The sequence below is a fragment of the Actinosynnema sp. CS-041913 genome (assembly GCF_050942485.1).
Classification (GTDB): Bacteria; Actinomycetota; Actinomycetes; order Mycobacteriales; family Pseudonocardiaceae; genus Actinosynnema.
In genome coordinates, this window is the sequence record NZ_CP192037.1 from 3,834,816 (window position 1) to 3,890,277 (window position 55,462).

57 protein-coding genes and 1 riboswitch (2 of these 58 only partly in view) are annotated in these 55,462 nt (G+C 71.5%); of the genes, 34 read left to right on the plus strand and 23 right to left on the minus strand.

The features are described from left to right. The 3 genes in view from ACQPZF_RS18280 to ACQPZF_RS18290 are tightly spaced (at most 10 nt apart) and all read left to right on the plus strand, a layout consistent with a single transcriptional unit that may run on beyond the window. Window positions 1-118 carry the end of an ArsR/SmtB family transcription factor gene (locus ACQPZF_RS18280; protein ID WP_433273152.1) on the plus strand. It extends 440 nt beyond the left edge of the window, so the window shows 118 of its 558 coding nt (coding positions 441-558); the start codon falls outside the window, past its left edge; it ends in the stop codon at window positions 116-118. Next, the gene (locus ACQPZF_RS18285; RefSeq protein WP_433273154.1) at window positions 115-1,308 is read left to right on the plus strand and encodes an MFS transporter; all 1,194 of its coding nucleotides are present in this window, start codon (window positions 115-117) and stop codon (window positions 1,306-1,308) included. The genes ACQPZF_RS18280 and ACQPZF_RS18285 overlap by 4 nt, the downstream gene beginning before the upstream one ends. A 10-nt stretch (window positions 1,309-1,318) precedes the next feature. Beyond that, window positions 1,319-3,349 (plus strand): PIG-L family deacetylase, encoded by a 2,031-nt coding sequence (locus tag ACQPZF_RS18290; RefSeq protein WP_433273156.1) that lies wholly within the window; start codon window positions 1,319-1,321, stop codon window positions 3,347-3,349. Here ACQPZF_RS18290 and ACQPZF_RS18295 read toward each other — a convergent pair. Continuing rightward, window positions 3,346-4,467 carry an MFS transporter gene (locus ACQPZF_RS18295; protein ID WP_433273158.1) on the minus strand — a complete coding sequence of 374 codons (1,122 nt, stop codon included), beginning with the start codon at window positions 4,465-4,467 and terminating at the stop codon, window positions 3,346-3,348. The two genes, ACQPZF_RS18290 and ACQPZF_RS18295, sit on opposite strands and share 4 nt — an antisense overlap. 166 nt (window positions 4,468-4,633) lie before the next feature. Then, window positions 4,634-5,530, minus strand: coding sequence for a PAC2 family protein (locus tag ACQPZF_RS18300; RefSeq protein ID WP_433273160.1), 897 nt, complete (start codon window positions 5,528-5,530; stop codon window positions 4,634-4,636). Between the two features lie 50 nt (window positions 5,531-5,580). Between ACQPZF_RS18300 and metH the strand changes: the two genes are divergently transcribed. Together metH and ACQPZF_RS18310 are read left to right on the plus strand one after the other, a co-directional pair. Beyond that, complete coding sequence (gene metH / locus ACQPZF_RS18305; protein ID WP_433273162.1) at window positions 5,581-9,117, plus strand: methionine synthase; 3,537 nt, start codon at window positions 5,581-5,583, stop codon at window positions 9,115-9,117. A 296-nt stretch (window positions 9,118-9,413) separates the two neighbouring features. Then, a complete protein-coding gene (locus tag ACQPZF_RS18310) occupies window positions 9,414-10,052 on the plus strand; it encodes an HAD family hydrolase (protein WP_433274601.1) in 639 nt (212 codons plus the stop codon). 221 nt (window positions 10,053-10,273) lie between these two features. Here ACQPZF_RS18310 and ACQPZF_RS18315 read toward each other — a convergent pair whose 3' ends face one another. From ACQPZF_RS18315 to ACQPZF_RS18325, 3 genes are all read right to left on the minus strand, one after another. Continuing rightward, window positions 10,274-11,017, minus strand: coding sequence for a CbtA family protein (locus ACQPZF_RS18315; RefSeq protein ID WP_433273164.1), 744 nt, complete (start codon window positions 11,015-11,017; stop codon window positions 10,274-10,276). Between the two features lie 8 nt (window positions 11,018-11,025). After that, entirely contained in the window at window positions 11,026-11,211 is a 186-nt protein-coding gene (locus tag ACQPZF_RS18320; RefSeq protein ID WP_433273165.1) for a CbtB domain-containing protein, read from the minus strand. 31 nt (window positions 11,212-11,242) lie between these two features. Further along, window positions 11,243-11,418, minus strand: a riboswitch (cobalamin riboswitch). A 154-nt stretch (window positions 11,419-11,572) separates the two neighbouring features. Next, window positions 11,573-12,322: a (2Fe-2S)-binding protein gene (locus ACQPZF_RS18325; RefSeq protein ID WP_433273167.1), complete on the minus strand. Its 750-nt coding sequence runs from the start codon at window positions 12,320-12,322 to the stop codon at window positions 11,573-11,575. Between the two features lie 17 nt (window positions 12,323-12,339). On the opposite strand from ACQPZF_RS18325, the gene ACQPZF_RS18330 reads away from it, so the two are divergent. After that, window positions 12,340-13,029: a LysE family transporter gene (locus ACQPZF_RS18330; RefSeq protein ID WP_433273169.1), complete on the plus strand. Its 690-nt coding sequence runs from the start codon at window positions 12,340-12,342 to the stop codon at window positions 13,027-13,029. Here ACQPZF_RS18330 and ACQPZF_RS18335 read toward each other — a convergent pair. Further along, on the minus strand, window positions 13,017-14,258 hold the full coding sequence (locus ACQPZF_RS18335) for a GNAT family N-acetyltransferase (RefSeq protein ID WP_433273171.1): 1,242 nt from the start codon (window positions 14,256-14,258) through the stop codon (window positions 13,017-13,019). The two genes, ACQPZF_RS18330 and ACQPZF_RS18335, sit on opposite strands and share 13 nt — an antisense overlap. 111 nt (window positions 14,259-14,369) lie before the next feature. On the opposite strand from ACQPZF_RS18335, the gene ACQPZF_RS18340 reads away from it, so the two are divergent. After that, complete coding sequence (locus ACQPZF_RS18340; RefSeq protein WP_433273173.1) at window positions 14,370-14,807, plus strand: GNAT family N-acetyltransferase; 438 nt, start codon at window positions 14,370-14,372, stop codon at window positions 14,805-14,807. A 55-nt stretch (window positions 14,808-14,862) separates the two neighbouring features. On the opposite strand, the gene ACQPZF_RS18345 is transcribed toward ACQPZF_RS18340, so the two are convergent. After that, window positions 14,863-16,389, minus strand: a complete 1,527-nt coding sequence (locus tag ACQPZF_RS18345) for an FAD-dependent monooxygenase (RefSeq protein WP_433273175.1) — start codon at window positions 16,387-16,389, stop codon at window positions 14,863-14,865. Window positions 16,390-16,628: 239 nt separating this feature from the next. Further along, window positions 16,629-17,240, minus strand: coding sequence for a TetR/AcrR family transcriptional regulator (locus tag ACQPZF_RS18350; protein ID WP_433273177.1), 612 nt, complete (start codon window positions 17,238-17,240; stop codon window positions 16,629-16,631). 102 nt (window positions 17,241-17,342) lie between these two features. Between ACQPZF_RS18350 and ACQPZF_RS18355 the strand changes: the two genes are divergently transcribed. Together ACQPZF_RS18355 and ACQPZF_RS18360 are read left to right on the plus strand one after the other, a co-directional pair. Next, on the plus strand, window positions 17,343-17,606 hold the full coding sequence (locus tag ACQPZF_RS18355; RefSeq protein WP_041312859.1) for a phosphoribosyl-ATP diphosphatase: 264 nt from the start codon (window positions 17,343-17,345) through the stop codon (window positions 17,604-17,606). A gap of 3 nt (window positions 17,607-17,609) precedes the next feature. Then, a complete protein-coding gene (locus ACQPZF_RS18360) occupies window positions 17,610-18,527 on the plus strand; it encodes an AEC family transporter (RefSeq protein ID WP_433273180.1) in 918 nt (305 codons plus the stop codon). Here ACQPZF_RS18360 and ACQPZF_RS18365 read toward each other — a convergent pair. From ACQPZF_RS18365 to ACQPZF_RS18375, 3 genes are read right to left on the minus strand one after another with little or no spacing between them, the layout of a single operon-like run. Continuing rightward, on the minus strand, window positions 18,501-19,136 hold the full coding sequence (locus ACQPZF_RS18365) for a phosphoribosyltransferase (protein WP_433273182.1): 636 nt from the start codon (window positions 19,134-19,136) through the stop codon (window positions 18,501-18,503). The two genes, ACQPZF_RS18360 and ACQPZF_RS18365, sit on opposite strands and share 27 nt — an antisense overlap. Before the next feature lie 20 nt (window positions 19,137-19,156). Beyond that, entirely contained in the window at window positions 19,157-19,933 is a 777-nt protein-coding gene (locus tag ACQPZF_RS18370) for a thioesterase family protein (RefSeq protein ID WP_433274603.1), read from the minus strand. After that, window positions 19,930-20,799 (minus strand): RecB family exonuclease, encoded by an 870-nt coding sequence (locus tag ACQPZF_RS18375; RefSeq protein WP_433273184.1) that lies wholly within the window; start codon window positions 20,797-20,799, stop codon window positions 19,930-19,932. Before ACQPZF_RS18375 ends, ACQPZF_RS18370 begins: the two co-directional genes overlap by 4 nt. A gap of 284 nt (window positions 20,800-21,083) precedes the next feature. On the opposite strand from ACQPZF_RS18375, the gene ACQPZF_RS18380 reads away from it, so the two are divergent. Beyond that, on the plus strand, window positions 21,084-22,214 hold the full coding sequence (locus tag ACQPZF_RS18380; protein ID WP_433273186.1) for a site-2 protease family protein: 1,131 nt from the start codon (window positions 21,084-21,086) through the stop codon (window positions 22,212-22,214). Here ACQPZF_RS18380 and ACQPZF_RS18385 read toward each other — a convergent pair. Then, window positions 22,189-22,839, minus strand: a complete 651-nt coding sequence (locus ACQPZF_RS18385) for a response regulator (protein WP_433273188.1) — start codon at window positions 22,837-22,839, stop codon at window positions 22,189-22,191. The two genes, ACQPZF_RS18380 and ACQPZF_RS18385, sit on opposite strands and share 26 nt — an antisense overlap. Beyond that, complete coding sequence (locus ACQPZF_RS18390; RefSeq protein WP_433273190.1) at window positions 22,836-23,939, minus strand: sensor histidine kinase; 1,104 nt, start codon at window positions 23,937-23,939, stop codon at window positions 22,836-22,838. The genes ACQPZF_RS18385 and ACQPZF_RS18390 overlap by 4 nt, the downstream gene beginning before the upstream one ends. 109 nt (window positions 23,940-24,048) lie before the next feature. On the opposite strand from ACQPZF_RS18390, the gene ACQPZF_RS18395 reads away from it, so the two are divergent. The 3 genes from ACQPZF_RS18395 to ACQPZF_RS18405 all read left to right on the plus strand — a co-directional run bounded on the left by ACQPZF_RS18395 (window position 24,049) and on the right by ACQPZF_RS18405 (window position 25,712). Next, entirely contained in the window at window positions 24,049-24,621 is a 573-nt protein-coding gene (locus ACQPZF_RS18395; RefSeq protein WP_433273192.1) for a hypothetical protein, read from the plus strand. After that, window positions 24,614-24,814 carry a hypothetical protein gene (locus tag ACQPZF_RS18400; protein ID WP_433273194.1) on the plus strand — a complete coding sequence of 67 codons (201 nt, stop codon included), beginning with the start codon at window positions 24,614-24,616 and terminating at the stop codon, window positions 24,812-24,814. Before ACQPZF_RS18395 ends, ACQPZF_RS18400 begins: the two co-directional genes overlap by 8 nt. A gap of 70 nt (window positions 24,815-24,884) precedes the next feature. After that, complete coding sequence (locus ACQPZF_RS18405; RefSeq protein ID WP_433273195.1) at window positions 24,885-25,712, plus strand: tRNA (adenine-N1)-methyltransferase; 828 nt, start codon at window positions 24,885-24,887, stop codon at window positions 25,710-25,712. Window positions 25,713-25,779: 67 nt separating this feature from the next. On the opposite strand, the gene ACQPZF_RS18410 is transcribed toward ACQPZF_RS18405, so the two are convergent. Then, on the minus strand, window positions 25,780-26,598 hold the full coding sequence (locus ACQPZF_RS18410) for a hypothetical protein (RefSeq protein WP_433273197.1): 819 nt from the start codon (window positions 26,596-26,598) through the stop codon (window positions 25,780-25,782). 241 nt (window positions 26,599-26,839) lie between these two features. On the opposite strand from ACQPZF_RS18410, the gene arc reads away from it, so the two are divergent. Beyond that, a complete protein-coding gene (gene arc, locus ACQPZF_RS18415) occupies window positions 26,840-28,636 on the plus strand; it encodes a proteasome ATPase (RefSeq protein ID WP_433273199.1) in 1,797 nt (598 codons plus the stop codon). 79 nt (window positions 28,637-28,715) lie between these two features. On the opposite strand, the gene ACQPZF_RS18420 is transcribed toward arc, so the two are convergent. From ACQPZF_RS18420 to ACQPZF_RS18430, 3 genes are read right to left on the minus strand one after another with little or no spacing between them, the layout of a single operon-like run. Next, entirely contained in the window at window positions 28,716-30,245 is a 1,530-nt protein-coding gene (locus ACQPZF_RS18420; protein WP_433273200.1) for a DUF4419 domain-containing protein, read from the minus strand. Window positions 30,246-30,301: 56 nt separating this feature from the next. Next, on the minus strand, window positions 30,302-30,952 hold the full coding sequence (locus ACQPZF_RS18425) for a response regulator (protein ID WP_433273202.1): 651 nt from the start codon (window positions 30,950-30,952) through the stop codon (window positions 30,302-30,304). Then, window positions 30,949-32,067, minus strand: coding sequence for a sensor histidine kinase (locus ACQPZF_RS18430; protein ID WP_433273204.1), 1,119 nt, complete (start codon window positions 32,065-32,067; stop codon window positions 30,949-30,951). The genes ACQPZF_RS18425 and ACQPZF_RS18430 overlap by 4 nt, the downstream gene beginning before the upstream one ends. Window positions 32,068-32,176: 109 nt before the next feature. On the opposite strand from ACQPZF_RS18430, the gene ACQPZF_RS18435 reads away from it, so the two are divergent. From ACQPZF_RS18435 to ACQPZF_RS18450, 4 genes are all read left to right on the plus strand, one after another. Beyond that, on the plus strand, window positions 32,177-33,085 hold the full coding sequence (locus tag ACQPZF_RS18435; protein WP_433273206.1) for an ABC transporter ATP-binding protein: 909 nt from the start codon (window positions 32,177-32,179) through the stop codon (window positions 33,083-33,085). Continuing rightward, window positions 33,082-33,849, plus strand: a complete 768-nt coding sequence (locus ACQPZF_RS18440; RefSeq protein WP_433273208.1) for an ABC transporter permease — start codon at window positions 33,082-33,084, stop codon at window positions 33,847-33,849. The genes ACQPZF_RS18435 and ACQPZF_RS18440 overlap by 4 nt, the downstream gene beginning before the upstream one ends. Before the next feature lie 98 nt (window positions 33,850-33,947). Then, entirely contained in the window at window positions 33,948-34,994 is a 1,047-nt protein-coding gene (locus tag ACQPZF_RS18445) for a glycoside hydrolase family 5 protein (RefSeq protein WP_433273210.1), read from the plus strand. 54 nt (window positions 34,995-35,048) lie between these two features. Then, a complete protein-coding gene (locus tag ACQPZF_RS18450) occupies window positions 35,049-35,966 on the plus strand; it encodes an aldo/keto reductase (RefSeq protein WP_433273212.1) in 918 nt (305 codons plus the stop codon). Here the strand turns inward: ACQPZF_RS18450 and ACQPZF_RS18455 are convergent. Both ACQPZF_RS18455 and ACQPZF_RS18460 read right to left on the minus strand, forming a co-directional pair. Beyond that, window positions 35,938-36,216, minus strand: coding sequence for a DUF6191 domain-containing protein (locus ACQPZF_RS18455; protein ID WP_433273214.1), 279 nt, complete (start codon window positions 36,214-36,216; stop codon window positions 35,938-35,940). The two genes, ACQPZF_RS18450 and ACQPZF_RS18455, sit on opposite strands and share 29 nt — an antisense overlap. An 8-nt stretch (window positions 36,217-36,224) precedes the next feature. Then, window positions 36,225-36,719, minus strand: a complete 495-nt coding sequence (locus ACQPZF_RS18460) for an NUDIX hydrolase (protein ID WP_433273216.1) — start codon at window positions 36,717-36,719, stop codon at window positions 36,225-36,227. Window positions 36,720-36,820: 101 nt separating this feature from the next. Between ACQPZF_RS18460 and ACQPZF_RS18465 the strand changes: the two genes are divergently transcribed. The 5 genes from ACQPZF_RS18465 (at window position 36,821) to prcA (ending at window position 42,902) form a co-directional block, all read left to right on the plus strand. Further along, window positions 36,821-39,298: an FtsX-like permease family protein gene (locus tag ACQPZF_RS18465; protein ID WP_433273218.1), complete on the plus strand. Its 2,478-nt coding sequence runs from the start codon at window positions 36,821-36,823 to the stop codon at window positions 39,296-39,298. A 53-nt stretch (window positions 39,299-39,351) separates the two neighbouring features. Beyond that, entirely contained in the window at window positions 39,352-40,845 is a 1,494-nt protein-coding gene (dop, locus tag ACQPZF_RS18470; RefSeq protein ID WP_433273220.1) for a depupylase/deamidase Dop, read from the plus strand. Between the two features lie 84 nt (window positions 40,846-40,929). Continuing rightward, entirely contained in the window at window positions 40,930-41,124 is a 195-nt protein-coding gene (locus ACQPZF_RS18475; protein ID WP_433273222.1) for a ubiquitin-like protein Pup, read from the plus strand. Between the two features lie 33 nt (window positions 41,125-41,157). Then, a complete protein-coding gene (prcB, locus tag ACQPZF_RS18480) occupies window positions 41,158-42,009 on the plus strand; it encodes a proteasome subunit beta (protein ID WP_433273224.1) in 852 nt (283 codons plus the stop codon). 38 nt (window positions 42,010-42,047) lie between these two features. Then, entirely contained in the window at window positions 42,048-42,902 is an 855-nt protein-coding gene (gene prcA, locus ACQPZF_RS18485) for a proteasome subunit alpha (RefSeq protein WP_433273226.1), read from the plus strand. A 201-nt stretch (window positions 42,903-43,103) separates the two neighbouring features. On the opposite strand, the gene ACQPZF_RS18490 is transcribed toward prcA, so the two are convergent. Beyond that, on the minus strand, window positions 43,104-43,346 hold the full coding sequence (locus ACQPZF_RS18490) for a hypothetical protein (RefSeq protein WP_433273228.1): 243 nt from the start codon (window positions 43,344-43,346) through the stop codon (window positions 43,104-43,106). Between the two features lie 287 nt (window positions 43,347-43,633). Here ACQPZF_RS18490 and ACQPZF_RS18495 point away from each other — a divergent pair, with 287 nt between their 5' ends. Beyond that, a complete protein-coding gene (locus tag ACQPZF_RS18495) occupies window positions 43,634-43,972 on the plus strand; it encodes a hypothetical protein (RefSeq protein ID WP_433273230.1) in 339 nt (112 codons plus the stop codon). A 175-nt stretch (window positions 43,973-44,147) separates the two neighbouring features. On the opposite strand, the gene ACQPZF_RS18500 is transcribed toward ACQPZF_RS18495, so the two are convergent. Beyond that, window positions 44,148-45,035, minus strand: coding sequence for a bifunctional helix-turn-helix transcriptional regulator/GNAT family N-acetyltransferase (locus ACQPZF_RS18500; RefSeq protein WP_433273232.1), 888 nt, complete (start codon window positions 45,033-45,035; stop codon window positions 44,148-44,150). Between the two features lie 44 nt (window positions 45,036-45,079). Next, window positions 45,080-46,504 carry a bifunctional phosphatase PAP2/diacylglycerol kinase family protein gene (locus ACQPZF_RS18505; protein ID WP_433273234.1) on the minus strand — a complete coding sequence of 475 codons (1,425 nt, stop codon included), beginning with the start codon at window positions 46,502-46,504 and terminating at the stop codon, window positions 45,080-45,082. 80 nt (window positions 46,505-46,584) lie between these two features. Here ACQPZF_RS18505 and pafA point away from each other — a divergent pair, with 80 nt between their 5' ends. The 4 genes from pafA (at window position 46,585) to ACQPZF_RS18525 (ending at window position 50,529) form a co-directional block, all read left to right on the plus strand. After that, window positions 46,585-47,943 (plus strand): Pup--protein ligase, encoded by a 1,359-nt coding sequence (gene pafA, locus ACQPZF_RS18510; protein ID WP_433273236.1) that lies wholly within the window; start codon window positions 46,585-46,587, stop codon window positions 47,941-47,943. A 41-nt stretch (window positions 47,944-47,984) separates the two neighbouring features. After that, complete coding sequence (locus ACQPZF_RS18515; protein ID WP_433273238.1) at window positions 47,985-49,010, plus strand: WD40/YVTN/BNR-like repeat-containing protein; 1,026 nt, start codon at window positions 47,985-47,987, stop codon at window positions 49,008-49,010. Window positions 49,011-49,088: 78 nt separating this feature from the next. Next, window positions 49,089-49,655 (plus strand): ArsR/SmtB family transcription factor, encoded by a 567-nt coding sequence (locus ACQPZF_RS18520; protein WP_433273240.1) that lies wholly within the window; start codon window positions 49,089-49,091, stop codon window positions 49,653-49,655. Then, entirely contained in the window at window positions 49,648-50,529 is an 882-nt protein-coding gene (locus tag ACQPZF_RS18525; protein ID WP_433273242.1) for an SRPBCC family protein, read from the plus strand. The genes ACQPZF_RS18520 and ACQPZF_RS18525 overlap by 8 nt, the downstream gene beginning before the upstream one ends. Here the strand turns inward: ACQPZF_RS18525 and ACQPZF_RS18530 are convergent. Further along, the gene (locus tag ACQPZF_RS18530) at window positions 50,445-50,765 is read right to left on the minus strand and encodes a hypothetical protein (RefSeq protein ID WP_433273244.1); all 321 of its coding nucleotides are present in this window, start codon (window positions 50,763-50,765) and stop codon (window positions 50,445-50,447) included. The genes ACQPZF_RS18525 and ACQPZF_RS18530 overlap by 85 nt on opposite strands. Here ACQPZF_RS18530 and ACQPZF_RS18535 point away from each other — a divergent pair. The 6 genes from ACQPZF_RS18535 to tatC form a co-directional block, all read left to right on the plus strand. Continuing rightward, window positions 50,752-52,014 (plus strand): alpha/beta fold hydrolase, encoded by a 1,263-nt coding sequence (locus ACQPZF_RS18535; RefSeq protein ID WP_433273246.1) that lies wholly within the window; start codon window positions 50,752-50,754, stop codon window positions 52,012-52,014. The two genes, ACQPZF_RS18530 and ACQPZF_RS18535, sit on opposite strands and share 14 nt — an antisense overlap. 70 nt (window positions 52,015-52,084) lie before the next feature. Then, complete coding sequence (locus ACQPZF_RS18540) at window positions 52,085-53,068, plus strand: helix-turn-helix transcriptional regulator (RefSeq protein WP_433273248.1); 984 nt, start codon at window positions 52,085-52,087, stop codon at window positions 53,066-53,068. Further along, complete coding sequence (locus tag ACQPZF_RS18545) at window positions 53,065-54,036, plus strand: helix-turn-helix transcriptional regulator (RefSeq protein ID WP_433273250.1); 972 nt, start codon at window positions 53,065-53,067, stop codon at window positions 54,034-54,036. Before ACQPZF_RS18540 ends, ACQPZF_RS18545 begins: the two co-directional genes overlap by 4 nt. Before the next feature lie 18 nt (window positions 54,037-54,054). Next, window positions 54,055-54,321, plus strand: a complete 267-nt coding sequence (locus tag ACQPZF_RS18550; RefSeq protein WP_433273252.1) for a bacteriophage holin — start codon at window positions 54,055-54,057, stop codon at window positions 54,319-54,321. Further along, a complete protein-coding gene (gene tatA / locus ACQPZF_RS18555) occupies window positions 54,314-54,673 on the plus strand; it encodes a Sec-independent protein translocase subunit TatA (protein ID WP_433273254.1) in 360 nt (119 codons plus the stop codon). Before ACQPZF_RS18550 ends, tatA begins: the two co-directional genes overlap by 8 nt. Before the next feature lie 21 nt (window positions 54,674-54,694). Then, a protein-coding gene (gene tatC, locus ACQPZF_RS18560) for a twin-arginine translocase subunit TatC (RefSeq protein ID WP_433273256.1) crosses the window boundary here: on the plus strand, window positions 54,695-55,462 show its 5' portion. 210 nt of this gene lie beyond the right edge of the window; only the first 768 of its 978 coding nucleotides appear in the window; it begins with the start codon at window positions 54,695-54,697; its stop codon lies off the right edge, out of view.

A 55,462-nucleotide genomic window follows, 5' to 3' on the forward strand; every position in this document is an offset into this window, starting at 1 on the left:
GACCGGGCTGCTCGGGATGATCGACGACATCCTGCGGCCCTACCTCGTGCCGCTGCGGACGGACGTGCCCGAGGACGCGCTGCCCGCCCACGTCGGAATCCGGGCGTTCCCGCGATGACCGGGCCGCTGGGGTTACCGGCGTTCCGGCGGATGTGGGTCGCCGGGTTCGTCTCGGAGATCGGCGACTGGATCCTGCTCGTCGCCCTGCCGGTCTACGTCTACCGGCTCACCGGGTCGGTGGGCTCGACCGCGACCACTTTCGTGGTGGCGCTGCTGCCGAGCCTGGCGCTGTCGCCGCTGGCCGGGGTGCTGGCCGACCGGTGGGACCGGCGGCGGCTCATGCTGTGCGTGAGCGTCGCGCAGGCCTTGGCGCTGCTGCCGCTGCTCACCGGGGACCTGGTCGTGGTCAACGTGGTGATGGCCGTCCAAGCGGCGCTGGCCGCGCTGTTCGAGCCCGCGAAGAACGCCCTGCTGCCGCAGCTCGTCGGACCGGACCAGGTCACGGCGGCCAACGGGCTGGTCGGGTTGAACACCAACCTCGCCCGGCTGATCGGCGCGTCGCTCGGCGGGCTGGTGCTCGGCTGGTCGGGGCTGCCGGGCGTGCTGTGGGCGGACGTGGCGTCGTTCCTGGTGGCGGCGGTGTTGCTGGCCCGGCCGTTCGGGGTGGTCAACCGGTCCGGCGACGCTCGGGTGTTCCGGGCCTGGCTGGACGGGTTGCGGGAGATCCGGGGGCCGTTGCGCGGCATGGTGGCCGTGGTCGGGCTGATGGCGTTGAGCCAGGGCATGTTCGTGGTGCTGTTCGTGGTGTTCGTGGCCGAACGGCTCGGCGGCGGTGAAGAGGAAGTCGGGTTGTTGCGCGGGATCCAGGCCATCGGCGGGCTCGCGGGCGGCGCGGCGGTGGGTCTGCTGGCCCGGCGGATGTCGGCGTGGTCGCTGCTGGGCTGGTCGCTGGTGGTGTTCGCGGTGATCGCGGCCGTGGGGTGGAACGGGCCGTACCTCACCACGGCGTTCGGGTTCTTCCTGGTGACGTTCGCGCTCTGCGGAGCGCCGGGCGTGACGGCGGGCGCGGGGATGATGTCGGTGCTGCAACTGCACACGTCGGACGCTGTGCGCGGGCGGGTGCTGTCGACGTTCATGAGCCTCTACGACGGGTTCCAGGCGCTGGGGATGGTGCTGGCCGGCCTGCTGGCCGTGCCGCTCGGGCTGACCGTGCTGCTCGACGTCCAGGCGGGGCTGTACCTGGCGGCGGGATTGGCTACCTTCCTGATCGGTTTCTCCTCCGTTAGGTTGGCGGCAAGCAGCTCTTGAGGGGGAGCCCATGCGGTTCGGTGCCGTGCTGTGCGCCCTGTTCCTGGCGTCAGTGGTGCTCGCCGCGCCGGCGCCGGCGTCGCCGCTGGTCGTCGCCGCGCCGGCCGCGTCCTATGTGAACGTGGTCGCGCACCAGGACGACGACGTCCTGTTCATGAACCCGGACGTGCGGAACTCGATCGCGGCCCGGCGGCCCAACACGACGGTGTTCATCACCGCCGGCGAGGCGTTCCGGGAGATCGGGCCGGGCCGGGCGGGTGATCCGCCGCTCGCGGCGTGCCGCGACGACGCGACGCTCGACCGCGAGGACTACGCCCGCTGCCGCCAGCTCGGGGCGCGGGCGGCGTACGCGCGGATGGCGGGCGTCGCCGACTCGTGGACCCAGGTCAAGTCCCTGGTGGGCACGTACTGGCTGGAAGTCCACACGCTGACCGCCCGCCCGGAGATCCGGCTGGTGTTCCTGAACGTCCCGGAATGGGCGGACAGCAGCGACGACGCCGCGCGCCCGTGCTCCGGCCCGCCGAGGCTCAACGGCGCCAGCCTGTACCACCTGTGGTTCGACGAACGCGGCACCTGCTCGATGGTGCCCAGCGGCACCGAGCTGTGGCGGGACGACGTGCGCAACCCGCTGCCCGACCGGGCCTCGCTCGTCGCCGTGCTGCGCGGGCTCTACGAGCGGTACCAGCCGACCGTGATCCGCACCCAGGACCCCGATCCCGACCCGCGCCACCAGCGGCCGGAGTGGCTGCACGACCACAGCGACCACGTGATCGGCGCGCGGTTCGCCGCCGAGGCCGCCCGCGGCTACGCCGGGCCGGGCGGTCGCGCGGTGGTCCGGATCGTGCCGCACCGCAACTACAACATCGAGGCGTCGCCGGTGAACCTCGACGCGGGCAAGCGCGCCGAGAAGGCGGCCGACTACGCGGCCTACGACCTGTGGGATGCCTCCTCGGACGACACCGGCGCGTACGCGGCGTGGCCGCAGCGGATGATCCACCGCCACGCCACCGGCACCACGTGGGCCGGGCGCAACCAGGATGGCCGGCTCCAGGCGTTCGCCGTGCAGGGCGGGCGGCTCGCGACGTGGTGGCAGACCGCGTCCGGCTGGTCGTCGACGACGCTCGCCGCGCCGGGACCGCTCGGGCCGGGCGTCTCGGTCGAGGAGGGGGCGGACGGCCGGCTGCACGTGATCGCCCGGCGGCTGGACACGCACGAGGTCGTCGCCATCGCGCAGACCGCGGTGAACGCGGGCTTCGGCGACTGGACCTCGCTGGGCAGCCCCAACACCGGCGCCGCCGCCGGCCAGGTCGGCACGCCGGTCGCCAAGCGCGGTGCGGACGGGCTGATCAGGGTGTTCGTGAAGAACGCCGGCGGCGGCCTGAGCCTGCGGACGCTCACCGGCCCGCACTGGGCGGACGCCGGCGGCACCGGTCTCCAGGACGGTCTGGCGGTCGGGGTGGACCGGTCCGGCGGCACGGACGTGTTCGGGTTCGCGGTGGTGAACGGCGTCGGCCGGATCAGGCACTGGTCCGCCCCGGCGGGTGGCGCGTTCACCCCGCGGCCGGACCTGGCCGGGTTCGAGCCGTCCGGTCCGCCGTCGGTCGCGCTGAACGAGGACGGTCGGCAGGACGTGTTCTACCGGCTGGCGGGCGACCGGGCGGCGCTCGTCGGCCACACCTGGCAGCTTGCCGACGGCAGTTGGACGTCGGCGCGCGAGGACTTGTCCAGCCAGGGCGGCGTCGGCGCGCCGGCCGTGGCCGACGCGCCCGCCGGGGTGTCCGACGCCCGCGTCCTGGTGTTCACCACGAACCGGGGCGGCGGCGTGAGCACCACCAGGCAGACCGCGGCGAACGGCTCGTTCGGCACGCGGTGGACCGACCTCGGCGGGTTCCTCGTCGGGCAGCCCGCGGCGTCGACCGACCCGTCCGGGCGGGTGGTGTTGTTCGCCTTGGACGACCGCGGCGGGCTGCTGGTCCGCCGCCAGCAGAGCGCCGGCGGCACCGCCGGTTTCGACAACTGGGTGGTGCTGCAACCGGCCTAGCGTCCTCGCCGCCGCCAGAGCAGACCCGGCGGGAGGAGCAGCACCAACGCCGCTGGCGTGAGGAACGCCGACATCGGGTTCAGGTGGTAGAGCGGCACGAACGCCATCGGCGACGCCGCGCCACCCATGAACCGGAACGACTGCAACACCGACACCGCCCCGCCCCGGTTGGCGCCGTCGTCCCGGAGCACCAAGGCGTTCAACCCGACGATCACCGCCTGCGAGAACGCACCCGACACCGCCCACAACGCGCCGACCGCGACCAGGCTCGGCAGCACCCCGATGAGGGCGAGCAGGACCGAGCCGACCGTCGTGCCGAGCAGCACGCACCGACGAGGTCCGAAGCGGTCGATCAGCCAGCCGGTCAACCGCGCCGCGACGATCCCGACCACCCCGAACCCGGTCAACACCAGCCCGCGGGCACCCGCGCCGAGCCCGAAGTCGTCCCCGAGCCGCAACGCGACCAGGAACGACACCCCACCCAGACACCCCCAGCCGACGAACCCGACCGCGGCCAGGCGGAGGACCTCCGGTCGCCAGGCACTGCGCAGCCTCGGTGGCCGCTCGCTCCGGGGAGGGTCGGCGGGCAGCCCGGTGAGCGCCAGCAACCCCGCCACGACGGCCGCGCCGACGAAGGCCCACCGCCACGAGGCCTCGGCCGCCAGCCCGCCGACGAGCGGCGCGGACGTCTGCCCGGCGGCCTGCATCGAGGCGAACATGCCGAGCGCACGGCCCAGCCGTTCCTTCGGCGTGACGGCGGCGATGGTCGCCAGGAGCAGCGGCGTGGTGAAGGCGTTGGCCGCGCCTTGGATCGCCCGCCCGCCGATCAGCAGCGGGAAGGACCACGACACCGCGCACAGGACGGACGCGACCACGTAGACGAGGTAGGCGGAGCGCACCGTCCGCCGCGCGCCCCAGCGCTCGCCCAGCGTCCCGGAGACCAGCATGAACCCGGCGAACGGCAGGAGGTAGCCGGTCAACGTGGTCGCCGCCGTGCCGGCCGAGACGTGGAAGTCGCCACCGATCTCGGGGAGGACCGACGAGGTCACGGCCCCGCCGAACGGCCCGAGGAACCCACCGGCGTACATGCCGACCACCGCGAGCCGCCGTGCGCCCACCGACACCCCCTCCGAGTCCCGGCCACTCTTTCACGGGACGTCGGGCGACCTGGTTGTTCGGGGTTCGGTCGTGTTGCGCGCAGCCGGGGCGGAGTCCAGCCGCCTGCCGGGCAGGCGACGCGGGCAGGCTGACCGGACGCGTGCCGGCCGGCAGCCCCTGACCTGGTCAGATACCGGTCGGTCCTCGACCCGGCCCCCGGCCGCGACGCCGCAGGTAGCGCTCGAACTCCGCCGCGATCGCGTCGCCGCTGGCCTCGGTGATCTGGATCTCCGCGTCGCCGCGCTCCTCCAGCGCCCGCACGTAGTTGCGCACGTCCTCGTCCTCGTCGGCCATCTCGCTGACCGTCCGCTCCCACTCCTCGGCCTGCTCGGGCAGCGCGCCCAGCGGCACCTCGACGTCCAGCACCTCCTCCACCCGGTGCAGCAGCGCCAAGGTCGCCTTGGGCGACGGCGGCTGCGACACGTAGTGCGGAACGGCCGCCCAGAAGGAGATGGCGGGCACCCCTGCCTGCACGCACAGGTCCTGGAACACGCCGACGATCCCGGTCGGGCCCTCGTAGCGCGACCGCTCCAGGCCGAACTTCGAGGCCGCCGCCGCGTCGTAGGCGGTCCCGGTCACGGGCACCGGGCGGGTGTGCGGGGTGTCCATCAGCAGCGCGCCCAGCGTCACGACGGTGGTGATGCCGAGATCCTCGATGTGGCCCAGCAGTTCGCCGGCGAACTTCCGCCAGCGCATGTTCGGCTCGATGCCGTGTACCAGAACCACGTCCGTGGCGGAACCCGGCGGGCGGCAGACCGACAACCTCGTCGTCGGAAATTCAACCCGTCGAGTGACGCCGTCCACCATGCGGACTGTGGGACGCGTCACTTGGAAGTCGTAGTAGTCGTCCGGATCGATCTCCGCGAGCGGCGTGGCGTCCCAGGTGAGTTGCAGGTGCTCGATCGCCGTGCTGGCAGCGTCTCCAGCGTCGTTCCACCCCTCGAACGCCGCCACCATGATCGGGTTGGTGAGCGGTTTGCTGGGGTCGAAAGGGGTCTTGGCGGCCTGGTCCGGATCGGTCACCGGGTCAGCCTACGACCACCACCGCGCACCCGACGCCGTAGGCTTGGCCCATGCCGGATCGTGTCTCTTCGCCCCTGCTGGACGCACTCGCCGACCGCGTGGTCGTGGCGGATGGTGCGATGGGCACAATGCTGCAGTCCGTCGAGCTGAGCCTGGACGATTTCGCAGGTCACGAAGGCTGCAACGAGATCCTCAACGTGACCAGGCCGGATGTGGTCCGCCAGGTCCACCGCGGCTACTTCGCGGTAGGCGCGGACGCGGTCGAGACGAACACCTTCGGCGCCAACCTCGCGAACCTCGCCGAGTACGGCATCCAAGATCAGATCTTCGACCTCTCGCACCGCGGCGCGGCGCTCGCCCGCGAGGTCGCCGACGAGTTCTCCGAGCCGGGCAGGCCCCGGTTCGTGCTCGGCTCCGTCGGGCCCGGCACGAAGCTGCCGACCCTCGGCCACGCCCCCTACGCCACGCTGCGCGACGCCTACGTCGAACAGGTGCGCGGCATGCTGCTCGGGGGCGTCGACGCGGTGATCGTGGAGACCTCCCAGGACCTGCTCCAGACCAAGGCGTCCATCATCGGCGCGAAGCGCGCGATGGCCGCCGAGGGCATCCGGGTGCCGATCATCGCCCAGGTCACCGTCGAGACGACCGGCACGATGCTGCTCGGCTCCGAGATCGGCGCGGCGCTCAACGCGCTGGAGCCGCTGGGCATCGACCTGATCGGCCTGAACTGCGCCACCGGCCCGGCCGAGATGAGCGAGCACCTGCGCCAGCTAGCCAAGCACGCCCGCATCCCGCTGTCCGTGATGCCGAACGCCGGCCTGCCGGAACTCGGCCCGCGCGGCGCGGTCTACCCGCTCTCGCCCGAGGAGCTGGCCGTCGCGCTGTCCGGGTTCGTCACCGAGTTCGGCGCGCGCCTGGTCGGCGGCTGTTGCGGCACCACCGCCGAACACGTCCGCCAGGTCGTGGAAGCCGTCCGCGACCTGGGCCCCAGCACCCGCCGCCCCCGGCCCGAGCCGGGTGTTTCGTCGCTCTACCAGGCCGTGCCGTTCCGCCAGGACGCCTCCGTGCTGATGATCGGCGAACGCACCAACGCGAACGGCTCCAAGGCGTTCCGGGAGGCGATGCTCAACGGGCGGTTCGACGACTGCATCGAGATCGCCCGCGACCAGACCCGCGACGGCGCGCACATGCTCGACCTCAACATCGACTACGTGGGCCGCGACGGCGCGGGCGACATGCGGCAGCTCGCGAGCCGGCTGGCCACCGCGTCCACGCTGCCGATCATGCTCGACTCCACCGAGCCCGAGGTGCTCCAGGCGGGCCTGGAGTGCCTGGGCGGGCGCAGCGCCGTCAACTCGGTCAACTACGAGGACGGCGACGGTCCCGACTCCCGGTTCCAGCGGATCATGCGCCTGGTGTCCGAGCACGGCGCGGCGGTCGTCGCCCTGTGCATCGACGAGGAGGGCCAGGCCCGCACCGCCGAGTGGAAGGTGCGCGTCGCGGTCCGGCTGATCGAGGACCTGACCCGGAACTGGGGCGTGCGCACCAGCGACATCATCATCGACACCCTCACCTTCCCGATCTCCACCGGGCAGGAGGAGGTGCGCAAGGACGCCCTGGAGACGATCAGCGCGATCCGGGAGCTGAAGCGCCGGTACCCCGAGGTGCAGACGACGCTGGGCATCTCGAACGTGTCGTTCGGCCTCAACCCGGCCGCCCGGCAGGTGCTGAACTCGGTGTTCCTGCACGAGTGCGTCCAGGCGGGCCTGGACACCGCGATCGTGCACGCGTCGAAGATCATCCCGATGGCGCGGATCCCCGACGAGCAGCGCGCCGTGGCGCTGGACCTGGTCTACGACCGCCGCCGGGAGGGTTACGACCCGCTGCAGAGGCTGATGGAGCTGTTCGAGGGCGTCAGCATGTCCTCCAGCCGGGCTTCGCGGGCCGAGGAGCTGGCGGCGCTGCCGCTGTTCGCGCGGCTGGAGCGCCGGATCGTGGACGGCGAGCGCAACGGCCTGGAGGCCGACCTGGAGGAAGCGCTCAAGGAGCGTCCGGCGCTGCAGATCATCAACGACACCCTGCTGTCCGGCATGAAGGTGGTCGGCGAGCTGTTCGGCTCCGGCGAGATGCAGTTGCCGTTCGTGCTCCAGTCCGCCGAGGTCATGAAGACCGCCGTGGCCTACCTGGAGCCGCACATGGAGCGGTCCGACGACGGCGGCAAGGGCCGGATCGTGCTCGCCACGGTCAAGGGCGACGTGCACGACATCGGCAAGAACCTGGTGGACATCATCCTGTCCAACAACGGCTACGAGGTCGTCAACATCGGCATCAAGCAGCCGATCACCGCCATCCTCGACGCCGCCGAGGAAAACCGCGCCGACGCCATCGGCATGTCCGGCCTGCTGGTCAAGTCCACGGTGATCATGAAGGAGAACCTGGAGGAGATGAACTCGCGCGGTGTCGCCGCGCGGTGGCCGGTCCTGCTCGGCGGTGCGGCGCTGACCAGGGCTTACGTCGAGAACGACCTGACCGACATGTACCTGGGCGACGTCCGGTACGCGCGGGACGCGTTCGAGGGCCTGCGGCTGATGGACGCGATCATGGCCGCCAAGCGCGGCGAGTCGCCCGCGGTCGACCCGGAGGCGGAGCGCAAGGCCGCCGAGCGCAAGGCGCGCCGCGAGCGGTCACTGCGCATCGCCGCCGAGCGCAAGGCCGCGCAGGAGGAGCCGGTCGAGGTCGGCCGCTCCGACGTCGCCGTGGACGTGCCGATCCCGACGCCGCCGTTCTGGGGCACCCGCGTGGTCAAGGGCGTGCCGCTGGCGGACTACTCGGCGATGCTGGACGAGCGCGCCACGTTCATGGGCCAGTGGGGCCTGAAGGGCTCGCGCGGCGGCGGTCCGACCTACGAGGAGCTGGTGGAGACCGAGGGCCGGCCGCGCCTGCGGTACTGGCTGGACCGGCTGGCCACCGAGGGAGTGCTGGCGCACGCGGCGGTCGTGTACGGGTACTTCCCGTGCGTGTCCGAGGGTGACTCGCTGGTGGTGTTGCAGGAGCCCAAGCCCGACTCGCCGGAGCGGCTGCGGTTCACGTTCCCCCGGCAGAAGCGCGACCGGCGGCTGTGCCTGGCCGACTTCTGGCGGCCCCGCGAGTCCGGCGAGGTGGACGTGATCGCGTTCCACCTGGTCACCATGGGCCAGCCGATCGCGGACTACGCCAACGAGCTGTTCGCCAAGGACTCCTACCGGGAGTACCTGGAGGTGCACGGCCTGGGCGTGCAGCTCACCGAGGCGCTGGCCGAGTACTGGCACCGGCGCATCCGCGAGGAGCTGCGCTGGTCCGACGGCGCGTCGGTGTCGGCGGAGGACCCGGACGACGTGGAGGAGTTCTTCAAGCTCGGCTACCGCGGCGCCCGCTACTCGCTGGGCTACGGCGCGTGCCCGGACATGGAGGACCGGGTCAAGGTGGTGGAGCTGCTGGAGCCGGGCAGGATCGGCGTCCAGCTATCCGAGGAGCTGCAACTGCACCCCGAGCAGTCCACCGACGCCTTCGTGGCGCACCACCCCGAGGCGAAGTACTTCAACGCGTGATCGAGACTTCGGTCTCGCCTGACTGCCGCCACCCGGAGAAGTAGGGAAGGCTGGCGGGTGGCATCGCGGTGAGGCCACGCCGGGAGTCCGCACGTCCACGACGACGTGGCTGGGGGGTCCCGCGGCCGGCCGTTGCGGTTTGCCGTGCCGGCCGCGCTCGGCCCTGTGGGCGATGACAGGCGAGGCGTGGGCCGCGCACGACGGCGAGCAGGCGGTGCCGCTGGTCGGGTCGGAGGCAAGGTGCGGGCGGTGAGCGTGGAGGAGGCCCGGTGAGCGTCGAAGCCGTGCTGTGGGACATGGACGGCACGCTGTTGGACTCGGAGAAGCTGTGGGACATCCCGCTCTACGAGTTCGCCGAGAAGCTGGGCGGCAGCCTGTCGCTGGCGACCCGGCAGGCGATGGTCGGGTCGAACGTGCCGACGACGATGGCGCTGCTGTTCGCCGAGGTCGGCATCACGCCGACGGAGGAGGAGACGGCGGACGGCGCGGCGTGGATCATGCGGCGCACCGAGGAGGTGTTCCGGGAGGGCCTGCCGTGGCGTCCGGGGGCGCGGGAGGCGCTGCGGGCGGTCCGGTCGTCCGGCGTGCCGATGGCGCTCGTGACGTCGACGGAGCGGGGGCTGACCGAGGTCGCCCTCGACACCATCGGCCGCGACCTGTTCGACGTGACCGTATGTGGGGACGAGGTGGAGGGCCGCAACAAGCCGCTGCCCGACCCGTACTTGAAGGCGGCCCGGCTGCTGGGCGTGGAGGCCGGGGCGTGCGTGGCGATCGAGGACTCGCCGACCGGCGTCGCGTCGGCCGTGGCGGCGGGCTGCACGGTCCTCGTCGTGCCGTGTGATGTGCCGGTGTCGGCGGGGGAGCGCCGGATCTTCCGCGAGTCGCTGGTCGGGGTGGACCTCGACGTGCTCGCCGCGCTGCGTGGCGAGAGCTGATCTTGAGCCCGCACGTCCGAACCGTCTCTTGAGCCGGCACGTCCGGGGTTGTCCTGGTCGGGTGCGGACCCGGCCAGGACGACCCCTATGTCGGCGGTCCGGCAACCTGCGCCGTGACCTTTCTGGTTGGTGGCGGATCGTCGGTCAGGCGGGTGGTCGGTCAGGCGATCGTCGGTCAGGCGATCGTCGGTCAGGCGGCGGTCGGTCAGGCGGGTTGTCGGTCAGGCGGTGAGCGCCTGGGTTTTGCTCCGCACGGCCGGGTCGATCAGCAGGCCGAACGCGACGCCCAGACCGAGCCACAGCGTGGCCGTCTCGGCGAGCGAAGCCAGCCGGAAGTCCCACAGGACGTCGCTAGGCATGTCCGCCGGAATCGCGTCCGGCGGCGCCGGGAACGCCAGCAGGATCACCGCGAACCCGGCGACCACGGCCAGCGCGACCGCGGTGAACCGCACCGGCCGGCTGAGATGTCCCAGCCGGGACGCGAGGTAGCCCGCGCCGAACACCAGGAGCAGACCCGCCGCGATGACGCCCAGGTAGAGCACCGTCCGGTAGCCCACCGTGTTCGGGTCGCCCACCGCCGGCGGGTTCGCCGGGTACTTGATCGCGGGCAGCAGCGCCGCCGCCCCGAACACCGCCGCGGCCAGCGACACGCTCCGGCTGAACGGCGTCCGGTCGGTGAACCAGCGCCGTGAACCGGCGTAGGCGGTGGCGAACAACGCGCCGACCGCCAAGCCGACGATCACCGCCGCGAGCACACCGCCGACCAACTGCGTGCCCCGACCGAACAGTTCGCCGTGGTCGTGCCCGCCGGTCGGGGCCGGCTCGGCGGCGGCCCGCGCCTCCTCGACGGCCAACGCGGCCCGGATCGGCACTTCGACCACGAAGAGACCGACCAGGCCCGCGAGCAGCCCGGCGATGCCCCCCGCGCCGATCCCGCGCAGCAGCACGCTCCGATAGCTGGTCATGGCCGGCCCTAGTGGCACGGGACGCCGAGCGCGTGCCGCCCGTCGTGGAAGAACTCGTGCAGAGACTCGGCGGCGTGGCCGAGCGCGACGCCGTTCTCCTGGAGGACCAGCCAGGTGACCATCAGCGCGACCAGCGCGACAGCGTAGGCCCACCTGGGAATGGGAATGGAAAGGGAGTGCGCGGGGCTCGTCATGACGGCCTCCTCCATACCTCGTGGAAGGTCAACAACAACTCATGCCGCAGCCGGTCTCCTGACTCCCGGATCGACACCGTCCCCGCGTCTTCCCAGCCGCAGTGTGCGACCAGTGACGTTCTCGGCGGGTTGGCTCCCCGGTCACAGTGGCGAGGACCGCGCCGGATTCCCACCGGCTTCCCGTCCACTGCGGCGGTCGAACCGTAGATGGCCACGACACCCCGGCACAACCGACCAGACGAGTTGTCATCCACCCCACCCGACCACACCCCGCTCCGCGCCCGCCCGATATCCGGCCTGTCGCTTTGTGGCCGCCTGCAGCTCAGGTCGTTGCCGTTGACGACTCAGGCCACTTCGGCGGTCACCTCGGCGGCAGCGGGCAGTCGCCGCAGGTCCCGCCGCCGTCGAGTCGGTAGTACAGGCAGCAGCTCCGCCGGCGGAACACCACCTCGTCGGGGAACGGGAGGAAATCCCCGGAGTCCCGGAAGGGCGGGTCGCCGAGCAGCCGCCCGCCCAACACGAGGCAGTCCTCCGCCGACGCGACGCCACTGCGGCTGACGGTGCGCAACGCCCCGGCGATCGAGGACGCCGCGTTGCCCCACAGCAGGCCTCGCGCCACCGGGACGACCTCGCGGATCGCCTCCACCACCGGCTCCAGCGACTCGGCGATGCCGACGCCGGCGACCGGTTCCTCGATGCGCACCCGCAGCCCGTCCGGCCCGTAGTGCCACCACAGGTTGCCGGGCCGGATGTCCGGCGCAACCCCGCCCACGGCATGGGCGGCGACCGTCGGGCAGAGCAAGCGGGCCGTGTAGCTGAGGAAGAACAAGGACGCCGCCACCCGGGGCTCCCCGGTCCGGTACCGCTCGGCGATCGCCCGGAGCGTGTCGGGCAATGCCGACCCGTCTAGCAGAGCGCCGCCGGACTGCCACTCACCCCCGGACTGCCCTTCGCCGCCGGACTGTCCTTCGCCCCCGGACTGCCCATCACCCTCGGATCGCCATTGGCTCCCGACTGTTCCGGCCTCGGGCCGGCCGACATCGAGGGCGAAGAAGGGGCTGAGGCCACGAATCTGGCGCAAGGTGGACAGCACGCGGACGTAGTCGGACACGTGGCTAGTCTGCCGCCGTGGACGCACTGGGCTTGGGACTGACCCTCGGCTTGGCGGCGAGCATCAGCCCCGGCCCGCTGTTGGTGCTGGTGGTGACGTCGGCGCTGCGCTCGGGATGGCGCGCCGGAACGCTCGCCGCCTGCGCACCGCTGCTGTCCGATGCCGTGGTGGTCGCGGTGGCCTTGCTGCTGCTGGACCGGCTGCCGGCGAGCGTGCTCGGGGTGCTTGGTGTCGTCGGTGCGGTGTTCGTGGTGTGGAGCGGAGTCCAGACCATCCGTGAAGCACACGCCGCCTCGCTGGGTGGGGCGACAGGCGACGGCTCAGGTGCGGGCAGTGGCAGTGGCAGTGGCGGTTCGGGTGTTGGCGGTGCACGTGTGGGTTCGGGGTTGGGGCCGGAGGACGCCCTTGCCCTGCGGCGTGCGGTGGTGGTGAATCTGCTCAGCCCGCATCCCTGGGTCGCGTGGGCGACCGCCCTGGGACCGCTGACCATCGCCACCTGGCGTGGGTCGGCGGGCGCCGGAGTGGCGTTGTTGGTCGGCTTCTACGTGACGTTGGTCGGCGGCAAGATCGTCATCGCCCTCCTCGTCGCCCGTGGCCGCCGGCGTCTTGGTGACACCGGGTACCGCCGTGCGTTGACCTGCGCCGGAGTGTTGTTGGTGCTGGCGGGCGTGGCGTTGGGCATCGAGTTCGCCGGTTACGGCAGGTAGAACGTCATCAGGTCGCCTCGCACCGGTGGGAAGAGCGTGTGCATCAGGTCCGCGTTCGGGCCTGGGTAGACGTCCGGGAACCCGGCGGTCAGGCCGCGCAGCCCCTGCGGACCGAACAGCAGGGACGCCAGCAGGTCCGGCGCGACCCCGGCTCCACCCGCCGCGCCGGGCGCCTGCATCGTGCCGCCGGCGACGACCGGCCCGACCTCGCCGGCCCGGTAGGGCAGCCGGACGTGTGACCGGTAGAAGGACACGACCGCCTCGCCCTCCGCGTCGGCGAAGGGCGACTCGGCCAGCCGCCGCCCGAACACCGGGCGCAGGTGCTCCAGCAACGCCAGCGGATCGTTGATCCGCACGTAGTACGAGTTCGCGTCCTCCGGCGGCGGACCGAGGAACGGCTCCAGCGCGTCTCCCGCCACGGTGCCCGGACGCTCGTTCGCCGTCGTCGCCCCGGTGTGCGCGAGCAACGCGTGCGCGGCGGCGGCGTCCACCGCCGCTACCTCGCACAGCCGCACACCCTCGTCCGGCGGCGTCGACCGACCGGTGCCGACCGGCAGGCCGTCCCGCTCGACCAGCCACTGCGTGCTGCCGTCGCGGGCGATCAGCCAGCGCCACAACGGGGTCGAGTGCGGCATCCACAAATCCGCCCGAGCCTGCTCGGCGTGCTGGAGGCGGGCCAACGCCGGGATGTCGTCCAGGGTGGCCTCTCGCACGGTGGCTTCCCGCACGGTGGCTTCCCGCACGGCGGCCTCGCGCACCGTCGCCTCCCGGACCGTGTCGGGGCTGGTCGGCGGGGTGCCGACCACCGGTCGCACCGGTGCGACCGGGATCGCGTAGGTGTAGCCGAACAGCCGGTAGAAGTACGGGATGCCCAGCATCACGTTCACCAACTGCCCGCGTGCGGCGGACCGCTCGTGCGCCCAGTCCATCAGCGCCCGGACCAGACCACGACCCTCGTAGTTGCGGTCGGTGGCGACCAGCTCGACCTGGCCGGCGGGGATCTCGACGCCGTTCAGGACCAGCGTCTCGTCCAGCAGGGTCGCGGTGGAGACCACTCGATCCCCGTCCACCACGACCGCGCACGACTCCCACCCCGCGTCCGGGTCCTCGACCACCAGTCGGTGGTCCACCGCGTCCTCCGGCTCGCCCCGGTCGGCCAGCAACGCGCCGATCTGTTCGAGGTCCCGTGGCTCGGCCGGGCGCAGCACCAGCCCGTCGGACAACGTCATCCCCGCAGTGTCGACGTTGCTCCTCTCGTCGTGCCACCGGATTTACGGCGGCGATCCTTGTCACCGAACTGATTTGGCCGGTCGGACCCGAGTGCCGCACAATCCGGGCTCATGTCCTGGCTGCCGTCAGATTTCGCCCACCCCACCCGCGTCGAGCTGGGCACGGGCCACCACTTGAGGCCGATCCGGGAGTCCGATGTGGACCTCGACTACCCGGCCGTCATGGGGTCGAGGGAACGACTCTGGTCCCTCTTCGGCGAGAAGTGGCACTGGCCGCCCACGACCATGACGTACGAAGAGGACCGCGCCGACCTCGCCCGCCACGAACGGGAAGCCGAGGCGCACCAGTCGTTCAACTACGCGCTGTTCGACCACGACGAGACCGCCTTGTTGGGCTGCGTCTACATCGACCCGGCGGAGGACGCGCTCATCACCTGGTGGGTGGTGGACGAGTACGTCGGGACCGAACTCGAACGTGCCCTGGACGCCTTCGTGCCCGAGTGGATCACCCGCGCCTGGCCCTTCACCAGCCCTCGGTTCGGGCTCTGAACTCGACCGCGCAGGCCGTGGGCCGGCCGCACCCAGGACGAGGCGAGCGCGTTCCTCACCTGTCCGAGACGCCACGCGGGTCGCCGAACCACCTCCTCAGGGACTCGGCCAGTTCCTCGGGGGCGCCGCCCGCCCAGGCCACGTAGCCGTCCGGCCTGACGAGGACCGCGTCGGCGGGCGGTGTGGGGGTCGTCGTGGTGTGGATGTCCACCCGATCGGTCCAGGGTGTGGCGGTGGCGCGGAGATCGGAGCGGTCGGTGAAGTCGAGGAGCAGGGGGCGGCCGGTTCGGGACAGGGCGGCGACGGTCGTGTTGTCGGACAAGGGCAGGTCGGGCATCCAGCGGCCGGTCAGCGGGTGGGTCGAGGTGCCCATGTCGTAGACGGTGTCGGCGCCGGACATCAGGTCGGAGATGCGGCGTACCGCTGTGTCGTCTTGCAGGAGTTCGATCATTACCTCGCGCAGCGCCGTGGTGTTCGGGCCTTCCGCCAACAATGCTGTCTGGGCTCGGCTGTGCATGATGACGCGTTGGCCCACCGGGCGGCGTTCCGACTCGTAGGTGTCGAGCAGGTCTGGCGGGGCCCAGCCGTTGATGTCCGCCGCGAGCTTCCAACCCAGGTTGATCGCGTCCTGGAGGCCCAGGTTCAGGCTCGGACCGCCGACTCCCGACTGGACGTGCGCGGCGTCGCCCACCAGGAGGACCCTGCCTTCGCGGTAGCGGTCGGCCAGGCGCGAGTTGGTGCCCTCGGCGCGGCGGTTGAGGGCCGATGGTTGGCCGTCCTGCGGTTCGCTCATCGGCAGGTCGATGCCGAGGACGCGTTGTGCCGCGTCGCGGAGTTCGTCGAGCGTCATCTCGTCGGTGTCGGTCAGGCCTGACTGACCCCACTCGATCATCGCGATGCGGTAGATGCCCGGTTGGAACATGCCGAACGCGAAGACGCCGTGTTCGGTGCGGTGGAAGGTGCCCGGCCACAGGACGCCCATGCCGGGGATGTCGAGTTGGCCGGTGGTGTGGTCGGCGACCGGCTCGTGGATCACGACTTGGCCGGTGCGGTGGATGAAGCCGGCGTCGGTGATGCCGGGGAAGCCGATGCCGGCGCGTTTGCGGACCAGGCTGTGGCCGCCGTCGGCTCCCACGACATAGCGCGCGGTCAACTCGTAGTCGCCGTCCGGGCCGGACACGTCGAGTGCCACGTGGTCGCCGTGCCGGGTCAGGTCTTTCACCTGGTGGCCGCGCCGGACCGCCACACCGGCGTGGTTCTCCAGCACCTCTTCCAGCCTGCGCTGCGGGACCGGCAGGATGAACAGGGCGTGGTCTCCCAGGCCGGCCATGTCGAGCGGGAGCGCGCCGAATTGGAAGAACGGCGTCGGTTTCGGCGGCACCGGCGCGCCGGTGATGGCTTCGTGCAGGCCCCGGTAGTCCAAAGCCTGCACGACGCGGCCCACCAGGCCGTTGGCCTTGGGGAGCGCGGCGCGTTCCGGGAGCGCTTCGAGCACGATCGGGCGGACGCCCGCGAGCAGCAGTTCGTTGGCGAGCATCAGGCCGTTCGGGCCGGCTCCGACGATCGCGACGTCGGTGTCCATGAGTCCTCCTTGGGCATGGCGGAATAAACCCCACGTGTCGGGGGCCGTTGTCGGGTTGTTGAGGGGTCGCTGAATAAGCCCTTGGTGCGGGCTGAGGTCTGGCTCGATCAGGGCGTGGCTGAGTAGGCCCCGGGTGTCGGGGCTGGGGGATGGGTGGTCAGTGACTCCGTGGTCAGTGACGCTGTGTCAGTGACGCTGTGGTCAGTGACGCCGGGTCAGTGGGGTCAGTGGTGAGTGGGTCAAGTCGTTGATGGCTCCGGAAGACCGGCGGCCACCTGGGTCAGCGCTTCGCGCACCAACGATCCGAGGGGGACCGGTGGGTCGGCGGTGAGCCACCGGTCGGTGGCCACCTCGATGGCCGCGCCGACCGACGCCGCGACCAGCCTGGGATAGATGTCGGCCTTCACGTTTGTTCGGGTGCGTTCGGCGATCGCCTCGGCCAACTCCAACTCGATCATCGAACTGGCCTTCAGGAATTCGCCGATCAACGCCGGTTCGCTGGTCATCAGTCGGACCCCGGCCGCCCAGTCCGGATCCGGCACCGGGTCTCCGTTGCCGAACTGGGCCAGCGCGGCCTCCAGGATCGACTCCCAGACCGATTCCGTCATGGGACGCCGCCGCACTTGGTCCGCCAGTCGGCGGCCCCGGTCGACGTGCCTGGACGCGATGGCCTCGGCCTTGCTGGAGAAGTAGTTGTTGAACGTGCGTGGCGACACGCCCGCCGCGGCGGCGATGTCCTCCACCAGGACGTTGTCCAGGCCGCGCTCGACCGCCAGCCGGAGGGCCGCCATGCTCAGTGCCTGGCGGGTCTCCAGCTTTTTGCGTTCACGCAAGCCCATTCCGTCGTCCATGTGATCAAGGTACCGGAAACCTGCGGGGTCCGCAAGTTTTCGGGTCGCGCAACTTCGGGGCGGGTGCCGGCCGCCATTCGGGGGATGCGAGGATCAGACCCCGTGAAGACCTTCGACGAGCTGTTCGCCGAGCTGAGCGAACGCGCCCGCACCCGCCCCGAGGGCTCCGCCACCGCAGCGGCCCTGGCGGACGGCGTCCATGCGCAGGGCAAGAAGGTGCTGGAGGAGGCCGGCGAGGTCTGGATCGCCGCGGAGCACGAGTCGGACGAGCGGCTCGCCGAAGAGGTCTCCCAGTTGCTGTACCGCGTGCAGGTGCTCATGCTCGGCCGCGGTCTTACGCTCGAAGACGTCTACAAGCACCTGTGACCCATGGCCGGGGTGCTCAGCGGGTTCGTGCCGATCTGGGTGCTCACGGTCATCGGGTTCCTCGCCGCCCGGACGAACGTGCTGGGGGAACGGGCCGAGGCGGTGCTCGGCCGGTTCGCGTTCTACCTGGCCATGCCCGCCGTGCTGTTCACGACCCTGTTGGACAGCGAGCCGGGCGCCCTTGCCAACCGGGGCGTTCTGGCATTTGTGATAAGTACGTTCGTAGTTGGCACGATCGGTCTGGTCGTGTACGCCAAGGCCTTCCGGCGTTCCCTGCCCGACCAGGCGCTCGGCGCGATGGCGGGCGCCTACGTGAACTCCGGCAACCTCGGCATCCCGATCGCCGTCGGCGTCCTGGGTGACTCGTCGTTCATGGTGGCCGTGCTGCTGTTCCAGCCGGTGATCGTGATGCCGATGGTGCTCGCGGCGGTCGAGGTGGGCTCCGGGCGGCGCGGCGGAATCCTGCGGACGCTGGTCACCCTGCCGGTGCGCAACCCGATCATCCTGGGTTCCCTGCTGGGCGTGGTCGTGAGCGCGACCGGCTGGCGGCCTCCCCGGTTGGTGCTGGAACCGTTGGAGGCGCTGGGTTCCGCCGGTGTGCCGACCGCGTTGGTGGTGCTGGGCATGTCGCTCAACGCCATGCGCGCACCCGACCGGGACGGCCGCGCCGAGGTGGGCGTGGCGGTGGCGCTGAAGCTGTTGCTGCACCCTTTGGTGACGTTCCTGGCGTGCCTCGCGCTGGGCGTGGACGGCCCGCTGCGCCTCGCGGCCGTGGTGTGCGCGGCCCTGCCGACCGCGCAGAACGTGTACGTGCTCGCCAGGCAGTACCGCCCGGACGCCCGGCTGCCGCGTGACGCCGTGCTGCTGTCCACCGCGCTGTCGATGGTGACGCTGTCAATCGTGGCGGTGCTGCTCCAGTAGCGCCAGCACCTCGGCATCCGTCGTCTGGTCGAACCGCCGGTAGAACCGCCCCACCGACCGGAAGTCGAACCGCTCGTGCGGGCACACCACCAGGTCGGCCTCGGTCCGGAGCAGCCCGAGGGACTGCGTCGCCGCCACCGGAACCGCCAGGACCAGTCGCCGCGGACCGCCTTCACGGGCCTCCCGCAACGCCGCCCGCGCCGTGACGCCCGTGGCCAGGCCGTCGTCCACGATCAGCACGTCCCGACCGGCCACCCGGACGGTGCGGCCGGACCGGTACACGTCGAGGCGCCGCTGGGCCTCCCGGCGTTCCGCCTCGCACGTCGTGGCCAGGTCGGACGGCGTCAGCCCCAGGGCGCTCAACGCGTGCAGGTCGAAGATCGGCTCACCGGCCGCCGTGACCGCGCCCACCCCGAACTCCGGCCGACCGGGCGCGCCGATCTTGCGCGCCACGGCCACGTCCAGCTCCGCGCCCAAGGCCAGCGCCACCTCGTGCGCCACCGGAACGCCGCCGCGTGCCAAGCCCAGGACCAGGGGATCGGCCCACTCGCCGGGCGGCAGCGCCCCGGCGAGCGCCCGACCGGCGGCAGCTCGATCCGCGAACCTCATCACCCCATCCTGACCCCCGCTCAGCGCTCCCGCACGAACAGCGACTGCGCGGTGCGGCCCACCGGACCGCGTTCGTCGTGCAGCACACTGCCCGCCACGCCGACACCCGTCGGCCCCAGCACCGTCTCGGCGTCCAGCGCGAACCACTCGCCGACCGGCTCGCGGTGCAGGTGCACCGACAGGTCGGTGTTGATCGCGTACCACTTGGAGATGTCCAGCCTGCTCGACACGCCGCTCGCCGAGTCGGCGACCGTGAACAGCCGTTGCAGCGCCGTGGCCTCCTCACCCTCGACCACCTGCACGGTCGGCCGCGCCCACACCGTCGCGTCGCCGGGCGTGAACACACCGCCGGACACCGAACGCCATTCCATCGCGGCCAGGTACCCGCCCCGCCAGTCGTCCGGGATCGCCATCGGCGCGCACGCCCGCGGCGGCACCGGCGGCGGGCCCTCGTCGGACGCCACCGCCGATGTGTCGCCGCCGACGACCCGCCACGCCCGAGCCCGCAGCACCGCGCGCCCCTCGTGCGCCAGCTCCGCCGACAGCAGCTCCACGGAACGCCCCGGCCGGTCCAGCGCCGCCGACACCGCCAGCTCCGCCACCGGCACCGGGCCGAGCACCTCGAACGTGACCCGGGACAGCACCGTCCCCGGCCGCGGCGCGGTCCGCTCCAACGCCCGGACCAGCAGCGCCGACGGCGGCCCGAGGTGCTGGCTCTCGCCGGACCACGGCCCGACGGTGTGCTCGGTGGACGCGAACCGGCCGGCGGCCAGCCGCCGGTAGAACGCCGCCATCAGTCCGCCCTGTCCAACACGCTCTCCTGCCCCGCGTCCGGCTCCGGCCAGCCCGGATAAGGCGGCGGTGTGCCGTCGAACGCCGGGCACAGCGCCTTGTGGTCGCAGTAGTCGCACAGCCTGCTCGGGTTGGGCCGGAAGTCACCCGACTTGGCCGCCCGCAGGATCGCGTCCCAGATCGCCTCCAGCGTCCGCTCGAACCGGCTCAGCTCGGCCTCGTCCGGCGTGTACGCCAGCGCCTGCCGGTCGGCCAGGTACATCAGCCGGAGCTGGCGCGGCACCACCCCGCGCAGCCGCCACAGCACCAGCGCGTAGAACTTCATCTGGAACAGCGCCTTGGCCTCGCCGACCTGACGGGGCGCCGCGCCGGTCTTGTAGTCCACCACCCGGATCTCGCCGGTCGGGGCCACGTCCACGCGGTCGACGTAGCCGCGCAGCAGCACACCCGACGGCAGCTCCCACTCGACCAGCAGCTCACGGGCGTCGGCGTCGAACCGGCGCGGGTCCTCCAAGCCGAAATAGCCGTCCAGCAGGCCCTCTGCCGACGCCAGCCACTCGGTCTGCCCGGTCTCGTCGCCCTCGGCGAACAGGTCGGCGAACTCGGGGCGCTCGGCGCGGACCCGCTCCCAGGCCGGGGCGACCAGTTCGCGCGCCTTCTCGGGCAGGCGCTCGGCGGCGGGCAGGCCGAACAGGTCCTCCAGGACGGCGTGCACGACGGTGCCGCGGACCTGTGCTCTGGTCGGCTTCTCCGGCAGGCGGTCGACTGCCCGGAAGCGGTAGAGCAGCGGGCACTGCTTGAAGTCGCCCGCGCGGGAGGGCGACAGCGCGGGCCTGCGAACAGGGCGCTCGGTGATCATCGGCACTGCCATACGAGCACGATAGGGCAGAGCACCGACAGTGTTGGATTGCCGCGACTTCGTCGCGGGGCTCGGTCGCCTCCTGGGTCGGCAGGTCGCGCCTGATTTCCCGCCGATCGGTGGAGCGTGATCGGCGGGAAATGAGGCGCGAACTACCGACGGCGACCTCGCGGGACTGCAGATGGGGAGTCGGAGTGGGGGAAGAGGAGGGGTGGGGTGAGGGGTGGGGGGTAGGGGATGGGGTGAGGGATGGGCGGGTTACGGCGTTAACACATGGTGGGGCCTAGGCTTTTGTTGTGGTTACCAAGGTTGGTTGGCGGCGGCAGGTTGGGCGGGACGGTGGGTTGCCGTTGTTCCGTGCGGCCGGGATTCCGGTGTTGCTTGCGCCCTCTTGGTGGCTTGGGTCGGCGGCGATCGTGGTGCTTTATGCGCCGTTGGTGGGGCGGATCGCGCCGGGGACCGGTGGGGTGACCGGGGTGTTGCTGGCGGCCACGTTCGCGGTTTTTCTGGGGTTGTCGGTGTTGGCCCACGAGCTCGGGCACAGTCTGGTCGCGTTGCGGTTGGGGTTGCCGGTGCGGCGGCTTCGGCTGTTCCTGCTCGGTGGGGTGTCCGAGGTGATGCGCACGCCCGGCAAGCCCTCTCACGAAGGGGCGATCGCGGCGGCCGGGCCGATTGTGTCGATCTTCCTGGCCGGGGCGTTCGCGTTGGGCGCCATGGCGATCCCGCAGCCGGACGCGGTGTGGCTGTTGATCGCGCAGACCGCGTTCGCCAATGCCGCCGTGGCGGTGTTCAACCTGTTGCCCGGCCTGCCGCTGGACGGCGGGCGGATACTGCGGGCCGGGGTGTGGGCGGTCACGGGGCGGCGTTCGGCGGGCACCAAGGCCGCTGTGGTCGGTGGCGGGATCGTGGCCGCGTTGTTGGTCGTGTGGGCGGTCTGGGGTCTGTTGGAGGGCAGCGAGGACCGCTGGCTCAGGTTCGCCGTGTGCCTGCTGACCGCGTGGTTCGTGGTGGCGGGCGCGCGGGGTGAGCTGGCCGCCGACCGCAAGCGTTCCTGGCCGGACGGGCTCACGTTGCGCGAGCTGGTCCGGCCGGTGCTCCAGTTGCCCGCCGAGAGTCCCGTGTCGGGCGCGTTGACGGCCTCCGCCGGGCGTGGCGTGGTGCTGGTGCGGGCGGACGGGGTCGCGGCGGGGCTGTTGGACCGGGGCATGGCGCAGCGGTTGGCGTCCACGTCGCCGCACGCTCCCGCCGAGCAGGCGGCCGTGCCGATCCTGCCGGAGACGGTGCTGCTGGAGAGCGAGACCGGCGACGAGGTCGTCGAACGCGTCCAGGGCACCGCCGCCTGGGAGTACCTGGTGGTCGACCTGGAGGGACGGCCCGCCGGCGTGCTGCGCCGGGAGGACCTCAAGGCCGCGCTGGACCGTCGCTGAGCAGACCGGCGTCCTGCGCCAGGATCGCCGCCTGCACCCGTGACCGCAGGTCCAGCTTGGTCAGCACGCGCGACACGTGCGTCTTCACGGTCGTCTCGCCGATGTGCAGCTTCCGCCCGATCTGGTGATTCGACAGCCCCTCGCCGAGGCACCGCAACACCTCGACCTCGCGGTCGGTCAACGCGTCCAGCGCCGGCGGGCGGGCTCGTGGCGCGGCGGACGCGAACTCGCGCATCAGCCGCCGCGTCACGCTCGGCGCGAGCACCCCGTCGCCCGCCGCGACCTGCCGCACGGCCTCCACCAGGGCCGGCGCCTCCACCGACTTGAGCAGGAACCCCGCCGCACCCGCCCGCAGCGCGCCGTGCACGTACTCGTCCAGGTCGAACGTCGTCAACACCAGCACCTCGCACACGCCGACGAGCTGCCGCGTCGCCTCGATGCCGTCCGTGCCGGGCATCCGGATGTCCATCAGCACCACGTCCGGCCGCAGCTCGCGGGCCATCCGCACGGCCGCCGCGCCGTCCGCCGCCTCGCCCACCACCTCGATGCCCTCCGCGCCGCCCAGGATCATCACCAGACCCGCCCGGATCGCCGCGTGGTCGTCGGCCACCAGCACCGTGGTCACAGCGGCAGCTCCGCCCGCACCAGCCAGTCGCCGCCCTGCCGGCCCGCGGAGAACGTCCCGCCGACCGCGTGCGCTCGTTCCGCCATGCTCACCAACCCCGTCCCCGATCCCGCCGCCGTCTCGCGCGCCACGTTCCGCACGACCACCACCAGCCGTCTGACCTGCCGTTCCACCCGCACCGACGCCGATGAGCCGTGCTTCAACGCGTTCGTCAGCGCCTCCTGGAGGATCCGGTACGCCGCGAGGTCCACCGCGACCGGCAGCCCGTCCACGTCGTCCATGGCGAACCGCACCTCCAGCCCGCCCGCCCGCGCCGAGTCGACCAGCCGGCCGGCGTCGGCGAGCCGCACCGTCACCGGCTCGTCCACCGGTTCGTCCGCCCGCAGCACGTCGATCATCGTGCGCATCTCCGCCAGCGACCGCACGCTGTTCTCCCGCACGGACTTCAGCACCGTCCGCACGGTCTCGGAGTCGGCGGGCATGGACAGCACCGCCTCCGACTGGATCGCGATGGCCGACAGGTGCCCGGCGATCACGTCGTGCAGGTCACGGGCCATCCGGTTGCGTTCCGCGTCCACCGCCGCCCGCCGGTCCAGCTCCGCGATCCGGGCCACCTGCTCGGCGCTCTCGCGGTGCTGGCGGATGTTCGTCGCCCACCACACCGGCACGCAGACCAGCGAGAACATCTGCAGCCCGGCGTAGAGCGACTCCCGCCAGTCGCCGAGCACCGCCACGGTCAGCGTCAGGCCGAGCGTGGCGACCGCGACGACACCGATCAGCGTGCGGTGCAGCCGGCGCGGGCCGTCCAGGGACACCACGAACAGCACATCGATGAACACCATGATCACCGGCAGGCTGAGTCCGCGCGTCAGGTCCATCACCCCGGCCGCCGTCGCCAGGACCAGGGCGATCATCGGGGCGCTGCGGCGGAGCATCGTCCCCACGCACGCCACCGCGAGGATGACCAGGCGCGTCCCGATGGCCGTCGGCCGGTCGTCTCCGCCGAACACCAGGTCCAGCCTGAGCTGGTAGATCAGCATCCCGACGGCGAAGAAGCCGACCGCGATCAGCACCTCGCGGCTCTTCGGGCGGATCCTCACCCCCGAATCACAGCACACGGCTGTCGCGTGGGTCGTCCTACGAAGTGATGACGCCCGGTCGATCCGCCCGCCGACGCGCCGCACGCGCTCCGACCAGCAGTCTTGGGTCGTGGGTGAACCGTTGGTTGTGATCATCGTGGCGTGTGAGATCGGCTTCTGGGTCGTGTTGGGCGCGGGGTTGTTCGCCCGGTACGTGCTGCGGATGCCGAAGGCGGGCGCGGTGCTCCTGGTGTGCACGCCGCTGGTGGACGTGGTGCTGCTGGTGGCGACCGTCTTCGACTTGCGGTCGGGGGGTGAGGCGAAGACGGCGCACGGGCTCGCGGCGATCTACCTCGGGGTCAGCATCGCGTTCGGCCACAGCATGCTGCGCTGGGCCGACCAGCGGTTCGCCCACCGCTTCGCCGGAGGTCCGCCGCCGGTGAAGCCGCCCAAGCACGGCCTCGCGCGGGTGCGCCACGAGTGGCGTGAATGGGGCAAGTTCGTGGTCGCCTGGGGGATCGCCTGCGCCGTGATGCTGCTGCTCATGTACGTCGTGAGCACGCCTGAACGCACTCAGGTGCTGTGGGGGCAGATGTCGACGTTGAGCGTCGTCGGCTTGATCTGGCTGGTCGGCTGGCCCGTCTACTACTCCGCCAAGGAGGCGGCCGGGCACGTCACCGGGAAGGGGGAGAGGGATGCGTGAGGTCCTGGGGATCATCATGCTGGTGCCGCAGGGGCTGGTGCCGCTCGTGCTGATGGCGCTGGACGTGGACAGCAAGAGCTGGTTCGTCGTGATGCACCTGCCGCCGTGGGCGCAGCTACCCGCCGCGCTCGGGTTCACGGTCGTCGGCGCGGTGCTGACGGTGTCCGGTATCCGCGCGGAACGAGGCCGCTGAGCTGCGCCGCCGAGCCTTCTGCGACCATCGTGCGCTGTTGTCCGCACGCTTGTCCAGGAGGTTCGCCGCGGTGAGCACCGCCAGTGGTCCGTTCCAGCCCGGAGACCGGGTGCAGTTGACCGACCCGAAGGGACGGCACTACACGATCGTGCTCGAACCGGGCAAGGAGTACCACACCCATCGCGGCGCCCTGTCGCACGACAACCTGATCGGCCTGCCCGAGGGCTCCGTGATCACGTCCGTCGGGGGCACGTCGTTCCTCGCGCTGCGGCCCCTGCTGTCGGACTACGTGCTGTCCATGCCGCGCGGCGCGCAGGTGATCTACCCCAAGGACGCGGCGCAGATCGTGATGTACGGCGACGTGTTCCCCGGCGCGCGGGTCCTGGAGGCCGGCGCAGGCTCGGGCGCGCTGACCTGCTCGCTGCTGCGCGCGGTGGGGGAGAAGGGCAGCGTCACGTCCTACGAGGTCCGCCAGGACCACGCCGACCACGCGATCCGCAACGTCGAGCAGTTCTTCGGCGACCGTCCCGGCAACTGGTCGCTCACGGTCGGTGACGTGTCCGACCACGAGGGCGAGGTCGACCGGGTGATCCTGGACATGCTCTCGCCGTGGGACGTGCTGCCGGCCGTGGCCCGCAGCCTCATCCCCGGCGGCGTGCTGGTGGTCTACGTGGCCACCACCACGCAGCTTTCGAAGGTCACCGAGGCGATCCGGGAGCAGCAGCACTGGACCGAGCCGCACGCGTGGGAGACCCTCGTGCGCCCGTGGCACGTGGTGGGCCTGGCAGTGCGCCCGGAGCACCGGATGATCGGGCACACCGCGTTCCTGCTGACCACCCGCCGGCTCGCGGACGGCGTGACGCCACCCCGGCCGCAACGCCGCCCGTCCAAGGGCTGAACACGGCCTGACCAGCACAAACGGCCCGTGCCACCTATCGCACGGGCCGTTTGTCGACGTTCTGGGACTACTTCTTCTTCTCGCAGGCGACCCAGCCGTCATCGGTCTTGATGAAGGGGATGTTGTCGGTCTTCTCGCCCGCCATCATCTCCTTGAACTCGTCCGGGACGCCCTCCAGCTTGATCGTGATGTTGGCCTCGGCGTTCGTCGCGTCCTTCTCTTCGACGCTGTTCACCGTGACGACGAGCTTGATGTTCTTCGCCGCCTCCTGCATCTGCTTGGCCTTCTCCTTGGCCGCCGGCGGCAGGCCTTCGAGGTTCTTCTCGATCTCCTTGCCGATCGAGTCGGGGTCGAAGGCCTTCTTCAGGTCGTCGATCTCCTTCTGGTCGTCGGCGCAGGTCAGCGACCGCAGCTTGTCGTAGTCCTTGCTCGACATGGCCGCCGCGAAGCTGTCCGCCGCGTCCTTCGCCGTGCCGTTGCCGCCACCGAGGGTGAGCAGGAGGACCACGACCACGCCGATCACCAGGACACCGCCACCCGCCAGGATCCAGGGCAGGGGGCTCTTCTTGCGCGGCGCGCCGTAGGGATCACCGAAACCACCCGGTTGGCCGTAACCGGGCTGGGCGAACTGGCCGGGCGGCCCGTACGGCTGCTGGCCGGGGCCCGGCTGACCCGGCTGACCCGGCTGGCCGGGCGGCGGGAAACCACCGGGCGGCGGGCCGTAGCCGGGCTGCTGCTGCCCACCCTGTGGGAAACCCTGGGGCGGCGGCGGGAATCCGCCGGGCTGCTGGCCGGGCCCCGGTTGCGGGCCGAATTGGCCTGGTTGCTGGCCATACGGACCCGGCTGCTGACCGTAGGGGCCCGGCTGCTGCGGCGGGACGGACATCACGTTCTCCTAGAACTTTCCGCTGGTGGCAGTGGAGACTGCCCGGAACACGCAGGTGGGACTTCGTACTGGGACGCACGGTAGCGGGTGGGAGGTTCCGTCAGGCACCGATATGGAGCAGTCCGTCCCGCCGAGCGGGGGGAATGTGTGATCACACGACCCCCGGGAACCCACGGGATGGCCGCTTTTGTCGGTGATCGCCGGTACCGTTGTCGTACGAACACGGGAGGAGGGTGCCGACATGCAGCACGGTCATCCCGGCAGCCAGCCCGACGAGGGTGGCGAGCTGAACAAGGGCAACAACTCTGGTGAGCTGGCAGCGCAGATCAGGTTCCTGGAGGACGAGATCGCGTTGCTGCGCCGCAAGTTGACGGAATCCCCACGACACGTCCGCCTGCTGGAGCAAAGGTTGGCGGAGGCGACGGAGCGCGTCAGCCAACTTACCGAGCGCAACACGAAGCTCATCGACACCCTTCGAGAAGCACGGAGCCAACTGCTCGCGCTGCGCGAGGAAGTGGACCGCCTGGCCCAGCCACCCAGCGGGTACGGCGTGTTCCTGGCGCGGTTCGAGGACGGCACGGTGGACGTGTTCACCTCCGGCCGTCGGATGCGGGTCTCGGTGTCGCCCGCGGTCGAGACGCCGTCGCTGGTCCTGGGCCAGTCGGTGCGGCTGAACGAGGCGCTCACGGTCGTCGAGGGCGGCGACTTCGAGCGCACCGGCGAGGTCTGCACGCTGCGCGAGGTCCTGGAGTCCCAGGAGGACACCTCGATCGGACGCGCGCTGGTCGTCGGCCACGCCGACGAGGAGCGCGTCGTGTGGCTCGCGCAGCCGCTGATGGACGCGCCGCTCAAGGCGGGCGACTCGCTGCTGGTCGACTCGAAGGCGGGCTTCGCCTACGAGCGGGTGCCGAAGGCCGAGGTCGAGGACCTCGTGCTGGAGGAGGTCCCGGACGTCAAGTACGAGGACATCGGCGGCCTGGGCAGGCAGATCGAGCAGATCCGCGACGCGGTGGAGCTGCCGTTCCTGCACGCCGACCTGTTCCGCGAATACAAGCTGCGCCCGCCCAAGGGCGTGCTGCTGTACGGCCCTCCCGGCTGTGGCAAGACCCTCATCGCGAAGGCGGTGGCCAACTCCCTGGCCAAGCAGGTCGCGTCCGCGCGTGGCGACGACCACCGCGAGGCCAAGAGCTACTTCCTCAACATCAAGGGCCCCGAGCTGCTCAACAAGTTCGTCGGCGAGACCGAGCGGCACATCCGGCTGATCTTCCAGCGGGCGCGCGAGAAGGCGTCCGAGGGCACCCCGGTGATCGTGTTCTTCGACGAGATGGACTCGATCTTCCGCACCCGCGGCAGCGGCGTGTCGTCGGACGTGGAGACCACGATCGTCCCCCAGCTCCTCAGCGAGATCGACGGCGTCGAGGGCTTGGAGAACGTGATCGTGATCGGCGCGTCCAACCGGGAGGACATGATCGACCCGGCGATCCTCCGGCCGGGCCGGCTGGACGTGAAGATCAAGATCGAGCGCCCGGACGCCGAGGGCGCGAAGGACATCTTCAACAAGTACCTCACCCCGGACCTGCCGATCCACGCGGACGACCTGGCGGAGTTCGGCGGCGACCCGGCGGCCTGCATCGACGGCATGGTGCAGCACACCGTCGAGCGCATGTACGAGGAGTCGGAGGAGAACCGCTTCCTGGAGGTCACCTACGCCAACGGTGACAAGGAAGTCCTGTACTTCCGGGACTTCAACTCGGGCGCGATGATCCAGAACATCGTGGACCGGGCCAAGAAGGCGGCCATCAAGAGCCTGCTGGACACCAAGCAGCCGGGTCTGTCGGTGAGGCACCTGCTCGACGCGATCGTGGACGAGTTCGCGGAGAACGAGGACCTGCCGAACACGACGAACCCGGACGACTGGGCCCGCATCTCCGGCAAGAAGGGCGAACGGATCGTCTACATCCGCACCCTGGTCACCGGCAAGAACCAGGAGTCGGGCCGAGCCATCGACACCGCGACCAACACCGGCCAGTACCTCTAGCCGGCAGCGCACTCCCGGAAGCCCCGTCCACCACAGGTGGGCGGGGCTTTTGGCCCGGCTGACGGGGCGGAACTGCTGGTCAGGACACGGGTGGCACGGCGGCCCGCCCGTCCAGCCGGTCGAGTCGGCCGGTTTCGAGGTGGGTGATGTCGCCGCCGGTGTCCAAGGCGGCGTCGAGCAGCACCGCCAGTGAAGTGCCGTGGACCGGGACGTCGGCGGGGTCGTCCACCAGCCGGAAGTCGCGGCTGAAGGCGTTCGGGCTCGCGTTCTCGACCTCCTCGACGCGGCACACGACCCAGTGGGTTTCCCTCGTGTCGTAGTCGACGGCCGCGCAGACGCTCCGGCCGTCGGCGAGGTCGATGACCGTCACGAGTGTCCGGTCGCCGAAGCCACGCCTCACCTCGTGGCGGTCGTCCACCGGCCGTAGCCGCCAGGCGCCGTCGAACAGGGTCGCGGAGCCGATCCGGCGGTAGACCGCGATGAGATCGGCGCACGCGTCGTCCAGGAGCGAGTCCTGCGGTGCGGTGGTTTGGTGGTCGCGCACGATCCGGTCGATCACGTCGTCGATCTCGACCGCGGCCGGCGCGAGGTGCCAGCTTGCGACCGGCCGCAGCGCCCCGTCGGCGTCCTGGGTGACACCGACCAGGCCGGCGTGCAGGGCGACCACCCGGTTGTCCCCGTCGACCTGGTCGGTGACGTTGACGATCACCCGCGACAGCGTGGCCGGCACGGCGTCGCCGCGTATCCCGGGACCGTCGTAGGGCCTGCCGTCGAGGGTCAGGTCGCGTGGCTCCCCGATCGGCAGCTCCAGCAGCGGATTCGGCGTGTCGACCACCCCGGCGCCGGTCAGGTAGGGGTAGAGCCGCGCGGCCCAGCCGGTGATCACCTCGCCGCCGTAGGCGTCCACCGGGTTGTAGATGCGCTGCCAGAACGCGGTGTCCACGTCGCCGGCCGCGGCGCGGACGAACTGGTCGGCGATCGGCGCCAGCGAGCGGCACCAGGCTTCCAGGCCGAAACCGGCGATCACGTCCACCCGGTCACGGATCTTCCGCCAGTCCTGCACCGTGCCGGTCACCGTGATCGACGGGATGCCGCAGACGCACTCCAACCACAGCGAGAAGTACGGCGAGTACGCGTCGAGCAGCACGATCCGTCCTGCGGTCCGCTCGACGTCGGTGCTGGTGGAGAAGTCGCACCCGAACACCTCGGTGCTGCCGATCCCGGCGGCGAGCTGCCGGTCGAACGACGCCACGACGTGCCGCCACGACTCCGCGTCCCGCGGCATCGGGCCGCCGACCGCCACGACGAGCCGTTCGCGTCCGGCATGGCGGACCAACCTCGGACGCAGCTCCTCGGCGTGCAGGCGGACGTGCTGGGCAACGCCCTGCGCGATGGTCAACCACACCGCGTCCGGGGACAGCACGAGGGGACGATGGTCGGCGAACGCCCGTGCGACGGCACCGAGCAGCGGGTGAACGCCGTCCGGGGCGAGGACCGGCAGGGTCGGGTCGCCACCGACGGCCAACGCGTCCGCGAACAGCTCACCGAGCGGTTGGGTGGGCAGTTTCCCGGCGGCAGCCACGACATCGTCGACCTGGAAGGTCACCATGGCCAGACCCTAACGCCGGCGACGCCCGCCGACCTGACAGCGGTCCGGGGACCAAGTCACGAACCGGGCGTGACCAGCCCCGACTCGTACGCCGCGATCACCAGTTGCGCCCGGTCACGGGCCTGGAGCTTGTGCAGCAACCGCCCGATGTGGGTCTTCACCGTCCCCACCGACAGGTGCAGCTCCTGCGTGATCTCCGTGTTCGACAGCCCTCGGGCGATCAACCCGAGCACCTCCCGCTCTCGCTCGGTGACGCCCTCCAGCAGGCCCCGGACCTCCCGCCGCTCCGGCGTCCGCGAGAACTCCGCGATCAACCTCCGCGTCACCGACGGCGAGAGCAACCCGTCGCCTCCCGCCACGACGCGGATGGCGGCCAACAGCTCCGCGGGCGGCGTGTCCTTCACCAGGAACCCGCTGGCCCCGGCCCGCAACGCCGAGTAGACGTACTCGTCCAGGTCGAACGTGGTCAGGATCAACACCCGGGCCGCCGAGAACGAAGCGATCTGCCGGGTGGCCTCGATCCCGTCCATCCCCGGCATCCGGACGTCCATCAACACCACGTCGGGCGATGTGCGGCGCACCGCGGACACCGCCGACGCGCCGTCACCGGCCTCGCCCACGACCCGCAGGTCCGGCGCCGAGTCCACCAGCACCTGGAAACTCCCCCGCAGCAGGGCCTGGTCGTCCACGACCACCACGTCGATCATGCGAACGGCACCTCGGCCGACACCCGGAACCCGCCGCCGGCCGCCGGCCCGGCCGAGAACGTCCCCCCGTACACCGCCACCCGCTCCCTCATCCCGATCAACCCGTGCCCACCGCCACCGGCCAGCACCCGCTCACCGGGCCCATCATCGGTCACCGAGATCCGCACCGACGACTCGCCTACCTCCACCGACACCGCACACCGGGCGGGCGCGGCGTGCTTGACGACGTTCGTCACGGATTCCTGCACGATCCGGAACACCGTCAACCCCACCCCGTCGGGCAACGGGCCGCCGGTCACCGACAACGTCACCGGAACCCCGGCCAGCGAAGCCCGCTCCACCAATCCCGGCAGGTCGGCCAACCCCGGCATCGGCGCCAGCTCCACCGCCGAGTCCTCCGACCGCAGCACACCCAGCAGCCGCCGCATCTCCACCAGCGTGCTCCGACTGGTGGTCTCGATGACCTGCAACGCCTCCTGGGCCTGCTCGGGCTGCGTGGCGGCCACGTGGTTCGCGATCCCGGCCTTCACGGTGATCAGCGACAGGCTGTGGGCGACCACGTCGTGCAACTCGCGGGCGATTCGCAACCGCTCGTCGGCCACCGCCCGTGCGGCCTGCTCGGCCGCTGCCCGCTCCGTGTACATCCGCCGCACCCGGGTGGACCGGCCCAACGCCCAGGTCCCGCTCAACAGGATCACCACGACCACGGCCAACCCGATGTCATCCGGCCAAGGCTCGCCGACGAGGATCGCGATCACGGCCGTGACCAGGGAGAAGATCAACGCCGGTACGGAGCGCCGACGGGACAGCGTCGACGCCACCATGAACATCGCGAACGCCGAAGGCCCGTAAGGCTCCTTGGTGATGTGCGCAATGGTGGCGATGTTCTGCACGGTCACCACGACGAGGAGCGCCGCCAGCGGCCACTTCCGCCGGGCCGCGAGCGGCAGGCCCACCAGCACCGCCAGCACCTGTCCCAGCCACTGCGGGACCGCGATCTGTCCGGCGCTCTCCTGCACGAGCCCGGAGTACACGAGCGCCACCACCACGCCCGCGAGCACGTCGAGCACGTACAGGTACGCGGTGGGCAGCCACCGGGCGAAACGCGATCTCACGACCAGACCGTAGCCGGCCCGCCGGGATACGCCATCGGACCGTGGTCCGATCCGCATCGAAGACCGTCGTCCGATCCCCGGAAACCCCGGGTCGACCACTCTCGTCACCGTGATCGAAGTACGCGAGCTGACCAAGCGGTACGGGACGGCCAGAGCCGTCGACGGCCTGAGTTTCGACGTCAAACCCGGCTACGTGGCGGGCTTCCTCGGCCCCAACGGCGCGGGCAAGTCCACCACGATGCGCGCCATCCTCGGCCTCGACCGCCCTACCAGCGGCGAGGCGCTGGTCAACGGCCGCCGTTACGCCGAGATCGAGAAGCCGATGCACCACGTCGGCGCGCTGCTGGACGCGGGCGCGGTGCACGGCGGGCGCAGCGCCTACGACCACCTGCACGTGCTGGCCCGCAGCAACGGCATCGGCTCCCGACGGGTCGTCCACACCCTCGAACAGGTCGGTCTCGCGGGCGTGGCGCGCCGCCGGGTGGGCACGCTCTCGCTGGGTATGAAGCAGCGCCTGGGCGTCGCGGCGGCGCTGCTGGGCGACCCCGGCGTGCTGCTGTTCGACGAGCCGGTGAACGGCCTGGACCCCGAAGGCATCCGCTGGATCCGACACCTCATGCGCGACCTGGCCGCCGAGGGCCGCACCGTGCTGGTGTCCAGCCACCTGATGAGCGAGATGGCGCTCACCGCCGACCGGGTGGTCGTCATCGGGCGGGGCAAGCTGATCCTCGAAGCGTCCATGCAGGAGCTGAGCGACCGGTTCCAACGGGACGTGCTGGTGCGGACGGCCGGTCAGGCCGAACTGGCCCGAGCCCTCGAACGGCTCGGCGCCACGGTCCGCCACGAGGACGGGGCGCTCTCCGTGCACGGGCTCACCGCCCACGACATCGGCGAACTCGCGGCACACGAGCACATCCCGCTGCACGAGCTGACCCCGCGCAGCGCGTCCCTGGAGGACGCCTACCTGGAGCTGACCGACGACAGCGTGGAGTACCGGACCGAGAGGACCGACCGATGACCGACGTGCTCGCCTCGGAGTTCCTCAAGCTCCGCACCGTCCGCTCCACCACCTACCTCCTGCTGTCCCTCGTCGTCACGCTGGCGGGCGGCGCGCTGGTGTCCTACCTGATGACCGCCGACTACGACGTGCAGCCGCCCGACGTGCAGGCGCACTTCGGGGCCGCCGATCCGGGTGTGATGGTGGTGCCGTTCGGCCAGTTCGTGCTCGGCGTGCTGGGCGCGCTGGCGGTCACCTCGGAGTACGGCAGCGGCATGATCCGCACCGCCCTCGTCTCGGTGCCGAAGCGGAAGTCGTTGCTGCTGGCCAAGACCGCCGTCGTCGGAGGGGTGTCGGCGGTCGTGGGCGCGGTCCTCGCGCTGCTGGCGTACCTGGTCGGCGAGCTGATCACGGGTGACCGCCCGAAGCCGATCTCGGCGTACGACTCGCTGTCCGACGCATGGCCCACGCTGCTCGCCAACACGGCGTCGCTGGTCCTGCTGGGACTGTTCGGCCTGGGGCTCGGCTTCCTGCTCCGCTCCACGGCGGGCGCGCTGGTCACGTTGTGCGGCTTGCTGTTCGTGATTCCGGGCATCTCGCTGCTGCTGCCGTCCCCGTGGGACGACCGGGTCTACTCGGTGATGCTGCCGGTGCTCGCGCCGCAGCTCTCGGGGGAGCTGCCGAACCCGCCGCTGACGCCGTTGGCGGCCGGCGTGGCGATGATCTGCTACCTCGTCGTGGCGCTGGGCGGGGGTCTGGTGGCGTTGCTGCGCCGTGACGCCTGAGTGTCTTGACGGACGCGGAGCGTGGTCGTTAAGGTCCGGAGATAGTAAGTAAACTTTCCTGACTAATACCGCCGCCTCGATCGAGAGGAGAACGCCGCATGGCAAGACTCCGGATCGCGCTGGCCTTGGCGGCCACGCTCGTGCTTCCCGGTGTCGTGGTGGGCACGGCGCAGGCCGCGCCCACCACGGCCGCCGCGCTCCCGCCCGGCTCGCCGGCAGCGGTCAACGGCCAACTCCGGGTGTGCGGTGTGAAGCTGTGCAACCAGCACGGCAAGCCGATCCAGCTCCGCGGCATGAGCACGCACGGCATCCAGTGGTACTCCCAGTGCGTCAAGTCGGCGTCCCTCGACGCGCTGGCCCACGACTGGAAGGCCGACGTGCTGCGCATCTCGATGTACATCCAGGAAGGCGGGTACGAGACCAACCCGCGCAAGTTCACCGACCTGGTGCACGGCTACATCGAGGAAGCGACCAAGCGCGGCATGTACGCCCTGGTCGACTGGCACCAGCTCAACCCCGGCGACCCCAACCACAACACCTCGCGCGCCAAGACCTTCTTCAAAGAGATCGCCAACCGGCACAAGAACAAGACCAACATCATCTATGACATCGCCAACGAGCCCAACAAAGTGTCCTGGTCGCGCGTGAAGTCCTACGCCGAGCAGGTCATCCCGGTCATCCGCGCCGAGGACTCGGACAGCCTGGTGCTGGTCGGCACGCACGGCTGGTCCACCTTCGGGCACTCCGACGGCAAGGACCCGCAGGAAGTGGTCAGGAACAAGGTGGCCGCGCAGAACGTCATGTACACCTTCCACTTCTACGCGGCCGAGCACGGCAGTGACTACCTGAACGTGCTGTCGAAGGTCTCCGACCAGGTGCCGGTTTTCGTCACCGAGTTCGGCACCCAGAAGGCGGACGGCGACCAGGGGAACGACTTCACCCAGTCGCAGAAGTACATCGATCTGATGAACGCGAAGAAAATCAGTTGGGTCAACTGGAACTTCTCGGACGACGAGCGCTCCGGCGCGGTGTTCAAGCCCGGCACGTGCGCCGGCAACTCGTTCACCGGCACCGGCAGGCTCAAGCCCGCCGGCGTGTGGGTCCGCGACCGCATCCGCACCGCCGACGACTTCCCGACGAGCTGATCCGAGGTGACACGGACCGGCGGCCACCGCAGGTCGCCGGTTACCGTGTCGGATGTGCCCGATTTCGCTCTAGGCCTCGCCGCGCTCGGTCGTCCCGCCTACATCAACCTGGGGCGCGAACTCGCGCTGCCCGCCCACCGCGACGTCGACGCCATGCGCGCGGCGTGCCACGCGGTGCTGGACGCGGCCTACGAGGCGGGCGTGCGGCGGGTGGACGCGGCCCGGTCCTACGGGCGGGCGGAGGAATTCCTGGCGCAATGGCTGGCCGAACGCGGGCACCGGGACGTGCGGGTGTCCAGCAAGTGGGGCTACGAGTACGTGGCCGACTGGCGGCCCGACGCGAAGACCCACGAAGTCAAGGAGCACTCGCTCGCCCGGTTCACCCGGCAGTGGGCGGAGACCGAAGGCCTGCTCGGCAACCACCTCGAGCTGTACCAGGTGCACTCGCTGACCGACGACAGCCCGCTGTTCGGCGACCTCGAACTGCTCGCCGCGCTCGGTCGGCTGCGCGATTCCGGCGTGCGGTTGGGTTTCTCCACGTCCGGTCCGCGCCAGGCCGACACCGTGCGGCGCGCGTTGGACCTGGAGATGGAAGGGCGCCGCCTGTTCGAAGTCGTGCAGTCCACCTGGAACGTCCTGGAACCCTCCGTCGGACCCACCCTGGCCTGGGCGCACGAGACCGGCGCGGAGGTGTTCGTCAAGGAGGGCATGGCCAACGGCCGCCTCGCCGTCGACCCGCCGCGGGAGGTGCGCGACCTGGCGGCGAAGCACGACGTCGGGCCGGACGCGATCGCGCTGGCCGCCGTGCGCGCCCAACCGTGGGCGGACGTCGTGCTGTCCGGCGCGGCCGGCGTCGACCAGCTATGCGCCAACCTGAAGGCCCGCGAGGTCGACCTCGCGCCCGACGAACTCGACCTCGCCGAGGAACCCGGGGAGTACTGGGCTACTCGGGCTTCGCTGGCCTGGGACTGAGCCGCACCGACCCCGAGTCCAGGTCGATCGCGCCGCGCGGGGGAGCGCCGTCCTCCTCCTCGTCGCGCATCATCAGCTCGGTCCGCCGCTGGTCCAGCTCCAGCATCTTGCTGCCGTAGAGGATCATGGTGAACTCGTCCATGCCCGCCTGGGTGACCACCGAGTGGCCCTTGCGGCGGCGGACCCACCGCCAGACCCGCTCGCCCGCCGCCAGGCCGAACAGCAGCACGGCGAGGCCGGGGATCGACATCGCGAAGATCATGCCCACGAGAACCACTCCCGGATCAGTGCCCGACCGTCCGGTACCACCGGCCACTCGGGGTCTTCCGCTTTTGCCCGGACCTCGGCCTCGGCCATCCACCCGCCCCACGCGACTTCCTCGGGTTGGAGGGTGAACGGGCCGTCGCTGCGCACCTCGTAAACGTGCGCGACGTAGCGGATGGTTCCGTCCACGAACGGCGTCTTGAAACAGAATTCCGGCCTGGCCGAGACGCCCAGCTCCTCGGCCAGTTCCCGCACGGCGCACTCGTCCGGCGTCTCGCCCGCCGCGACCACGCCGCCGCACGTCGGGTCGTACAGGCCGGGGTAGACGTCCTTGGTGTCTGTGCGGCGGTGCACGAACAGCCGCCCGCCGTCCCGCGACCGCACCACGATCGCGGCGCACGCGTGCCACAGGCCCTCGGCCCGCATCCGCTCCCGCGTCGCCGACCCGGCCGGCGTGCCGTCCGGGGTAACCACCAGCACGTGCTCCAAAGATCCTCCCCAAGTCGTACCCGTCAGTGATACCTCGGGGCGACGCCCGCCGACGACCACGATTCCTAACGTCGTGACCGTTCGCGTCACGAGGAGGAGTTGTGCCCACATCCCTGCGGCTCGCGCTGGCCGAGTTCCGCAACAGGCCCGGCCGCGCCGTGTTGCCCGGGGTCGCGCTGGTGGTCGGCGTCGCCTGCCTGCTGGCCGCCCTGATGATGAGCGACGCCATGGTCCAGGCGACCCGCGACGGCACACCCGTCGCGCCGTCCGGCGCGGACCTCGTGGTCCGGACGGCGCCGCGGGCCGACGCGACGCTGGACCAGGCGGTGGCCGACCGGGTCGCCGCGGTCGACGGGGTGCGGGAGGTCGTGCCGGTCCGCCGGATCGAGGCCGACCTGCTGCTCGACGGCGGCCGGGCGGGCGAGCGGCGCGCCACCGCCGACATCGAGGTGGACCGCGACGGGCTGCGCCGGGTGCCGATCCTGGAGGGCCGCTCACCCGGCCGCGACGGGGAGATCGCGGTCGACCGGGTGACCGCCTACCAGCACCGGCTCAGCCCCGGCGGCTCGGTGCGGATCGCCGACGCCGCGGGCCGGCCGCTCGACGTGGTGGTCCGGGGGATCACCAAGCGGGGCGGCATGGGCGAGGAGCCCGCGATCGTGATCGGCGAGGGCCTGGCGGCCAAGCTCGGCGGCACGCCGGTCCACCTCGCGCTGAACGTCATCGGCGGTGACCGGGCGGCCGTCGCGCAGGCTGCGGGCGAGGGTTTCCGGGTCGGCACCCCGGCGGAGGTGAACGCCGAACCCGTCAACGACGACTTCGCCGTGGTGCTGCTGCCGTTCAGCATCCTGGCGCTGGCCACGTCGGTGTTCGTGGCGTCGGCGACGTTCCGCGCCGTGTACGCGCAGCGCCAGCGCCACACCGCCCTGCTGCGCTGCCTCGGTGCCCATCGCGGGCCGCTGGTGTGGGCGAACCTGCTCGAAGCCCTGCTGACCGGCGCGGTCGCGGGCGCGGTCGGCTCGGTGTTCGGCGGCACGGTGGCGTGGCTGCTGGCCAGGCTGTTCGACACGACCGGGCTGTCCGCGATCTTCGGCGCCGTCGAGCTGAGCCCGCCGCTGCTGCCTAGCACCGGACACCTGCTCGTGGGCGTGGCGGTGGCCGCCGTGCTCAGCGCGGTCGCCGCCGTGCGGCCGTCACTGGCCGCCGCCCGGATCTCGCCGCTCGCGGCGCTGCGCACGTCGGAAGGGTCGACGCCGGACGCCTCGGTGGTGCGCCGCCGGCGGGTCTTCGGCCTGGTCCTGGTGGGCGCGGCGGCCGGCATGGCGCTGCTGGGCGTGCTCGCCAAGGGCTCGATCCTGGCGATCTTCCTGATCCTGTTCTCCGGCATCGCCGCCGTCGCGGGCCTGTTCGGCGTGCTCGGGCCGGTCGTGGTGCCCGCGCTGGGCCGGATCTTCGGCTCGGTCGCGAGCCGGTTCGGCGGCGCGCAGTGGAAGCTGGCCTCGGCCGAGGTGCGACGGGTGCCGCAGCGGTCCGCGTCGGTGGCGATGCCGCTGCTGCTGGCCGCCGCGATGATCACCTACTTCGCCGTCACGGTCGGCTCCGCGCAGCGCCTGGAGGACGAGTTCAGCAACGAGCCCCGGCCCGACGCGGTGATCTCCGACGCGGGCGGCCGGGCGCTCGACGCGGGCGTCGCCGCGGCCGGCAACCGGCCTGAGGTCGCGGGCAGCGTCGTCATGCACACCGCGCGCGGTGTGCATGACGACGCGTTCGGCGAGGGCGGGTTCCCGATGACCGTCGCGGGCGTGGACGCGGACCGGATGCGGGCGTGGCTGGCCGCGGAGCAGGTCGAACGGGCGGACTTCCGGCCGGGGACCGTGCTGCTGGAGGAGTACACCGCGCGGAACCTCGACGCGGTCGTCGGACAGCCCGTCACCCTGGACGGCCTGCCCGGCGGGCCGCGCACGGCGACGTTCGTCGGGACGGTGCCCGACACGCTGGTGGACAACGCCGACGCGGTCCTCGCCGACACGTCCCTCGCGCCCGCGTCGAAGATCCTGGTCGCGTTCAAGCCGGGCGTGGACCCCGCCGCGTTCCAGCACGGCGTGCGGTCCTCGCTGGGCGAGTCGCCGACCGTGCTGGTGCAGACCAGGGCGGACGCGAATGCGCACAGCCAGCGCCAGCTCGACCTGGGAATCCTGATGCTGATGGTGCTGCTGGGGCTCTCGGTGGCGGTCGCCGTGACCGGTATCGGCACCGCGCTGACCATCTCGGTGCAGGAACGCCGCAAGGAGATGGCGCTGCGCCGGGCACTCGGCGTGACCAGGGGCGGCCTGCAAGGCGGCGTGATGGCCGAAGCGGTGCTCCTCGCGCTGGTCGGCGTGCTGGGCGGCGGGTTGTTCGGCCTGCTGTACGCCGAGCTGACGCTGCTGGCGTTCGGGGTGTACGCGCTGCCCACCGCGTCCCTGGTCCCGCTGCTGGTGGGCGGGGCGGGTGTGGTCGCGCTGGCGGTGCTCGCGGCCTTCGGGCCGGCCCGCGGCGCGTCCCGCATCCGGCCCGCCGCGGGACTGGCCGCAGGGTGAAACGTGACCCCGGTCCCGACGGAATGTCGGTGGCACGCCGTAGGCTGCGAGCTATGCGGCGGATCATGGGAACCGAAGTCGAGTACGGCATCGCGGTGCCGGGTGACGCGACGGCAAACCCGGTGCTCACCTCGACACAGGTGGTGCTCGCCTACGCGGCTGCCGCCGACATACCGCGGGCCCGGCGCGCACGCTGGGACTACGAGGTCGAGTCGCCGCTGCGCGACGCGCGCGGCTTCGACCTCGGCGCGCCCGGCGGGCACCCCGGCGACAGCGACGTCGAGGACCTGGGCGCGGCCAACGTCATCCTCACCAACGGCGCGCGCCTGTACGTCGACCACGCGCACCCGGAGTACTCCGCGCCCGAGGTCACCAACGCGCGCGACGCGGTGATCTGGGACAAGGCGGGGGAGCGGGTGATGGAGGAGGCGGCCATGCGCGCCGCCACCGTCCCCGGCCAGCCCCGGCTCCAGCTCTACAAGAACAACGTGGACGGCAAGGGCGCCAGCTACGGCACCCACGAGAACTACCTGATGCAACGCAGCACCCCGTTCACGGCGGTGATCGCGGGCCTGACGCCGTTCTTCACGTCGCGGCAGGTCATGGTGGGCTCCGGGCGGGTCGGCATCGGCGCGTCCGGCGAGGAGGCGGGCTTCCAGCTCTCCCAGCGCTCGGACTACATCGAGGTCGAGGTCGGCCTGGAGACCACGCTCAAGCGCGGCATCATCAACACCCGCGACGAGCCGCACGCCGACGCCGACAAGTACCGCCGGCTGCACGTGATCATCGGCGACGCGAACCTCGCCGAGTACTCCACGTACCTCAAGGTCGGCACCACCTCGCTGGTGCTGGACATGATCGAGGCCGGCCGCCGGTTCGACGACCTGCGGCTGCTCGACCCGGTGCGGGCCGTGCACCAGATCAGCCACGACCCGACCCTGAAGACCCGCGTGGAGCTGGCCGGCGGGCGCAAGTTCACCGGCCTGGACCTCCAGTTCGCCTACTTCGAGCGCGCCTCGGAGTTCGTCGAGCAGGAGGGCGCCGGGGACCGCGACGTGCTGCGGGTCTGGGGCGAGGTGCTGGACGCGCTGGCCCGCGACCCGGAGGAGTGCGCCGACCGGCTCGACTGGCCCGCCAAGCTGCGCCTGCTGGAGGGCTACCGCGCCCGGGACGGCCTGGCCTGGGGCTCGCCCCGGCTGCACCTGGTCGACCTCCAGTACTCCGACGTGCGGCTGGACAAGGGCCTGTACAACCGGCTGGTAGCCCGCGGCTCGATGAAGCGGCTGGTCAGCGAGGACGAGGTGCGCGCGGCCGTGCTCGCGCCGCCGGAGGACACCCGCGCCTACTTCCGGGGCCGGTGCCTGGAGCGCTACCCCACCTCGGTGGCGGCGGCGTCGTGGGACTCGGTGATCTTCGACCTGGGCCGCGAATCCCTCGTCCGGATCCCCACCCTGGAGCCGCTGCGCGGCACGAAAGCCCACGTCGGAGCGCTCCTGGAGGCGTCCGACACGGCCGAGCAACTGGTGGAGGCGCTCACCAGGGGCTGATCAAGTCCACGCGAGTGGCAGGCACCAAATGTCCGACCCGGTGGGTAATGTTGGACGCGAGGGCCGGAGAAGCGGGAGGTCGACATGTCCCAGGAACAGGTCCAGCGGCAAGGCGGCGGTGACGGCGACGAAGGCGGCGACGGCGCGGCCGGCGCCGGTCAGGAGCGTCGGGAGAAGCTCGGCGAGGACGTGGACGCCATCCTCGACGAGATCGACGACGTGCTGGAGGAGAACGCCGAGGACTTCGTCCGCGCGTACGTGCAAAAGGGCGGCGAGTAGCAGCCACTGGCGGAGTAGGAGAAAAGCACACCTATGGACCACAGCTCGACCGGGCACTACCCGGCCGCGTCGCTGCCCCCGGCCTATCTGCGGCCGGGGTCGTCGTCGTTCACCGATTTCCTGCGCGCCCAGGCCCCTGAGCTGCTGCCCTCCGCGCGGCAGTACCCCGAGGGCTCGGTCGTGCAGGCCCCGCACGGCACCACCGTCGTGGCGCTGACGTTCAAGGGCGGCGTGGTACTCGCGGGCGACCGGCGGGCGACCATGGGCAACGTGATCGCCCAGCGCGACATGAAGAAGGTCTTCATCACCGACGACTACTCGGCGGTGGGCATCGCGGGCACGGCGGGCATCGCGATCGAGATCGTCCGGCTGTTCGCCGTCGAGCTGCGGCACTACGAGAAGATCGAGGGCGTCTCGCTGTCCCTGGACGGCAAGGCGAACCGGCTCTCCGCGATGATCAAGGGCAACCTGGACGCGGCGCTCGCGGGCCTGGCCGTGGTGCCCCTGTTCGCGGGTTTCGACACCGACGCCGCCGACCCGGACCGGGCCGGCCGCATCGTGTCCTACGACGTGACCGGCGGCCGGTACGAGGAGTCGCTCGGCTACCAGGCCGTCGGCTCGGGCTCGCTGTTCGCGAAGTCGGCGCTGAAGAAGCTCTACGACCCGGACGCCGACGCCGAGGCGGCCACCCGCGCCGCGGTCGAGGCGCTGTACGACGCGGCGGACGACGACACGGGCACCGGCGGTCCGGACATCGCCCGGAAGATCTACCCCGTCATCGTGACCATCACGGCCGCCGCCGGCGCGGCGCACCTGCCCGAGGAGCAGGTCGCCGCGGTGGCCGAGGCCGTCGTCGAAGCCCGCCGGTCCAGCCCGACCGGCTGAGCCCCTGCCCCCACCCGCCGACTCCAGGAGCCGCACCAGTGACGATGCCGTTGTACGCCTCACCCGAGCAGATCCTCCGGGACCGTTCGGAGTACGCCAGGAAGGGCATCGCCCGAGGCCGCAGCGTCGTCGTGCTGCGCTACGCCGACGGCGTGCTGTTCGTGGCGGAGAACCCCTCCGCGACCCTGCACAAGGTCTCGGAGATCTACGACCGCATCGGCTTCGCCGCCGTCGGCCGGTACAGCGAGTTCGAGAACCTCAGGCAGGCGGGCATCCGCTTCGCCGACATCCGGGGCTACCAGAACGACCCGCGCGACGTGACGGGGCGTTCCCTGGCCAACGTGTACGCGCAGACACTGGGCTCGGTGTTCAGCGAGCAGATCAAGCCGCTGGAGGTCGAGATCTGCGTCGCCGAGGTCGGCAGCGCGCCCGAGCAGGACACCCTGTACCGGCTGACCTACGACGGCTCCATCGTGGAGGAGCCGCAGTACGTCGTGATGGGCGGGCAGGCGGAGGCGACCGGCAACGCCCTGAAGGACGCGTACACCGAGAACCTGCCGCTGGCCGACGCGGTGCGGGTCGCGGTGAAGGCGCTCAGCGCCGGCAGCACCAGCACCGGCAACGGCAAGCCGGACCTGCTGGACCAGCCGAAGCTGGAGGTGGCGGTGCTGGAACGCGACCGCCCGCGCCGGGCGTTCCGCCGCATCGCCGGCGCCGCCCTGACGCCACTGCTGTCACCCGAGGCCCCCGCCGACACCCCGACCGACACCCCGGCCGAGGCCGCCGCCGACACCCCGCCCGCGACCGGAACCCCGCCCGCGCCCGCGAAGGGTGGCGGGAGGAAGAAGCCGGTGACGGATGTGAACCTGCCGCCGAAGGACGACGAGAAGTAACGCGCCGCGGCGCACGCCGAACGACGAGTAGCGCGACTGGCGGGCGGCGATGCCCGCCGGCTACGACAAGCGATGTGACGGCGAGCGGTGACGTACGTCGAGTGAACGGCCCCCGGCTGTCGAGCCGGGGGCCTTCGTCGTTTCGGGCCTTCGTCGTTTCGGCGCGGTCCGCGTTTCGGCGCGGCCCGCCCGGCCGCCGGTTCAGAGGAAGATCTTGACTAGCTGGTCGCGTCCCTCGGGATCGCGCAGCAGCACCTTGTTGCCCGCACGCAGCTCGGCGTCGATGAACTCGTAGATCAGCAGCGCCCGGTTCACCAGGTCGACCTTCTTCAGCCCGGTGCGCTCCTGGAGCTTGCCCAGCGCCTCCACCGCTTCGGCGATGAGCGCGACGTTGACGCGGTCCACCACCGCAGGCCGTTCCGCGGCCCGCTCGACCGACGACATGTGCGCACCTTCCTTCCCGTACTCGCCCCCGCAACACTCATCTTCCCAGATCGATTGCGGAACAGCCACATTTCCGGTGGTGAAAATGTGGTCGAAGGGTTGCTTCGGTGTGTGGATCAGCTAGACTGAGGCCGCTCGCTCACGCGGGTGCTCCTCAACCGCCTGTGAAAGGGGAGGCTGCCGGCTATCCCGGGGGACTTGCCGGCCGTCGTACTGATCAGGTGGTTTCTCCAGCTTGTCGCGTCCGCCGTGGCCGCGCCTGTCTGGAGAGGAAAGGGCACTTCAGCATGAGTGCCGCAACGCCGGACCCGGACCAGTCCGAGTCCGACAACAGCGCGGGCTGGGGCGACCCGACCCGCGAAGCGCGGATGCGCGTGGAGAAGTCGGGTCTCAAGGTTGAAGTGGCCGTGCCCTCCAGCCAAGCGCCTCGGCTGCTCGCCACGGCCGTCCACGTGGTGGTGATGATCGGAGTGGTGCTGTGCCCGGCCCTCACGCTGCGGGTCATCCCTCCGGACTTCCCGACGTGGGCGACGGTGGCGGTGATCGCCGGTCAGATCGGCCTGCTCGGGCTGGTCGCCTTGGTCGTGCGGCGTCCCACCGGGTCCGCTGAGGGAACACGACGGTAGAGGTGCGGACGGGGGCACTCGGGTGAGTGCCCCCTCGGGCCGCGACCCGTCGAGCTCCGGGTGACGGACGCGACCGTCGAACCCGTCTCCGTTAGGTGCGACGGTGGAAAGTCCGGCGGTCCTCGCAGACCTGCGCACCTCAGACGAGCGCGTCGCGCTCGGGCGCTGTTGGTGATCACAAGTCCCGGGACCAGGTCTCCTCGACCACGTCCTTGCCCCACTTGCGCGTCGGCGTCGCCGCCACCGGTTCGAACCCGACCCGCTTGTAGATGCCGCGCGCCACTTCGACCTCGGACACCGTCTCCAGCGTCATCCGCCGGTAGCCGACCCGGCCCGCGAACCGGACGCACTCCTCGACCAGGCGCTTCCCGATGCCGAGACCGCGCGCGGAAGGCTCGACCAGCAGCAGGCGGAGCTGCGCGGTGTGCTCGTCGGCGTTGACGCAGAAGATCGACCCGACCGGCTCGCCGTCGACCTCCGCGATCCACGCCGCCTCGCGCTCGGGGTCGTGGTGCTCGCCGTACTCGGCGACCACCCGGGCGACCAGCGCTTCGAACGTCTCGTCGTAGCCGTACTCCTCGGCGTACCGGACGCCGTGCCGGTGGACGACCCAGCCCAGGTCACCGGGCCGCAGGGGACGCAGGAGGTAGGCGCGCGGCGTGTCCGAGAGGATCCGCCGGATCGTGCCCATCGCCGCGACCAGGGTCGCGCGGTCCGACTCGGGCACCCGGTCGAGCAGGGCGCCGATCTCCGCGTTCGACCGGACGTCCAGGTCCGCGAGCACGGCCCGGCCCGCGTCGGTCAGCTCGACGACGTGCCGCCGGGCGTCGGTGGCCGACGGCGTGCGCGTGATCAGCCCCTCCCGCTCGAACCGGCCGAGGATGCGGCTCAGGTAGCCCGCGTCGAGGCCGAGCGCGCCCTTGACGTCCACCGTGCCCGCCATCAGCTCGAACAGCACCCTGACCTCGGTCAACGAGTAGGGGGAGCGGAGGTAGGCGCTGTCCAGCACGCCGATGACACCGGTGTAGAAGCGGTTGAACGCCCGGACGTCCGCGACCGTCATTGTTGACTCCCTCAACTGATCCGTTGACTGAGTCAACCATATCGCTAGGGCCGGTAGACACCCAGGGCCGCCGGGCGGGAGCGGAACTCGAAGACCGACCCCGTGGGGCCCACCTCTCCGTCGGTGGCGATGGCCACCGCCGCGTCCTGCACCTTCACGTCCAGCCAGCGCGTCTCCAGGTGCCGGTAGGTACGGCTGCGGTGCAGCGAGCCGAGCAGAGCCCCGAGGAAGAACCTGGCCCGCGAGAACCGCGTGTCGGCGCGGATGTACCGGACGTCCATCAGGCCCGCGTCCAGCGCCGGGCGCATGGTCGGCGCGAAGCCCTTCGGCCGGTACGGCCCGTTGCCCACGAACAGCATCCAGACCAGGTGCGGCTCGCCGTTCAGCTCCACGCGCAGCGGCCGGGACGTCCGGAGCACCTCGGCCAGCGCGATCGCCGCCGCCGGCCACTTGCCCCACCGGTCCTGGAGCTTCTCGCGCAGCCGCACCATGTCGGGGTAGCCCCCGAGCGACGCCGTGTTGACGAACCAGCGCGGACCCTCGCCGTCCACGGTCACCGCCGCCAGGTCGACCAGCGCGCCGTCACCGGCCGCGACCGCACGTGCCGCGTCCGCCAGCCCGGTCACGCCGACATCGCGCGCGAAGTGGTTCAGCGTCCCCGCCGGGACCAGCACCAACGGCAGCCGGTGGGCCGCCGCCACGGCCGCGACGGCCGCCACCGTGCCGTCGCCGCCCGCCACGCCCAGCGCTCGCGGAGCGTAGTCGGCGACCGCGGTGTCGAGCTCCTCGATCGTCACGATCCGGGCCTTGGGCCACTCGCGGCCGATCTCCTCGGTCGGGTCGCCGCCCAGCCCCGAGTTCGGGTTCACCACGACGACCAGGCCCTCGCCGTCGACCAGGGCCTCCAGGCTCGTGTGCTCGCGGGCGGACGCCGCCTCGTCGCGGCCGATCGGCCACCAACGCCTGGTCAGCAGGCCCGCGCCGACCCCGATCAGGGCACCCGCCGCCACGTCCGACGGCCAGTGCACGCCGGTGTGCACGCGGGAGTACGCCACGGCCGCCGCGACCGGGGCCACGACCGCCGCCAGCGCGGGCGACTCCATCGCCACCGCCGTGGTGAACGCCGCCGCCGACGCTGCGTGCCCGGACGGGAACGACGACGAGGTGGGCCGCTTCGTCAGCCTGCGGTGCACCGCCAGCAGCTCGGCGGCCGGCCGCCGGCGCGGGAACAGCCGCTTGGCCACCAGGCTCGCGCTCGCGCTGGCGCCCGCGATGGCCGCCACGCCGCGCAGCGCCGAACGGCGGGGTCTGCCCTTGCGCAGGGCCAGCACGGCGGCCAGCCCCAGCCACAACACGCTGTGGTTGGCGGCCTTGGACAAACTTTTCATCCCCCGGTCGAGGGAGGTCACGGGCAGCCGCCCGGATCGCTTCATCAGGGCCTGGTCCAGGCTGTTCACTCGTCGGAGCACACCCGAACGTTATCCGCGAAATCCGCGCGCCGCCCGATTGGATCACTGAGGAAAGCACCGAATGCGCCTACTGTTGAGGTATGCAGCGGCGGATCTTCGGCATTGAGACTGAGTTCGGGGTGACCTGCACCTTCCACGGGCAGCGCAGGCTGTCCCCGGATGAGGTCGCGCGTTATCTGTTCCGCCGGGTCGTCTCGTGGGGCCGTTCCTCGAACGTGTTCCTGCGCAACGGCTCTCGGCTCTACCTGGACGTGGGGTCGCACCCCGAGTACGCGACCGCGGAGTGCGACGACCTCGCCCAGCTCGTGACGCACGACAAGGCTGGTGAGCGGATCCTCGAAGACCTGCTCGTCGACGCCGAGCGCAGGCTCGCCGACGAGGGCATCGGGGGAGACATCTTCCTGTTCAAGAACAACACCGACTCGGCGGGCAACTCCTACGGCTGCCACGAGAACTACCTGGTCGCGCGGGCCGGGGAGTTCTCCCGCATCGCCGACGTGCTGCTGCCGTTCCTGGTGACCAGGCAGCTCATCTGCGGCGCGGGCAAGGTGCTCCAGACACCGCGCGGCGCCGTCTACTGCCTGTCCCAGCGGGCCGAGCACATCTGGGAGGGCGTGTCGAGTGCCACCACCCGCTCGCGCCCGATCATCAACACCCGCGACGAGCCGCACGCCGACGCCGAGCGCTACCGCAGGCTGCACGTGATCGTCGGCGACTCGAACATGTCCGAGGTGACGACGCTGCTCAAGGTGGGCAGCGCGAACCTGGTGCTGGAGATGATCGAGCAGGGCGTCCAGTTCCGGGACTTCAGCCTGGACAACCCGATCCGGGCGATCCGCGAGATCAGCCACGACCTGACCGGGCGGCGCACGGTGCGGCTCGCGGGCGGCAAGGAGGCCTCGGCGCTGGACATCCAGCGCGAGTACTACGAGCGGGCCGTGGAGCACGTGGCCAAGCGGGCGCCGGACCCGATGGCCGAACGCGTCCTGGAACTGTGGGGCCGCACGCTGGACGCGGTCGAGTCGGAGGACCTGTCCAAGATCGACCGCGAGATCGACTGGGCCATCAAGTACCGGCTGATGGAGCGCTACCAGGCGAAACACGACATGGACCTGTCCAACCCGCGGATCGCCCAGCTCGACCTCGCCTACCACGACATCCGGCGCGGCCGGGGCATCTTCGACCTGCTCCAGCGCAAGGACCAGGTCGAACGGGTGACCGACGACGGCGAGATCGAGGCCGCCAAGGACACCCCGCCGCAGACCACGCGGGCCAAGCTGCGCGGTGACTTCATCGCCGCCGCGCAGGCCGCCGGGCGGGACTTCACCGTCGACTGGGTCCACCTCAAGCTCAACGACCAGGCGCAGCGCACCGTGCTGTGCAAGGACCCGTTCCGCGCGGTGGACGAGCGCGTGGAGCGGCTGATCTCCTCCCTCTAGCGGTAGCGGACGCGGGAGGCTCTTCGTGAGGCTCACACCTCATGAAGAGCCTTCTCCTCGTCGTGGCCACGGCGGCATCCCTGCTGGTGGCCTCACCCGCCTGGGCGCACGACGCCTCCTGGGACCTGCGGCCCACCGGGGTCGACGCCCGGCTGCGCGGCCTGTCCGCGGTGAACTCGAAGATCGCGTGGGTCAGCGGCAGCAAGGGCACCGTGCTGCGGACCGTCGACGGCGGCCGGACGTGGGCTTCCGTGCCGCCGCCGGACACCGCCGTGCTGGACTTCCGGGACATCGAGGCGTTCGACGCGCGCACCGCCGTGGCGCTGTCCATCGGGGCCGGCGAGTCGTCCCGGATCTACCGGACCGCGGACGGCGGTCGGACCTGGGCGGAGTCGTTCCGCAACACCGATCCGAACGCCTTCTACGACTGCGTGGCGTTCTTCGACCGGTTCCGGGGCCTGGCGATGAGCGACCCGGTCGGCGGGAAGTTCCGGGTGTTGGCCACGCGGGACGGCGGCCGGTCGTGGCGGCAGGTGCCCGAGGAGAACTTCCCGCCCGCGCTGGACGGCGAGTTCGGGTTCGCGGCCAGCGGCCAGTGCCTGACCACGGCCGGGTCGCGGGACGCGTGGATCGCGACCGGCGGCGGCGCGAAGGCCCGCGTGCTGCACTCGTCGGACGGCGGATGGCGCTGGCGGGTCACCGACACACCGCTGTTCAGCTCGCCGTCGGCGGGTGTCTTCGCGACGGCGTTCCGCACCCCGCGCCACGGCGTGGCGATCGGCGGCGACTACGCCGACCCGACCGGCACGGTGGCGAACCTGGCGCTCAGCCGGGACGGCGGGCGGACGTGGTCGGCGGCCCCGCAGTCGCCCGTCGGCTACCGGTCGGGCGCGGCGTGGCACGGTTCGTCGGTGATCGCGGTCGGGCCCACCGGCAGCGACGTGAGCCGGGACGGCGGGCGGCACTGGCGGAAGTTCGACTCGGGCAGCTTCGACACCGTGGACTGCGACGGCACCTGCTGGGCGGCCGGTGAGAAGGGCCGCGTCGGGGTGCTGACCAGGGGCTGACCCGCTCGACGAGCCGATCGGTGATCTTCGCGCGACCCATTGACAAAACAGTTTTGTACGTTCAAGATGATTTTTGCGATGAGAGACGTCCTGTACCTGGAGCAGATCGAGCAGGCCGAGGCACTGCTCAAGCCGCAGCGCATCGAGGTGCTGCGGCAGTTGGCCGAGCCGCACTCGTGCACGGAAGTGGCGACCGTGCTCGACCAGACCCCGCAGCGGGTCTACTACCACGTGAAACGCCTGGTGGAAGCCGGTCTCGTCACGCAGGTGGCGGAGCGGAAGGTGCGTGGCATCCACGAGGGCGTGTACCAGGCGACCGCCCGTGCCTACTGGCTCTCGCCGCGCCTGGTCGGGCGGCTCGGGCTGCGTCGCGCCCAGGACGAGCTGAGCCTGGGCTACCTGCTGGACCTGGTCGAACAGGTCCAGTCGGACATCGCCGCGCTGGACCGCACCCGGCCCGAGCTGCCGTCGCTGGGGGTGTCCGGCGAGATCCGGCTGCGCCCGGAGCAGCGGCAGGAGTTCTTCGAAGACCTCAGGACGACCTTGCAGGACCTGTTCACCCGCTACGGGGGCGCGGAAGGCGACGCGTTCCGGCTCGCCGTGGCGTGCTACCCGACCCGACCGGAGGAAGACGACCATGAGTGAGACCGTGACCATCCGCGCCCGCGCCGCCGCGCCCGTCGCCCGCGTGCACCAGGCGCTGACCTCGGCCGACGAGCTGGGCACCTGGCTGGCCGAGCACGCCGCCGTCGACCTGCCGCACCAGTACGAGTTCTGGGGCCGGCACACCCCGGAGGGCGACGCGCCGCACCAGAAGCTCCAGCACGTGGACGACACCACCGTCCGGTTCACCTGGCACGTCGGGGGCGAGGACACCACGGTCGAGTTCACGCTGGCCGCCGAGGACGACGGCACGACCGTCGTGTCGGTCTCGCAGAGCCACTTCCCCGGCTGGGAGGCGGCCGTCTCGGAACAGGGCGTGCTCGGCGTCCTGTACACGTTCTGGACGCTGGCGCTGGCCAACCTGGTGGAGCACCTCGAAGGCCGCGAGCTGACGCCGAAGTGCGACTTCACGGCGGCCGAGCTGCGGGCGTCGGTCGAGATCGCCGCGTCACGGGAGGCCGTCTACCGCTCGCTGGTGGATTCCGCCGAGTATGCGAAGTGGTTCGGCGCGAAGATCGACATCGAGCCGTGGGTCGGCGGCCGGGTCGCCATGGGCGGCCTCGACCTGAACCCGGCGCCGGCCAAGGTCGTGGACCTCGTCGAGGGCGAGCGGATGGGCATCGACTGGGGCGACGACATCGTGTCGACCTGGGAGCTGGCCGAGGCGGGCGGTCGCACCCGGCTGACGTTCGTGCAGAGCGGCTTCGGGACCGGGGAGCAGGCGTACGGCGCGTGGCTGGGCTGGCTGTCCGGCGTCGCCGAGCTGCGCCGCTACCACGAGCTGGCGGACTGGCGGCCGATCTGGCTCCAGCCGGAGGTGCCGGGCCTGCCCGAGGGGATGCTCACGGGCGACTGAGGCGGATGAGCCTGCGCTCGGATCTGCCCGAGCACCACCGCGAGCGTGAGCACGCCCGCGATCGGCACCGAGTGCCGTGGCCGCAACTGGCGCAGGCACTGGAAGAACAGCGGGATCGCGCACCAGCCGAAACTGGGCGCGAGCCACACGAGCACCAGCCAGGTCGCCAGCACCATCGGCAGGGCTCTCGTCCACCGGACGCCCAGCGGGTAGACGCCGCCGATGAGGGCCGCCACGCCCAAGACCGTCGGGTCGACGCTGTGGTACGTGACGTACCGCGCCGTCGACGCCGGAGGAGACAGCAAGGACGAAGACCGTGGTGGGCGTGCTTGTGGCGCTGAGCATGGCGGTGCGGGTGGGTACGCGCTCGCCGACCAGAGCCAGGACCGGGGCCGGGGCCGGGGCGGCAAGGGTGTCGAGGTGCGCACGGCCAAGGTGCTCACGGTCGACGCGGCGGTGCGGGCGGCGCAGGCGGCACTGGACGCGGCCGAGAAGGACGGCCGGCGGGTGACGGTCGCGGTGGTGGACCGGGGCGGCGACCTGGTCGTGCTGCTGCACGGTGACGCCGCGGCGGGCCTGCACGTGATCGGCGGCAGAGCGGTTTTCGCCTGGCCCGATGGGGTAAGGGAGGGTGTGTTCTCGGACCTCACACTGGCCAGGGTCGACACGGGCGGGGCGGAGCTGCGGGTGCGGTTCGGCGGCTCCGGGCCCCCCGTGCTGCTGCTGCACGGCCACCCGCGCACGCACACCACCTGGCGGCACGTGGCACCGTTGCTCGCACGCGACCACACGGTCGTCTGCCCCGACCTGCCCGGCTACGGCGAGTCGTCCAAACCTCCCACCGCCCCGGACCACGAGCCCCACTCGAAGCGGGCGATGGCCCGGCACCTCGCCGCGCTGATGAAGGAGCTCGGCCACGACCGGTACGCGGTGGTGGGCCACGACCGGGGCGGGTACGTGGCCACGCGTCTGGCGCTGGACCACCCCGGGCACGTCACTCACCTGGTGGCGCTCGACGTGGTCCCGATCGGCTCGGCGCTGGCGCGGTGCGGTCCGGAGTTCGCCCGGAGCTGGTGGCACTGGTTCTTCCTGGCCCAGCCCGAGGTCCCGGAACGGGTGATCAACGCCGACCCCGACGCCTGGTACCGGACCGCCGAGCGGCCCGTGGACGAGGACACCCGGAAGGCCATGCACGACCCGAAGACCGTGCACGCCATGGTCGAGGACTACCGGGCCGGCCTCGGCATCGACCGCGCGCACGACGACGCCGACCTCGCGGCCGGTGTGCGGATCCGGTGCCCGCTGCTCGTGCTGTGGGCCGAGGGCGACGACCTGCCCACCCTCTACGGCGACGTGCTCGACGTGTGGCGGGACTGGGCGCCCGACCCGTGCGGCTGGGGTGTCGACTCGGGCCACCACCTCGCCGAAGACGTGCCGGACGAGCTGGCCGCGACGATCCGGGAGTTCCTCGCCACCAGCGGCTGAATGGACCATCCAGTCGGATTGGGGTGGGGATGTGCGACATCCCGCGTTCGCCCGGGGTTAGGGTTCTCCGGTGGCCATCGCACGCGCCGAACGGCTCGTCAACCTGGTGCTGTGTCTGCTCTCCACCCGGCAGTACCTGACCGCCGAGCGCATCCGCGCCATCGTCCCCGGCTATGCCGACGCCGCGACGGACGAGGCGTTCTTCCGCATGTTCGAACGCGACAAGACCGAGTTGCGCGATCTCGGCGTGCCGCTGGAGATCGGCCGCAACGTGGGTGTGGAGGGCCCCGACGGGTACCGCATCGCGCGGCGCGACTACGAGCTGGGCGACATCGACCTGGAGCCGGACGAGGCGGCGGCGGTCGCGCTGGCCGCCCGGCTGTGGGACTCGCCGCAGCTCACCGGGGCCGCGCACGGCGCGCTGATCAAACTGCGCGCGGCGGGCGTGGACGTCGACCAGGACGTGCACGTGCCGGTCGAGCCCAAGGTGCGCACCAGCGAGCCCGCGTTCCCGCCGCTGCTCGCGGCCGTGCAGGAGGGTCGGGTGGTCGAGTTCGACTACCGCCGCCCGGTGCCGGTCGAGGTGCGCAGGCGGACCGTCGAGCCGTGGGGCGTGGTGGCCTGGCGTGGCCGCTGGTACCTCGTCGGCCACGACCGGGACCGGCGCGCCCCGCGCTGCTTCCGGCTGTCGCGGATCGTCGGCGAGGTCAAGGCCCCCGGCAAGGCCGGTGTGGTGCAGCGGCCGGACGACGTCGACCTGCTGAGCTTCGTCGCCGGCAGCGAGCCGTCCACGCAGCCGGCCGCCACCGCCAAGCTGTGGGTCGCGCGCGGCCGGGCGCAGGGCGTGCGGCGGCGGGCCCGGCCGGTGGGGGAGCAGGAGTTCGACGGCATCCCGGGCGACCTGCTGGAGATCGACCTGAGGTTCCCGGACTCGGCCGCCGGCTGGATCGCCGGTTTCGGGCCGGACGTCCTGGTGCTGGAGCCGGAAGTGCTGGCCAAGACCGTGCGGGAGAAGCTGGTGGGCGCGCTGCGCGGGGCAGGGGTGCGCGCGTGAACGCGTCCGCCGAACGGCTGCCCCGGCTGCTCGCCCTGGTGCCGTACCTGCTCGCGCGGCCCGGCATCCCGATCGACGAGGCCGCCGCCGACTTCGAGGTCACGCCCCGGCAGCTACGTCGTGACCTGGAGCTGCTGTGGATGTGCGGCCTGCCCGGCTACGGGCCGGGCGACCTGATCGACCTGTCGTTCGAGGGCGAGACGGTCACTGTGACGTTCGACGCGGGCATGAGCCGCCCGCTGCGGCTGACCGCCGCCGAGGCGACCGCGCTGCTGGTGGCGCTGCGGGCGCTGGCCGAGACGCCCGGCGTGGCGGACAAGGCCGCCGTGCGGCGGGCCGTGGCCAAGATCGAGGCGGCCGTCGGCCAGGCGCGGCCCGCCGGGGTCGCGGTCGGCCTCGCCATGCGGGAGGCCCCGGAGACCGCGCTGGTGCGGGACGCGGTGTCCGCGGGCGTGCGGCGCGGCCGGGCGCTGCACCTGCGGTACTACACGCCCTCGCGGGACGAGGTCACCGATCGGGTGGTCGACCCGATGCGGATGCTCTTGGTGGAAGGCCGAAGCTACCTGGAGGCGTGGTGCCGGATCGCCGACGGCGTTCGGCTGTTCCGGCTCGACCGGATAGACGCCGTGGACGTGCTGGACGAGCCCGCCGCCCCGCCGCCGCACGCCGAACCCACCGATACATCGGAGGGGCTGTTCCGCCCGGACCCTTCCCAACGGACCGCCGTGCTGGTATTGGAGCCGGACGCGCGCTGGGTGGCCGAGTACTACCCGGTGGACGCGCTGACCGAGCTGGACGAGGGCCGCGCGCGGGTGCTGATGCGCTATGCCGACACCGCGTGGATGGTCCGGCTGCTGCTCGGCCTGGGCGGCGAAGTGCACGTGGAGCAGCCGGTCGAGCTGGTCGAGGCGGTCGTCCGGCAGGCGGAGGCGGCGTTGCGCCGGGCGGATCACCTCCCGGCAACCTGAGCCCTATACGGTGATGCCGTGCCGTACTTGCCGAGCCTGGTGTTGCTGCTGGTCGGGATGGTCTTTTTGATCGTCATCCTGGTCAAAGTCATCGGATCCTTGCGTCGCTTCCGCGCCGCAAGCACTCTGGTAGGAGACAGGGTCGGCGACGGCGTCGGTTTGCTGCGGGCGCGGTTCGCCGCGCTCGGGGTGGCCTTCGCCGAACGGCGTCCGGACCGGGCCCTGACGGGCGAACCCCGCGTACCATCGCAGGACCGGGGGATGAAGGAGGACTACCGTGGGTAACCTCGGAGCTACTGAGCTGATCATCATCGCCGTGGTGATCATCTTGCTGTTCGGGGCGAAGAAGCTGCCCGACATGGCGCGCTCGCTCGGCCGTTCGGCCAAGATCCTGAAGGCGGAGACCAAGGGCCTGCGCGAGGACGAGGACCAGCCGCAGGCGCAACAGCAGAACACCGCGGTCCAGCAGCCCGCCCCGCAGCAGTTGCCGCCCGCGCAGCCGCAGGTCGTGCAGCCGCCGGCGCAGCAGCCGGTCGCATCCCAGCCGGTCGCACCGCAGCCGGCCGTGCAGCAGCAGCCGCAGGTGGCGCAGCCCATCGAGCAGTCCGCGCAGAACCTCCAGAACAAGCAGAACTAGACCAGAAGGACGGTCCGCACCGTGGGGGCAAGTCCCGTCCGGTGGTGGTCGGAGCGCCGAGAGCGCCGCAAGCTGACGAGCCGTCGGGGCAACCCCGACGGCACCATGTCGCTGAAGGACCACCTGTACGACCTCCGGCACCGCTTGGGCTTGGCGATGCTGTTCATCGCCTGCGGTGCGATCTTCGGCTTCTTCTGGTGGGGCTGGCACATCTTCGGTCTGCCCAGCCTCGGCGACATCATCATCTCGCCGTACTGCGGCGTCCCGGTCGACGACCGGTTCAGCCAGAACGGGGCCTGCCAGCTTCTGCAGACCAAGCCGTTCGAGGCGTTCATGATCCAGCTCAAGGTCGGCGCGGCGGCGGGCATGGCGATCACGGCGCCGCTGTGGCTGTACCAGGTGTGGCGGTTCGTCGCGCCCGGCCTGTACGCCAAGGAGCGGCGTTTCGCCCTGACGTTCGTGGGCGCCGCCTCGGTGCTGTTCATGGTCGGCGCGGCGCTGGCGTTCTACATCGTGCCGCAGGGCCTGTCGGTGCTGGTGGGCTTCGGTGACAACCAGTTCCTCACGGCGCTGTCCGGCGGCGACTACATCGACTTCGTGCTGGCGCTGCTGCTGATCTTCGGGGTGAGCTTCGAGCTGCCGCTGATCGTGGTGATGCTCAACCAGGCCGGCGTGGTCACCTACGACAAGCTGCGCCGCTGGCGGCGGGGCATCGTGTTCGGCCTGTTCATCTTCGCCGCGCTCGCCTCGCCCGGCACCGACCCGATCTCGATGGTCGCGCTGGCCGTG

Excerpts from the sequence above, each read along its gene's own strand:
- ACQPZF_RS18400 (WP_433273194.1), top strand. The coding sequence starts at position 24,614 with ATGCGTGAGGTCCTGGGGATCATCATGCTGGTGCCGCAGGGGCTGGTG.
- ACQPZF_RS18495 (WP_433273230.1), top strand. The coding sequence starts at position 43,634 with ATGAGTGCCGCAACGCCGGACCCGGACCAGTCCGAGTCCGACAACAGC.
- ACQPZF_RS18360 (WP_433273180.1), top strand. The coding sequence starts at position 17,610 with ATGGCCGGGGTGCTCAGCGGGTTCGTGCCGATCTGGGTGCTCACGGTC.
- metH (WP_433273162.1), top strand. The coding sequence starts at position 5,581 with ATGCCGGATCGTGTCTCTTCGCCCCTGCTGGACGCACTCGCCGACCGC.
- ACQPZF_RS18375 (WP_433273184.1), bottom strand. The coding sequence starts at position 20,799 with ATGGCAGTGCCGATGATCACCGAGCGCCCTGTTCGCAGGCCCGCGCTG.
- ACQPZF_RS18490 (WP_433273228.1), bottom strand. The coding sequence starts at position 43,346 with ATGTCGTCGGTCGAGCGGGCCGCGGAACGGCCTGCGGTGGTGGACCGC.
- ACQPZF_RS18520 (WP_433273240.1), top strand. The coding sequence starts at position 49,089 with ATGAGAGACGTCCTGTACCTGGAGCAGATCGAGCAGGCCGAGGCACTG.
- pafA (WP_433273236.1), top strand. The coding sequence starts at position 46,585 with ATGCAGCGGCGGATCTTCGGCATTGAGACTGAGTTCGGGGTGACCTGC.
- ACQPZF_RS18455 (WP_433273214.1), bottom strand. The coding sequence starts at position 36,216 with ATGTCGATCCCCGGCCTCGCCGTGCTGCTGTTCGGCCTGGCGGCGGGC.
- ACQPZF_RS18420 (WP_433273200.1), bottom strand. The coding sequence starts at position 30,245 with ATGGTGACCTTCCAGGTCGACGATGTCGTGGCTGCCGCCGGGAAACTG.
- ACQPZF_RS18440 (WP_433273208.1), top strand. The coding sequence starts at position 33,082 with ATGACCGACGTGCTCGCCTCGGAGTTCCTCAAGCTCCGCACCGTCCGC.
- arc (WP_433273199.1), top strand. The coding sequence starts at position 26,840 with ATGCAGCACGGTCATCCCGGCAGCCAGCCCGACGAGGGTGGCGAGCTG.
- ACQPZF_RS18320 (WP_433273165.1), bottom strand. The coding sequence starts at position 11,211 with ATGACGAGCCCCGCGCACTCCCTTTCCATTCCCATTCCCAGGTGGGCC.
- ACQPZF_RS18310 (WP_433274601.1), top strand. The coding sequence starts at position 9,414 with ATGGACGGCACGCTGTTGGACTCGGAGAAGCTGTGGGACATCCCGCTC.
- ACQPZF_RS18365 (WP_433273182.1), bottom strand. The coding sequence starts at position 19,136 with ATGAGGTTCGCGGATCGAGCTGCCGCCGGTCGGGCGCTCGCCGGGGCG.
- ACQPZF_RS18475 (WP_433273222.1), top strand. The coding sequence starts at position 40,930 with ATGTCCCAGGAACAGGTCCAGCGGCAAGGCGGCGGTGACGGCGACGAA.
- ACQPZF_RS18345 (WP_433273175.1), bottom strand. The coding sequence starts at position 16,389 with ATGGACACCGACGTCGCGATCGTCGGAGCCGGCCCGAACGGCCTGATG.
- prcB (WP_433273224.1), top strand. The coding sequence starts at position 41,158 with ATGGACCACAGCTCGACCGGGCACTACCCGGCCGCGTCGCTGCCCCCG.
- ACQPZF_RS18340 (WP_433273173.1), top strand. The coding sequence starts at position 14,370 with ATGTCCTGGCTGCCGTCAGATTTCGCCCACCCCACCCGCGTCGAGCTG.
- ACQPZF_RS18535 (WP_433273246.1), top strand. The coding sequence starts at position 50,752 with ATGAGGGCCGCCACGCCCAAGACCGTCGGGTCGACGCTGTGGTACGTG.
- ACQPZF_RS18425 (WP_433273202.1), bottom strand. The coding sequence starts at position 30,952 with ATGATCGACGTGGTGGTCGTGGACGACCAGGCCCTGCTGCGGGGGAGT.
- ACQPZF_RS18285 (WP_433273154.1), top strand. The coding sequence starts at position 115 with ATGACCGGGCCGCTGGGGTTACCGGCGTTCCGGCGGATGTGGGTCGCC.
- ACQPZF_RS18290 (WP_433273156.1), top strand. The coding sequence starts at position 1,319 with ATGCGGTTCGGTGCCGTGCTGTGCGCCCTGTTCCTGGCGTCAGTGGTG.
- ACQPZF_RS18500 (WP_433273232.1), bottom strand. The coding sequence starts at position 45,035 with ATGACGGTCGCGGACGTCCGGGCGTTCAACCGCTTCTACACCGGTGTC.
- ACQPZF_RS18410 (WP_433273197.1), bottom strand. The coding sequence starts at position 26,598 with ATGTCCGTCCCGCCGCAGCAGCCGGGCCCCTACGGTCAGCAGCCGGGT.
- ACQPZF_RS18315 (WP_433273164.1), bottom strand. The coding sequence starts at position 11,017 with ATGACCAGCTATCGGAGCGTGCTGCTGCGCGGGATCGGCGCGGGGGGC.
- ACQPZF_RS18350 (WP_433273177.1), bottom strand. The coding sequence starts at position 17,240 with ATGGACGACGGAATGGGCTTGCGTGAACGCAAAAAGCTGGAGACCCGC.
- ACQPZF_RS18335 (WP_433273171.1), bottom strand. The coding sequence starts at position 14,258 with ATGACGTTGTCCGACGGGCTGGTGCTGCGCCCGGCCGAGCCACGGGAC.
- ACQPZF_RS18525 (WP_433273242.1), top strand. The coding sequence starts at position 49,648 with ATGAGTGAGACCGTGACCATCCGCGCCCGCGCCGCCGCGCCCGTCGCC.
- dop (WP_433273220.1), top strand. The coding sequence starts at position 39,352 with ATGCGGCGGATCATGGGAACCGAAGTCGAGTACGGCATCGCGGTGCCG.
- ACQPZF_RS18515 (WP_433273238.1), top strand. The coding sequence starts at position 47,985 with ATGAAGAGCCTTCTCCTCGTCGTGGCCACGGCGGCATCCCTGCTGGTG.
- ACQPZF_RS18445 (WP_433273210.1), top strand. The coding sequence starts at position 33,948 with ATGGCAAGACTCCGGATCGCGCTGGCCTTGGCGGCCACGCTCGTGCTT.